This window comes from Pantoea sp. AG702, from assembly GCF_003182295.1.
Classification (GTDB): domain Bacteria; phylum Pseudomonadota; class Gammaproteobacteria; order Enterobacterales; family Enterobacteriaceae; genus Pantoea; species Pantoea ananatis.
The window spans coordinates 346,030-403,700 of sequence record NZ_QGTU01000002.1 but is presented as its reverse complement, the minus strand read 5'-3'; the positions used below and the strand labels follow the sequence as shown (position 1 = coordinate 403,700).

General features: G+C 52.4%; 53 protein-coding genes and 1 pseudogene (2 of these 54 only partly in view). 17 read left to right on the top strand and 37 right to left on the bottom strand.

The window, feature by feature from the left end:
- The 7 genes from DFO57_RS08275 to DFO57_RS08245 all read left to right on the top strand — a co-directional run.
- Window positions 1-183: the 3' portion of a hypothetical protein gene (locus DFO57_RS08275; protein WP_064373173.1), read on the top strand. 414 nt of this gene lie to the left of the window's left edge; only the last 183 of its 597 coding nucleotides appear in the window; the start codon falls outside the window, past its left edge; it ends in the stop codon at window positions 181-183.
- 160 nt (window positions 184-343) lie between these two features.
- A complete protein-coding gene (locus tag DFO57_RS08270; protein WP_228225368.1) occupies window positions 344-940 on the top strand; it encodes a hypothetical protein in 597 nt (198 codons plus the stop codon).
- A 133-nt stretch (window positions 941-1,073) separates the two neighbouring features.
- Window positions 1,074-1,664, top strand: coding sequence for a hypothetical protein (locus DFO57_RS08265; protein WP_024472321.1), 591 nt, complete (start codon window positions 1,074-1,076; stop codon window positions 1,662-1,664).
- A 441-nt stretch (window positions 1,665-2,105) separates the two neighbouring features.
- Window positions 2,106-2,942: a 5-dehydro-4-deoxy-D-glucuronate isomerase gene (gene kduI, locus DFO57_RS08260; protein ID WP_019105053.1), complete on the top strand. Its 837-nt coding sequence runs from the start codon at window positions 2,106-2,108 to the stop codon at window positions 2,940-2,942.
- A 55-nt stretch (window positions 2,943-2,997) separates the two neighbouring features.
- Window positions 2,998-3,759, top strand: coding sequence for a 2-dehydro-3-deoxy-D-gluconate 5-dehydrogenase KduD (kduD, locus tag DFO57_RS08255; RefSeq protein WP_019105052.1), 762 nt, complete (start codon window positions 2,998-3,000; stop codon window positions 3,757-3,759).
- A gap of 382 nt (window positions 3,760-4,141) precedes the next feature.
- Complete coding sequence (locus DFO57_RS08250; RefSeq protein ID WP_019105051.1) at window positions 4,142-5,221, top strand: glycoside hydrolase family 105 protein; 1,080 nt, start codon at window positions 4,142-4,144, stop codon at window positions 5,219-5,221.
- A gap of 29 nt (window positions 5,222-5,250) precedes the next feature.
- Window positions 5,251-7,740, top strand: coding sequence for a hypothetical protein (locus DFO57_RS08245; protein WP_110015263.1), 2,490 nt, complete (start codon window positions 5,251-5,253; stop codon window positions 7,738-7,740).
- A 155-nt stretch (window positions 7,741-7,895) separates the two neighbouring features.
- Here DFO57_RS08245 and DFO57_RS08240 read toward each other — a convergent pair whose 3' ends face one another.
- Both DFO57_RS08240 and eat read right to left on the bottom strand, forming a co-directional pair.
- The gene (locus DFO57_RS08240; protein ID WP_014606667.1) at window positions 7,896-9,236 is read right to left on the bottom strand and encodes an aspartate aminotransferase family protein; all 1,341 of its coding nucleotides are present in this window, start codon (window positions 9,234-9,236) and stop codon (window positions 7,896-7,898) included.
- Window positions 9,237-9,299: 63 nt separating this feature from the next.
- A complete protein-coding gene (gene eat / locus DFO57_RS08235) occupies window positions 9,300-10,664 on the bottom strand; it encodes an ethanolamine permease (RefSeq protein WP_014595250.1) in 1,365 nt (454 codons plus the stop codon).
- Between the two features lie 243 nt (window positions 10,665-10,907).
- Between eat and DFO57_RS08230 the strand changes: the two genes are divergently transcribed.
- Window positions 10,908-11,912 carry a phosphotransferase enzyme family protein gene (locus DFO57_RS08230; RefSeq protein WP_014606668.1) on the top strand — a complete coding sequence of 335 codons (1,005 nt, stop codon included), beginning with the start codon at window positions 10,908-10,910 and terminating at the stop codon, window positions 11,910-11,912.
- Between the two features lie 129 nt (window positions 11,913-12,041).
- On the top strand, window positions 12,042-13,106 hold the full coding sequence (locus DFO57_RS08225) for an AraC family transcriptional regulator (RefSeq protein ID WP_110015262.1): 1,065 nt from the start codon (window positions 12,042-12,044) through the stop codon (window positions 13,104-13,106).
- Between the two features lie 155 nt (window positions 13,107-13,261).
- Here the strand turns inward: DFO57_RS08225 and DFO57_RS08220 are convergent, their stop codons facing one another.
- The gene (locus tag DFO57_RS08220; protein ID WP_231858591.1) at window positions 13,262-13,936 is read right to left on the bottom strand and encodes an EAL domain-containing protein; all 675 of its coding nucleotides are present in this window, start codon (window positions 13,934-13,936) and stop codon (window positions 13,262-13,264) included.
- A gap of 295 nt (window positions 13,937-14,231) precedes the next feature.
- Complete coding sequence (locus tag DFO57_RS22740) at window positions 14,232-14,408, bottom strand: hypothetical protein (RefSeq protein ID WP_015701030.1); 177 nt, start codon at window positions 14,406-14,408, stop codon at window positions 14,232-14,234.
- On the opposite strand from DFO57_RS22740, the gene DFO57_RS08215 reads away from it, so the two are divergent.
- A complete protein-coding gene (locus DFO57_RS08215; RefSeq protein ID WP_014606671.1) occupies window positions 14,368-14,847 on the top strand; it encodes a GNAT family N-acetyltransferase in 480 nt (159 codons plus the stop codon). The two genes, DFO57_RS22740 and DFO57_RS08215, sit on opposite strands and share 41 nt — an antisense overlap.
- A 116-nt stretch (window positions 14,848-14,963) precedes the next feature.
- On the opposite strand, the gene DFO57_RS08210 is transcribed toward DFO57_RS08215, so the two are convergent.
- Window positions 14,964-16,154, bottom strand: coding sequence for an alpha/beta hydrolase-fold protein (locus DFO57_RS08210; protein WP_110015261.1), 1,191 nt, complete (start codon window positions 16,152-16,154; stop codon window positions 14,964-14,966).
- 249 nt (window positions 16,155-16,403) lie between these two features.
- Here DFO57_RS08210 and DFO57_RS08205 point away from each other — a divergent pair, with 249 nt between their 5' ends.
- Window positions 16,404-16,616 carry a hypothetical protein gene (locus tag DFO57_RS08205; RefSeq protein ID WP_078828919.1) on the top strand — a complete coding sequence of 71 codons (213 nt, stop codon included), beginning with the start codon at window positions 16,404-16,406 and terminating at the stop codon, window positions 16,614-16,616.
- A 39-nt stretch (window positions 16,617-16,655) separates the two neighbouring features.
- On the opposite strand, the gene acpT is transcribed toward DFO57_RS08205, so the two are convergent.
- The 7 genes from acpT to DFO57_RS08170 form a co-directional block, all read right to left on the bottom strand.
- Window positions 16,656-17,234 (bottom strand): 4'-phosphopantetheinyl transferase AcpT, encoded by a 579-nt coding sequence (gene acpT, locus DFO57_RS08200; RefSeq protein ID WP_110015260.1) that lies wholly within the window; start codon window positions 17,232-17,234, stop codon window positions 16,656-16,658.
- Window positions 17,235-17,638: 404 nt separating this feature from the next.
- On the bottom strand, window positions 17,639-18,919 hold the full coding sequence (locus DFO57_RS08195) for an MFS transporter (RefSeq protein WP_110015259.1): 1,281 nt from the start codon (window positions 18,917-18,919) through the stop codon (window positions 17,639-17,641).
- A complete protein-coding gene (locus tag DFO57_RS08190) occupies window positions 18,916-19,407 on the bottom strand; it encodes a YhcH/YjgK/YiaL family protein (RefSeq protein ID WP_110015300.1) in 492 nt (163 codons plus the stop codon). The genes DFO57_RS08195 and DFO57_RS08190 overlap by 4 nt, the downstream gene beginning before the upstream one ends.
- Window positions 19,408-19,459: 52 nt before the next feature.
- Window positions 19,460-20,380 carry a dihydrodipicolinate synthase family protein gene (locus tag DFO57_RS08185; protein ID WP_014606677.1) on the bottom strand — a complete coding sequence of 307 codons (921 nt, stop codon included), beginning with the start codon at window positions 20,378-20,380 and terminating at the stop codon, window positions 19,460-19,462.
- Window positions 20,381-20,426: 46 nt separating this feature from the next.
- Window positions 20,427-21,623, bottom strand: a complete 1,197-nt coding sequence (rbsK, locus tag DFO57_RS08180; RefSeq protein ID WP_031283442.1) for a ribokinase — start codon at window positions 21,621-21,623, stop codon at window positions 20,427-20,429.
- A gap of 299 nt (window positions 21,624-21,922) precedes the next feature.
- Window positions 21,923-22,138: a hypothetical protein gene (locus DFO57_RS08175; protein ID WP_014606679.1), complete on the bottom strand. Its 216-nt coding sequence runs from the start codon at window positions 22,136-22,138 to the stop codon at window positions 21,923-21,925.
- Window positions 22,135-22,668 carry a DUF2778 domain-containing protein gene (locus DFO57_RS08170; protein ID WP_022622305.1) on the bottom strand — a complete coding sequence of 178 codons (534 nt, stop codon included), beginning with the start codon at window positions 22,666-22,668 and terminating at the stop codon, window positions 22,135-22,137. Before DFO57_RS08170 ends, DFO57_RS08175 begins: the two co-directional genes overlap by 4 nt.
- 707 nt (window positions 22,669-23,375) lie before the next feature.
- Between DFO57_RS08170 and DFO57_RS08165 the strand changes: the two genes are divergently transcribed.
- From DFO57_RS08165 to DFO57_RS08140, 5 genes are all read left to right on the top strand, one after another.
- Window positions 23,376-24,662 (top strand): MFS transporter, encoded by a 1,287-nt coding sequence (locus DFO57_RS08165; RefSeq protein WP_110015258.1) that lies wholly within the window; start codon window positions 23,376-23,378, stop codon window positions 24,660-24,662.
- Window positions 24,663-24,897: 235 nt separating this feature from the next.
- The gene (locus tag DFO57_RS08160; RefSeq protein ID WP_028716008.1) at window positions 24,898-25,524 is read left to right on the top strand and encodes a LysE family translocator; all 627 of its coding nucleotides are present in this window, start codon (window positions 24,898-24,900) and stop codon (window positions 25,522-25,524) included.
- Between the two features lie 547 nt (window positions 25,525-26,071).
- A complete protein-coding gene (locus tag DFO57_RS08155) occupies window positions 26,072-27,616 on the top strand; it encodes a methyl-accepting chemotaxis protein (RefSeq protein WP_014595223.1) in 1,545 nt (514 codons plus the stop codon).
- A 508-nt stretch (window positions 27,617-28,124) separates the two neighbouring features.
- On the top strand, window positions 28,125-28,994 hold the full coding sequence (locus DFO57_RS08145; RefSeq protein ID WP_015701045.1) for a phosphorothioated DNA-binding restriction endonuclease: 870 nt from the start codon (window positions 28,125-28,127) through the stop codon (window positions 28,992-28,994).
- A 582-nt stretch (window positions 28,995-29,576) separates the two neighbouring features.
- On the top strand, window positions 29,577-30,455 hold the full coding sequence (locus tag DFO57_RS08140) for a LysR family transcriptional regulator (RefSeq protein ID WP_014595221.1): 879 nt from the start codon (window positions 29,577-29,579) through the stop codon (window positions 30,453-30,455).
- A 41-nt stretch (window positions 30,456-30,496) separates the two neighbouring features.
- Here DFO57_RS08140 and DFO57_RS08135 read toward each other — a convergent pair whose 3' ends face one another.
- The 4 genes from DFO57_RS08135 to DFO57_RS08120 all read right to left on the bottom strand — a co-directional run bounded on the left by DFO57_RS08135 (window position 30,497) and on the right by DFO57_RS08120 (window position 35,218).
- The gene (locus DFO57_RS08135) at window positions 30,497-31,462 is read right to left on the bottom strand and encodes a DMT family transporter (RefSeq protein ID WP_029568415.1); all 966 of its coding nucleotides are present in this window, start codon (window positions 31,460-31,462) and stop codon (window positions 30,497-30,499) included.
- Between the two features lie 124 nt (window positions 31,463-31,586).
- Window positions 31,587-33,083 carry a class I adenylate-forming enzyme family protein gene (locus DFO57_RS08130; protein WP_110015257.1) on the bottom strand — a complete coding sequence of 499 codons (1,497 nt, stop codon included), beginning with the start codon at window positions 33,081-33,083 and terminating at the stop codon, window positions 31,587-31,589.
- Window positions 33,084-33,115: 32 nt separating this feature from the next.
- Entirely contained in the window at window positions 33,116-34,501 is a 1,386-nt protein-coding gene (locus DFO57_RS08125; RefSeq protein ID WP_110015256.1) for a lysine decarboxylase, read from the bottom strand.
- A gap of 264 nt (window positions 34,502-34,765) precedes the next feature.
- Window positions 34,766-35,218, bottom strand: a complete 453-nt coding sequence (locus tag DFO57_RS08120; protein ID WP_029568412.1) for a hypothetical protein — start codon at window positions 35,216-35,218, stop codon at window positions 34,766-34,768.
- Between the two features lie 352 nt (window positions 35,219-35,570).
- Between DFO57_RS08120 and DFO57_RS08115 the strand changes: the two are divergent.
- Window positions 35,571-35,702 (top strand): annotated as a pseudogene (locus DFO57_RS08115) (transposase); the annotation flags it as partial.
- Window positions 35,703-36,255: 553 nt separating this feature from the next.
- Here the strand turns inward: DFO57_RS08115 and pntB are convergent.
- The 21 genes from pntB to DFO57_RS08010 all read right to left on the bottom strand — a co-directional run.
- The gene (gene pntB, locus DFO57_RS08110; protein ID WP_110015255.1) at window positions 36,256-37,644 is read right to left on the bottom strand and encodes a Re/Si-specific NAD(P)(+) transhydrogenase subunit beta; all 1,389 of its coding nucleotides are present in this window, start codon (window positions 37,642-37,644) and stop codon (window positions 36,256-36,258) included.
- A gap of 9 nt (window positions 37,645-37,653) precedes the next feature.
- Window positions 37,654-39,180, bottom strand: a complete 1,527-nt coding sequence (pntA, locus tag DFO57_RS08105; RefSeq protein WP_064374268.1) for a Re/Si-specific NAD(P)(+) transhydrogenase subunit alpha — start codon at window positions 39,178-39,180, stop codon at window positions 37,654-37,656.
- An 85-nt stretch (window positions 39,181-39,265) separates the two neighbouring features.
- The gene (locus DFO57_RS08100) at window positions 39,266-40,126 is read right to left on the bottom strand and encodes a 3-keto-5-aminohexanoate cleavage protein (RefSeq protein ID WP_174261189.1); all 861 of its coding nucleotides are present in this window, start codon (window positions 40,124-40,126) and stop codon (window positions 39,266-39,268) included.
- Between the two features lie 17 nt (window positions 40,127-40,143).
- A complete protein-coding gene (locus DFO57_RS08095) occupies window positions 40,144-41,328 on the bottom strand; it encodes an acetyl-CoA C-acetyltransferase (RefSeq protein WP_024472343.1) in 1,185 nt (394 codons plus the stop codon).
- Window positions 41,329-41,521: 193 nt separating this feature from the next.
- On the bottom strand, window positions 41,522-42,460 hold the full coding sequence (locus DFO57_RS08090) for a cyclase family protein (RefSeq protein ID WP_024472344.1): 939 nt from the start codon (window positions 42,458-42,460) through the stop codon (window positions 41,522-41,524).
- A gap of 4 nt (window positions 42,461-42,464) precedes the next feature.
- Entirely contained in the window at window positions 42,465-43,391 is a 927-nt protein-coding gene (locus DFO57_RS08085) for a 3-hydroxyacyl-CoA dehydrogenase family protein (RefSeq protein ID WP_110015254.1), read from the bottom strand.
- Between the two features lie 10 nt (window positions 43,392-43,401).
- Window positions 43,402-44,190: an SDR family NAD(P)-dependent oxidoreductase gene (locus DFO57_RS08080; RefSeq protein ID WP_024472346.1), complete on the bottom strand. Its 789-nt coding sequence runs from the start codon at window positions 44,188-44,190 to the stop codon at window positions 43,402-43,404.
- Between the two features lie 16 nt (window positions 44,191-44,206).
- On the bottom strand, window positions 44,207-44,548 hold the full coding sequence (locus tag DFO57_RS08075; protein ID WP_064373138.1) for a cupin domain-containing protein: 342 nt from the start codon (window positions 44,546-44,548) through the stop codon (window positions 44,207-44,209).
- Window positions 44,549-44,561: 13 nt separating this feature from the next.
- Entirely contained in the window at window positions 44,562-45,218 is a 657-nt protein-coding gene (locus DFO57_RS08070; RefSeq protein WP_080721688.1) for a 3-oxoacid CoA-transferase subunit B, read from the bottom strand.
- Window positions 45,211-45,879 (bottom strand): 3-oxoacid CoA-transferase subunit A, encoded by a 669-nt coding sequence (locus tag DFO57_RS08065; RefSeq protein WP_064373136.1) that lies wholly within the window; start codon window positions 45,877-45,879, stop codon window positions 45,211-45,213. The genes DFO57_RS08070 and DFO57_RS08065 overlap by 8 nt, the downstream gene beginning before the upstream one ends.
- Window positions 45,880-45,966: 87 nt before the next feature.
- Window positions 45,967-47,277 (bottom strand): nitrate/nitrite transporter, encoded by a 1,311-nt coding sequence (locus DFO57_RS08060; protein WP_024472350.1) that lies wholly within the window; start codon window positions 47,275-47,277, stop codon window positions 45,967-45,969.
- Between the two features lie 208 nt (window positions 47,278-47,485).
- A complete protein-coding gene (locus tag DFO57_RS08055) occupies window positions 47,486-48,484 on the bottom strand; it encodes a LysR family transcriptional regulator (protein ID WP_064373134.1) in 999 nt (332 codons plus the stop codon).
- Between the two features lie 100 nt (window positions 48,485-48,584).
- Window positions 48,585-49,268 carry a Crp/Fnr family transcriptional regulator gene (locus DFO57_RS08050; protein WP_110015253.1) on the bottom strand — a complete coding sequence of 228 codons (684 nt, stop codon included), beginning with the start codon at window positions 49,266-49,268 and terminating at the stop codon, window positions 48,585-48,587.
- A gap of 183 nt (window positions 49,269-49,451) precedes the next feature.
- Entirely contained in the window at window positions 49,452-50,408 is a 957-nt protein-coding gene (locus tag DFO57_RS08045) for a transporter (protein WP_024472353.1), read from the bottom strand.
- Window positions 50,409-50,456: 48 nt separating this feature from the next.
- Window positions 50,457-50,714, bottom strand: a complete 258-nt coding sequence (locus tag DFO57_RS08040) for a hypothetical protein (protein ID WP_110015252.1) — start codon at window positions 50,712-50,714, stop codon at window positions 50,457-50,459.
- An 11-nt stretch (window positions 50,715-50,725) separates the two neighbouring features.
- Window positions 50,726-51,529, bottom strand: a complete 804-nt coding sequence (yfaU, locus tag DFO57_RS08035) for a 2-keto-3-deoxy-L-rhamnonate aldolase (protein WP_064373130.1) — start codon at window positions 51,527-51,529, stop codon at window positions 50,726-50,728.
- Window positions 51,530-51,554: 25 nt separating this feature from the next.
- Window positions 51,555-52,844, bottom strand: coding sequence for an MFS transporter (locus DFO57_RS08030; protein WP_024472356.1), 1,290 nt, complete (start codon window positions 52,842-52,844; stop codon window positions 51,555-51,557).
- A 55-nt stretch (window positions 52,845-52,899) separates the two neighbouring features.
- Entirely contained in the window at window positions 52,900-54,105 is a 1,206-nt protein-coding gene (gene rhmD / locus DFO57_RS08025; RefSeq protein WP_024472357.1) for an L-rhamnonate dehydratase, read from the bottom strand.
- Between the two features lie 18 nt (window positions 54,106-54,123).
- The gene (locus tag DFO57_RS08020) at window positions 54,124-54,906 is read right to left on the bottom strand and encodes an IclR family transcriptional regulator (protein ID WP_024472358.1); all 783 of its coding nucleotides are present in this window, start codon (window positions 54,904-54,906) and stop codon (window positions 54,124-54,126) included.
- A 491-nt stretch (window positions 54,907-55,397) separates the two neighbouring features.
- Entirely contained in the window at window positions 55,398-56,660 is a 1,263-nt protein-coding gene (locus DFO57_RS08015) for a PTS galactitol transporter subunit IIC (protein ID WP_110015251.1), read from the bottom strand.
- An 87-nt stretch (window positions 56,661-56,747) separates the two neighbouring features.
- On the bottom strand, window positions 56,748-57,671 hold the 3' portion of the coding sequence (locus DFO57_RS08010; RefSeq protein WP_110015250.1) for a 2-hydroxyacid dehydrogenase. 72 nt of this gene lie beyond the right edge of the window; the window shows 924 of its 996 coding nt (coding positions 73-996); its start codon lies beyond the right edge, outside the window — the gene reads right to left on this strand; it ends in the stop codon at window positions 56,748-56,750.

Genomic DNA, 57,671 nt, shown 5'->3' with positions numbered 1-57,671 from the left:
TGGCTGACAGGCTCAGGCGTGCATGCGTTACTGTTTGGACTTTCATTTCCGGGACTGTTTGCTGCCTGTCTTTCCTGGAAGTGTCTGGATACTGACATGTTTTATCGCATGATTGCTTACTGCTTGCATAATCGTGCATGGCGCAAGCAAATTGAAGGACAAAGAAAAAATCACGCCTCGTAAAATAAGGAATTTTCAGAACTGGAAATTCAATATTTATGGCCTCGTTTCGGGGCTGTTTAATTAAAAATCAGTTACAATACTACCGCATATTGACCTGATATTAGTGGATGAAATCAGCACTAAATTTTTTAATAAAAACGCGCATGGCAGGCTCATTATCATGTTTAAACATCTAAAAAATGCATTAGCGCTCAGCGAAAAATTTAGTGCGAAAATCGTAAAGGGGAATGATGAACAACTTGAATCCGTTAAGGATGAGATGATGAATGAGATGGATGCTTCTATTGGATGGCATACTATGGGCATTCCTCTAATAATAAGCGCAATACTCACAATAGTTAGTTTCTCTCTGCCTCAAATTTCTATTTGGCATGGAATTTCAAAATGGATGGACTGGTCAAAAAACGCTTTTTTCATCGGCGCTATGATCACGGACTTAGTGGGTTGCATTATTATCATTCCATTAATGGCGGTCGTTGGTAAAGGGCAATATCTTGCGCTAAAAAGCTATGTTTACATAGCCTTTAGCACTGCTACATTAGCAATATCCTTCCTAATATATACGATATTAGGAACATTACTTGGTGCAGACATAAAAACCACACACTTAATAGTTTCAATCATTGGCGTCATTCTGATAATACTAAGTTTTATGTGTATTAATAGTTTAGTTTTTTATCGTATGATTGCTTACTGCTTGCATAATCGCGCTTGGCGTAAACAAATTGAAATGCAAAGAGAAAAACCACATCTCTAAAAGAGAGGAATTTATAGCCTCGCTTCGAGGCTTTTCCGTTGAAGCATACTTAAAAATTAAAAACATGGTGACCCTATTTTATTAAATAAACACATCCTGTATTGATAAAAAACCAAGGAAGTTTTTGATAATCATGTTTTATAATCTGAAAAGTTCATTAGAGCTTAGCAAAAAGGTCACTGCACAAATTAGTAAAGCTAATGATGAACAACTTGAATCCATTAAAGATGAGATGACAGATAAGATGGAAGTGCCAATTGGATGGCATATTATGGGTATCCCTTTAAGCTCAAGTCTAATATGCTCACTGTTTTCTTGTGCGATGTCTCTGATGCCATTAGGCATTAAAATGATCGATAACTTCAATTGGCCTAAATATCCTACATTGACAGGCGTATTTATCACTTCGATTATTTATTGCCTGTTCGTCTACATCTCTGCATTTTCCATAGTCAGGGGCTTCTATCACGCTATAAAGATATACCTTGCTATTTATGTTTTTACAACAACACTGGCAAGCCTCAATTTTATATTTGATATAGTCGCAATTTATCAGGCCCGAATGCACAGTGCATGGCTAATTAGCTCTTCTGTTATCAGCATGCTCCTCATTATTTTTTGCATTAGATCCCTTAATAGCAGGATGTTTTACAAATCTGTTGCATATTATTTGTTTGCACGCGCCTGGCGTAAAAAGCTGTATCGTCAAAAGTATAAACCCTGAGCGTTAAATATATTTTCTGACTATAAAATCTTTACATAATACTATTTATAACGAACGTGTTATTAAGATTATAAATTCTTTCAAAATTTGGTAAATCAATGTCACTTTAAAAGTATCAAGAAACTCCTCAAGAAGTATTAACAAAAACAAATCAACATTAACAACCATCTAATAATATAAATATTAAAACAACTGATAAAAATCATAAATTAATAAAGCTCACATGCATTTCACTTTATAATTAACAAATTAAATTACATGAACACCTCACATCCCATAAAAAAAACCAGAGCCATCTCACCAATTCAATTTAAAAATAAAACATTGTTTCAATTTTAATTGAAAAGAGATTTTTTGCCGAATAGGATGCACAAAAATGAATTCATGCTGCTTTAATTCATTACTGAATAAATTTACTTGCACCACTAACGGGAGGTTAACGTGGAAGTCAGACAAAGCATTCATAGCGCCCACGCCAACGCGCTGGATACACAAGGATTACGCGATGAATTCTTGATTGAGAAGATCTTTGTGCCCGATGAGTTCACCATGGTGTACAGCCATATCGACCGTATCATTGTTGGCGGCGTGATGCCGGTCGGCCAGGCTGTCGCGATAGGTAACGATGTGGGTAAGCAACTTGGCGTCAGCTATTTTCTGGAGCGTCGCGAACTCGGCATGATTAATATCGGCGGGCCCGGTCAGGTCACCATTGATGGCGAAGACTATGAGATCGGTCATCGTGAAGCGCTGTATATCGGCAAAGGTGCCCGAGAAGTCCTGTTCAGCAGCCTGGCCCCACATCGCCCCGCGAAGTTTTATTACAACTGCGCACCGGCGCATAAAACATTGCCCATCCGCAAAGTGACGGCTGGCGATGCCGCTGCCGTCACGCTCGGCGATAACCTCACGAGCAATCGCCGCACGATCAACAAGTATCTGGTTCCTGACGTCCTGGAAACCTGCCAGCTCAGTATGGGGTTAACGCAGCTTGAACCCGGCAACCTCTGGAATACCATGCCGTGTCATACCCACGAACGCCGTATGGAAGTCTATCTCTATTTCGATATGGATGATGATGCCTGCGTTTTTCATATGATGGGTGAGCCGCAGGAAACGCGTCATCTTCTGGTTCACAACGAGCAGGCCGTCATTTCACCGGCCTGGTCGATCCATTCAGGTGTCGGTACGAAAGCCTATACCTTTATCTGGGGAACAGTCGGTGAAAACCAGGTGTTTGATGATATGGACCACGTATCGGTCAAGGATCTGCGCTAATCCTCACCAATGCGCCGCCTGTCAGAAGCAGGTAGCGCGTGAATAAGGAGTCCACATGATACTGAATGCGTTTTCTCTTCAAGACAAAATCGCGGTGGTTTCGGGCTGCAATACCGGCCTGGGTCAGGCTATGGCATTGGGACTGGCTGAAGCCGGTTGCAATATTGTTGGTATTAATCAGGTTGAACCCGACGAAACGATTAAACAGGTGACCGCGCTGGGACGTCGCTTCCTTAGCCTGAAAGCTGATTTGCGTAACATTGATGCTATTCCTGCCCTGCTGGACAGCGCCATCGCCTACTTTGACCGCATTGATATTCTGGTGAATAACGCGGGCATGATTCGCCGTGAGGATGCCATCAACTTCAGCGAACAGGACTGGGATGATGTGATGGATCTGAATATCAAGAGCCTGTTCTTTATGTCGCAGGCCGCCGCCCGACATTTTATTGCCCAAGGGAATGGGGGCAAGATCATCAACATCGCCTCAATGCTCTCTTTTCAGGGCGGGATCCGCGTGCCTTCTTACACCGCGTCTAAAAGTGGCGTAATGGGCATAACCCGCTTGCTGGCCAACGAGTGGGCGAAGCACCGTATTAATGTCAACGCAATTGCCCCGGGCTATATGGCAACCGATAACACACAGCAACTGCGCGCTGATGCAAAGCGAAGTGCCGAAATCCTCGATCGCATTCCCGCCGGTCGCTGGGGAAAACCAGAGGACCTGATGGGGCCGGTGGTATTTCTTGCCTCACGGGCTTCTGACTATATGAATGGCTATACGATTGCCGTCGATGGCGGCTGGCTCTCGCGTTAAGGCTGAGCATTAAGCCTTTACGTCTGCCCGGGCGAGCCTGTCGTTATGCGTGAATAATGATGGCAGGCAGCCCGATTAATCAGGCAGGCAATCGCATCATTAAAGCCGGTTTTACTCTCTTATGAGAAAGAATAATGATTGAGGCCACAATAGTGACCCTGAACGCCAACCGTATGAATAAGTCAATATATCTGGTTAATGTAAAACTGGCTTCTTGAGGCCAGCCGATAATGATGACGTCATGGGATTTCATTTCCCAGAGAAACCTATGGATAACCGTTACTCCCGCCTGTCGAGGCGAATAAGGACGTCAAGGTTACAGTGAATAATCACAGAAATATAAAAAACGAGTAAGGATTTATACAGCATTGAGGGAAATATAATGGAATTATTATCAACAGCCCGCCAACTTGATCTGTTACTGAATGGATTTACACAGCTAAAAGACGAAGGCAAATTTAACGAACCCAATATAGATGGCACAGCGGGGGATTACATCTCATTTGCTCACTGGGAATGGCCGCAGGGCGTTGGCCTGTTCGGTCTGGTGAGATTATGGGAGTTGACCCGTCGCGACGATATTTACCAAATCATTGAAAACTGGTTTCAGCAAAATATTAAAAAAGGCCTGCCCCCGTTAAATATTAATACCACCGCCCCCATGCTGCCGTTATCCCTGCTGTGGGCACATAACCGGGCACCACATTATCAAGCGGTGCTGGATAGCTGGGCCGACAGGGTGATGACAGAACTGCCGCGCACCCCGGAACAAGGCTTCCAGCACGTGGTGTCCGACGGCATTAACCCCATGGAGATATGGGATGACACGCTGTTTATGGTGGTGCTGTTTCTCGGCCATTACGGTGTAGCTTCCGGACGACAGGCGCTGGTCGATGAGGCCGTACGCCAGTTTTTACTGCATGCCCGTTATCTTAACGATCCGCAGACCGGTTTATGGTTTCACGGCTGGAGCTTTGCCGAGAAGAGCCATTTTGCTCAGGCCCGCTGGGCGCGGGGAAATGCCTGGATAACTGTCGGCATTATTGAGTTTCTGGAACTGACCCAGCTTCGCGGCGGCGTCCGTGACTATTTACTCGAATGCCTGAAAACGCAAATTAATTCATTAATCACGCTGCAATCTGAGAGCGGTGCATGGCACACGCTGCTCGACCATCCAGACAGCTATGAAGAAATATCGGCTACCGCCGGATTTGGCTATGGCTTATTAAAAGGCGTTCGTCTTGGCTATGGCGATGAACGTTGGTTGCAGGCAGGTTTACAAGCCCTGGGCGCGGTACGGCGAAATATTGACAGCAGCGGCACAGTCCACAACGTCTCTTATGGCACACGCATGGGAAGAACCCTGCAGTTCTATAAAGACATTCCGCTACAGCCAACCGGTTATGGCCAGGCGCTGGCTATTTTATGCCTGACCGAAGGGTTAAGACATTTAAAAAAATAACAGGACGTCGACACCAGGAGAATATCATCATGGACCAGAACCATTATTGTTACTTCCCCCTTAACCAGAATGAAGCCGTTCGCTACTGGCAGTTATCCGCGATTTCTTCACAGCGCTATGATGTGCCCAATGCGCCGATGTCCGGTGAAATGGATCCGTTTTTCTTTCTGAGCCAACATAAAAACTTTATTCCCCATACCTATCCCTGTCGTACGCAGTTTCAGCAACACTATGCCGGAAAAAAGCCCACTCCTTTCGGCGATACTACCCTGAAAAACTGGTGGTTCCCTTTTGGTTCCGATCGGGTCGATTTATCAGGTTTCTGGTTCCGGGCCACGCGCATCGGCGCTCAGGCAGAAACCTGCCTTGTTGCGGAACAACGTGGCCTGTACCGTTTTCGGCTGACCACCTGCGGTGCCGCCTGTATTACGCTGAACGGCGGTGATGTGGCATGGCAGGCAGACTATCAGCGTAATCTGGAAAGCACCGTTGAGTTCGCGCTCATGCTGGATGCCGGGGTGAACGCTATCGCGGTCTGGTTCGATGACCTGGCCGAACGCGATGTGCGCTTCTTTTTTCAACTGGACTATGTTGAAGGTGCGCCGCTGCAGGTGGCACTGGCAACACCGATTGAGGCAGATCGGGTGCGGCAAATGGAAGCCCTGCTCGAAGGCATGGCGTTTGAACAGCCGACCTACACAGGCGGCACCGTTCGCCTGTGCTTCCCAATCCCAGCCCCGGAAACGCTGAACCTGAATATCCGCGTGCAGGGCGACTTTATTTCGCTAGACCAGCCCGTACTGATCAACGCGGTTTTACATCAAGGCGAAACGGTGGCAGAGATTGCCGAAAGCGACGCGTTGCCGGCTGATTTTCGTCATTTCGTTATCAGCATGGAAAAAGACAACTTTCATATCAGGCGCACCCTGGGCGTGGAGATCTGCCATGCAGAGCAACAGGCGCAGGTGCCGAAAACGGCAGACGCGCGTGCAGACGAAGCGCTAATGCATGTTGCCCTGCACGGCGAATACAGCAGCGTAAAAGCGCTGGCCCGGCTAGCCTGCGGGATGGATGACACCGAAACCCAGAACATGCTGGAGGGCGTTTTAACACCGGTTGAAGATTGCCATGACTGCGCCGACTTTACGCTTGTACCGCTGCTGTGGTGTCGGATCCAGTGGGCGGATCGCATTGCCGCTCCCGTTCGCGAGAAAATGGATCGGGCGATTTTAGCCTTTCGTTACTGGATGGATGAGCCGGGAAATGACGTGCAGTGGTATTTTTCTGAAAACCATGCGCTGTTGTTTCATACCGCCGCCTACCTGGCGGGAAGCACCTTTCCGGATAAAACCTTTGTACGATCCGGCCGCCTGGGCGGCGATCAGGCAGAGGCAGGCCGTCAGCGCGTGCTGGCATGGCTGGATCACTTTGAACAATGCGAGATGGCCGAATGGAATTCCGCGCCTTACTTCCCTATCGATCTCAAGGGATTAACCGCCCTCGCCGCCCTGGCACCGGATGCCGAAATCGTTGCCCGCAGCCAGCGCGCTATCCTCCGCCTGCTGGAGCAGATTGCACGATCCAGCCATCAGGGCATGCTCACCGCATCGCAAGGTCGTTCATACGAGCATACGCTGCGCGCAGGTCGCTCGCTGGAGCTGTCCGCTATCTCGCGCCTGTTGTGGGGCAAAGGCAACGTTGGCTGTCGCTTTCATGCCTTACCGCAGCTGGCGCTACTGTTAAAGCAGGGCAAACTGACGCTCTCACCTGAACTGGCAAAGGTGGCGGTATGGCAAGGTGACAGCGCGCTGGAATGGTATTTCGCTCAGGGGCTTAACCGCATTGCGCGCCTTTACCACTATAAAACCCGCGACGTGGCAATGGGTTCCCTTGCCGGATACCGCTGGGGCGAATGGGGCTATCAGGAAACCCCGATTCATCTGAGGATCGGCGAGACGCCGGAGGCGCAGATCTGGATCAACCATCCGGGTGAACGCCTGCACAGTGGCTTCGGGCGGCCTTCCTACTGGGGAGGATGTGGCACGCTACCGCGCGTGCAGCAGTATCGCGGCCTGGCGATCGTTCTGTTTCGTGTTCATGAAGGGCAGCCTGATTTTTCTCACGCCTGGCTGCCGCAGCGCTATTTTGATGACGTGCGTTGCTACGATAAACGCATTCTGCTGCGCAGTGGTAAAGGTATGGTACAGATCTCCGGCAACCGCGCGTTCCAGCGGGTCGCTCATGGCCCGACACAGCACTGTGAAGTCCGCTTGCCGGGGCAGGAAACCTGCTGGCTGATTCGCCTGAATGACGATCCGCGGCTGGATAACCTGGCGGATTTTGAGGCGCGATTTGCACAGCTCACCGTTGAGCGGCGCGAAGACGGCACCTTTTACGTCAACGATCCGCAATATGGCGAGGTGTTTTTCCAGCCAAACGGCTGTGTTTTCGGGCAGGGGCGGTTACTGGATCCTGACAGCTGGACAATTTCCGGCGACAGCCACGAACTCCCCTTGTAATTCTGCCGTGCCAATCCCTGGCATCAGGTTTTACGGATATCGCCAGCCCGGCTGACGTCGGGCTTTATCCGTGCAGTGATGACGGGCGTTATGCGACGCGTGCAGCATTCAGCAAAATCATCCCGTTACCGCCCTGTCCTGTGCCCGGCAGCGGCCTATCCCTGCAGTTTTTTCAGGCAGCGATCCATCGCGCTGACTACCCAGTCGATATCATGCGTCTGGAAGCACAGCGGCGGCCGAATCTTCAGCACGTTGCCGTAAGGTCCGGCGACAGACGTCAGCACACACTCTTCGCGCAGCGCCTCGACCAAATCGAGCGCCAGCCGTTTGTCAGGCTGCTTCGTCTCTCTGTCCGTGACCAGCTCAAAGCCAATAAACAGGCCAGCGCCGCGCACGTCGCCTACGCAGGCATAGGTATCCTGAAGGGACTGCAGGGCCGCTAACAAAGCTTGCCCGGTTTTCAGGCTGTGCGCCTGAAGCGATTCCTGCTCGATCACATCCATCACCGCGTGCGCCGCCGCCATCGACACCGGATTGCCACCAAAGGTATTAAAATACGGGAGCGAGTCACTGAAGGCCGCCATAACCGGGGCTTTCGCCATCAGACCGGATACGGGAATACCGTTGCCCATCGGTTTACCCGTGGTCACCACGTCGGGCACCACACCGTGGCGCGCAAATCCCCAGAATGATTCCCCTGTACGGGCAAAGCCGGGCTGAACTTCATCGGCAATAAAAATTCCGCCGTTTTGATGGACGACGTCGATCGCCTGCTTTAAAAAGCCCGGCTGGCCGGGCAATACGCCGTCCGAAGAGAAAATGGAATCCGCCAGAAAGCCCGCAAACTTAATGCCGTGCGCGGCCATATCATCGATCTGTTTCTGAATTTCGTGGGCAAACCAGGCACCCTGATCGGCGGGCTGAATGCGGTAAAAATCTGGCGATGCCACCAGCCGGGTATGCGATGACAGCGGCTGGCCGCTGCCCAGTGCCGGTGATACGCCGGACGTCAGCGCGCTGGTGCCGTGGTAGGCCTCTTTCGAAACGATAATGCCCGTGCCGCCGCTCCACGCATGCGCCATACGAATCGCCAGATCGTTTGCCTCGGACCCTGTGCACATGTACATGGCCCGATCGATGGCCGCCGGCATCGTTGCCAAAATGCGCTCGCTGTAGTCCAGAATAGACTCATGCAGATAACGGGTGTGCGTATTCAGCCGCATCATCTGCTGGTGCACGGCTTCCACGACCGCCGGATGACAGTGGCCGATGCTGGCGACGTTGTTATACATATCCAGGTACTGTTTGCCCGCCTGATCCCAGAGATACTGCCCCTGCCCGCGCACCAGATGCACGGGGTTACGGTAAAACAGCCGATATGACTCGCCCAGCACCTTGCTGCGTTTGTCGGTTAACTGGCGAATCGCCGGGGCCAGCGCTTCCGCGTTTTCTGCACGAAAGCTGTTGGTATCCATAATGGTTGAACGTACCGTCATCATCACTCCTCGGATTCAATACTGTCGCTGCCGTACATCAGTGCGCGGCAGCGTCTGTCTGCGTTAGTCGATCTCCGCCGCGACAGAGGTTTGCGCGATCGTGCCGCGCCGGGACTGGGTCGTCAGGAAATAGAGGTAACCCACGACCATAAAGGCCATAAACAGCGCGCCAATCTCCGGGTTAAACCACAGCATCGCCGCCAGGCAGATCAGCGATCCGCACAGGGCAATGGCAGGGATCACCGGATAACCCGGCGCACGGTAACTGCGCTCCAGCGTGGGAGCGGTACGACGCAGCTTAAACAGGCTCAGCATGCTCATGATGTACATCACAATGGCGCCAAACACCGACATCGTGATCATGGCGGCGGTCAGGCTCATGCCCTGAAAGCTGATCCCGTCAGAGAAAATGGCCAGAATGCCCACTACGCCACCGGCCAGAATGGCGCGGTGCGGTGTGTTAAAGCGTGAAAGCTTCGCCAGGGCGGGCGGCAGATACCCTTCGCGGGCCAGCGCAAAGAACTGGCGGGAATAGCCCATGATGATGCCATGAAAACTGGCGATCAGGCCGAATAAGCCAATCCACACCAGCATGTGCATCCAGCGCGAGTCATTCCCGACCAGCATTTTCATCGCCTGAGGCAGCGGATCGTTAATGCCCGATAACGTACGCCAGTCGCCTGCTCCACCGGCAAACACCATCACGCCAATCGCCAGCACCACCAGCGTTAAAATACCGCTGATATAGGCGCGGGGAATGGTGCGGCGGGGATCTTTTGCCTCTTCTGCCGCCATCGCGACGCCTTCAATCGCCAGAAAAAACCAGATGGCAAAGGGGATCGCAGCGAACATACCGGACACGGAAGCCAGCGAGAAGGTTCCCTGGCCCGCCCAGCCGTTCGCGACGAAATTCGCCAGGCTAAAGCCGGGCGCCACAACGCCCATAAACACCAGTAATTCAATCACGGCAAGCAGCGTAACCAGCAGTTCAAAGGTCGCGGCGATGCTCACGCCGATGATATTCAGCCCCATAAACACCAGATAGGCGCACACGGCGATAAGCTTGGGATTAATTTCAGGAAACTGTACGTTGAGATAGGCGCCAATGGCCATCGCGATAGCGGGAGGCGCAAACACAAACTCAATCAGCGTGGCGATTCCGGCAATCAGCCCGCCGGTGTCGCCGAACGCCCGGCGGCTATAGGCGAACGGGCCGCCCGCCTGAGGAATAGCCGTTGTCAGTTCGGTAAAGCTGAAGATAAAACAGGTATACATGACGGCAACAAAAAACGTCGTGACCAGAAAGCCCAGCGTGCCCGCTGCGCCCCAGCCGTAGCTCCAGCCGAAATACTCACCCGATATCACCAGCCCCACGGCAATGCCCCAAAGTCGCAGGGTGCCCAGGGTGGGTTTCAGTTTCTCTTTCATCACTGCGTTCCCCGTCTGTGTTAATTGAAAAATGCTGCACAAAAGCTGTCGGGTAGATGATGGACACAGTGGGAAGGGAAAAACTTGACCGCAGAAAACAGAACGCCGTGATTTAAGGTCAACTTGCCCCTGGCCTGGCTGCCAGGTGCCTGCCAAAGTCAATTTTCCCCTGCTTTCAGGTCAAGCGTGCAGGCAGGGTTCAGCGCCATGCTGGCCCTACACGCAGAAACCCGGGAGCCGGACATGAGCCATAAACAGTACGATACGCTGAGTAACGACACCATCCTTCAGCTTGCCCACCGGGCATTAGTGAACTATCCCGCCTGTGCACAGGCTGAGGTCAGGCTGCTGTGTCGCTCAGAAAACGCGACGTTATCTGTCAGCACGCCGCAGGGCCGCTACGCGCTGCGCATTCATCGGGGCGATTACCACGCGAAGCAGGATATTGAAAGTGAGCTGCTCTGGCTGGACGCGCTTCAGGCGGCGGACATCAGCGTCCCCGCTGCCGTAGAAGATCGTCAGGGTGAACGCATTCAGGTCCTGCCGCTGCCCGATGGCGGCGAACGCTATGCGGTGCTGTTTCACTGGATAGAGGGCGATATGCTGACCGACAGCGTCGATCCGGCTGCGTTTCGTCAGCTCGGTGCCATTACTGCCCGTCTGCACCATCACAGCCGGAAATGGCAGAAGCCGCAGGGGTTTCGCCGCATCATCTGGGATCATCATACGATGGTGTCTCCGGCAGGCCACTGGGGCGACTGGCGGGACGTTGCGGGGTTACCCACCGCTGAACACGCGGTGGTAGAAGAAACGCTGGAACACGTGCGCCGCCAGATGCTGGACTTCGGACAGTCACCTGAACGCTATGGGCTGATTCATGCCGACCTGCGCCTGACCAACCTGCTGGTGCATAAAGGCGAAACCCGGGTGATCGACTTTGATGACTGCGGCATGGGCTGGTACCTGCACGATCTTGCCGCAGCCATCAGTTTTGTTGAGCATCATCCGAGTGCGCCGCAGTGGGTGGAAAACTGGTTACGCGGTTACGAACAGGTCGCACACATCAGCGATCGGGAACTGGCTATGATCCCCGCCATGCTGATCCAGCGGCGTATCCAGTTGACGGCCTGGGTGGCTTCCCACCGCGAGACCGAGATGGCGCGCAGCCTGGGCGATCGCTGGGCCAGCCACACCGTCCGGCTGTGTCAGCGCTATCTTGAAGGTGCCGCGCTGCCGATTGGCGTTTAACGCACCGCCGCAGTGCCTGATCGCGGTGCAACACGGAAAGCGAATCGGGTAAGCGATTGTTATCGCGTGGTTTCCAGCTGGTACGTTTTTTGCAGAACCTTGAGACGTTCACTTTTTGCGGAAAACAAGATGACCAGCAGAGTTCCAGAGGCCGCGTTAACGGCCATCTCCAGCGCAGGCGGCCATCGCGGTGTGTTGTCTGCCGCCGCAACGGGCTTAGGCGAATTTATCAATGCACAGGGCGGCGATGTCGATCGCATTTTCGGGATCAGCGGGATCGATCCCGACATGCTCGCCTGCCCAACGCTGAGCCTGGACCTGGTCAGCTATTGCCGGGTGCTGGAGGAAGCAGCAAGCCAGGCTGGCGTGGACAACTTTGGTCTGCAATACGGTCATCAGTTCCGACCCCAGTCACTGGGGCTGATCGGCTATATTGGCTTGTGTTCAGCCACGCTGGAACAGGCGCTGCGGAACGTCGTCAATGCCTTTCCCTTTCATCAACACAACACCTGCATCCGGCTGACCGAACGCGGCGACTGCTGGCAACTGGATTATCAGGTTCGCCATGGCGTGATCCTGATGCGCCGCCAGGATGCCGAGTTAACGCTGGGCATGTTCCTCAACCTGATCCGCCATGCCGCAGGTCGGCACTGGGCGCCGCGGGAAGTGCATTTTGAGCATCCGCGCCCTGAGCACTGGCACGAACACTGTAAAGTGTTTGATGCCCCGGTTTACTTCGATCAACCCTTTAACTCGATGATCATCGCGAAAGCGGATCTGAACCGGAAAATGCCGGATCATGATCCGATGCTGCTGCTGGTGATGCAGGATGCCATCCGTCGGCTCAGCCCGCCCGTGGTCCGTCAGGACACCGTTAACCAAACCCGAACGGACATTCATCTGCAACTGCTGAACGGCGAACCTTCACTGGAAATCATCGCGGAAAAACAGGGGTTATCCGCCTGGTCATTGCAACGGCGCTTACGTGATGAACAAACCAGCTTCTCGGCGCTGGTGGACAGCGTACGCAAAGAAATGGCCACGCATTATCTAAAACAGCATCATCTTTCTGTTTCCGAGATGGCGCTGCTGCTGGGCTACTCTGAAGTCAGCGCTTTTTCACGCGCCTTTCGCCGCTGGTTCGGCTGCAGCCCGCGCGATTGCCGTAAATCACAGGAGGGGCTGTTCTTGTAGTTAAGCTATCCAGCCAGAACAGCATTCGTTACGCTGCGTGCTTCAACAACCGCCTGTAGGCTTTAACCCTCTCAGCCAGTAATAAGACAGTGAGCAAATTTACGATCAGAATAAATCAAAACGAGCAGGCAGCGACGTTAAGAATAAAAGCGTCGTCAGGTAATGGCATCAAAAGAAAAGGCTTTAAAAAGATAGCCCTGAAATGCGGCAGCATGGGGTTTAGCAAACTGGAAGTAGGTGTCCTTTTCTACGCCTTCGACAATGATAAACTGGCAGTAGTCTTTAATTTGCGTCAGCGTCTCTTTCCAGAGTGGACGATTATGATGTTCCCAGAAAAAGTGCTTATCGATTTTAACCGCCTCATATAATCCCTCCTGCAAACAGGGAAAATGCGAGGAGGCACTGCCAAAATCATCCAGCCATAAAGTGTAATTATTATATAACTTTCGCAACAGAGGATTATTAAGCCCCTCAGCCAGGTTGGGAAAGTCTTCTGAAACCTCGATGCGAAGAAAAGAATGCGCTGTGGCGAGCTCGTAAATATCCCGTTCTTCCAGCAGCGCAAAAGCCATCTCTACATCTACATTGACAGAACACAGCAACTGGTTACGTTCAAAGAAATGTCTTTTTCTATCAATTAAGAACAGTTGCTCTTTTAAGAGCTTTATTTTCTGTCCTTTATTCATTCTGTTTATATGAAAAAAAGGCGTCCCTGGTGCGGCAAATCGGGTTAGGACTTCAACGGCAATACGTTCGGATTTCAGGTTTACGATGGGTTCAGCAATGAACCGCCAGGCACGGTTATTATTATCAAGATTCTGGATTTCCATTCCCATGCTCTGATTAACGATGTTGAAGTGGATTGATTATTGATCGCCTTTAGCTATCAATCAAATGAATTTTAACGGATTAAACTATGATTAAACCTATCAAATCCCAAAAATCGATCGTTAAACCCTTGTTATTTAATGATGAATGGCAAACTATAAAACTCCATTTTTCCATGGACCGCATTTTTCGCCGGTCATCCCTGTTAGGCAATGTGTCCCGATTAATTCCTTTCAGAGTACAGGGGAAATGGGAACAGGGCTGGGCTCAATCGTCCCGGCGGCCTTAAGGCCAGCGTTAAACAGAAGAAATTGACAGACCGATGACAACCGGATGCCAGCCAAATGAAAAAAAGCGGGTTAAAAACCGCTTCCGGGAAATACAGAGGTCAACCCAAATATTGGCGACTTGAAATACCGCGGTCCAGACGATAATGTGTTCCAACTTCACCGTCATGTTATACAGAACGACCATGTCTCTTTCCTTTTTTAAACTTGAACCCCGGCACCTTAAAGAAATATATGAAATACGCTTTTCCGTAACGGAAAACCGGCTTCACGCGCATCAAATTCACTATTTACAGCGTGAGCAAGCGCTGGAGGATATATGTCAGGGCGGCGGCTGGATTTGCCAGGTCGGGGATGATTATGCAGGTTATGGATTGGGGATCTATGCGCCCGAACCGCTAATTGGCGGACTGTTTGTTAAACCTGAATATCAAAAACAGGGCATCGGGACGCACCTGCTGAACGCGATCGTCCAGTGGTTTAGCGATCGGGGCGCAGAGACGATTATGCTGACCACCGATCCCGGCTCGAACGCGGAGGGGTTTTATCAGGCAAATGGCTGGGTCGCAGAAGGCAGTGATGCGTTTGGGCAGCGGGTGATGCGTAAGCGCTTACCGCGTGGCTGATATGACGCAATCCGCCGCCAACGAAATAGCAGCGTTCCCGCCGCGTTGGGGAGAATGCGCACAGGATACACAGGATGCCCTGCTCATCCTGTGCGCGGTCAGCGTTGAAGCCAGAATTAGTGCGACTGTGGTTTAAACAGCTGCTGCACAAACTCCACATACGCAGGTCGCCAGACGTCCATCTCATGTCCCAGCCCCGGATACTGGGTGTAATGGAACTTCACGCCCTGCTTTTCCAGTTCGGTTTTCAGCCCGGCAATGTCTTTGCCTGTCACGATATCTTTATCGCCCACCACCAGCGTAAAGTTTTTCAGCTGTTTATTCACGGTCTGCGGCTGGCTCAGCTGACGCGTCACGAACTCATTAGGCACTGTACTGGTGGTCACGCCGCTAAAACTGGCCAGCCAGGCAAAGTCGTTCAGGTGCGTCATGCCGGACACCAGCGCCTGATAGCCGCCCTGGGATAGCCCGGCTATCGCCCTGTCAGCCGGTTTGCGACTCACGGTAAAGCGTTTTTCCACCAGCGGGATAATGTCCTGCATTAACTCTTTATCCGCAGCAGCGGCATTGAGGGGATAAAAGTCCTTGCGGCGATCGGCTGGCGGGAAGTTTTCGGGAATAGCCTGCACGATGTCGGTTTCGGTATCGGGCACCACCACCAGCATCGGCTTGATTTTCCCCTCTGCCAGCAGGTTATCCATGATCTGCGGCAGGCGGAGCTGAGAGATGGCCGACAGCCCGGTATCGCCAAAGCCATGGTAGAAGTAGAGCACCGGTAGCGGCTTGCTATCGGCCTTGTAACCCGGCGGTGCCCAGACAAACACCTGACGTTCAGACTTCAGGGCGGTGGAGTGATAGGTCAGGGTCAGTACATCGCCGTGCGGCACGTTGCGCTCATCCAGAATACTGCCCGGCACCAGAATCATACTGGTGTTCACCTGGCGCTGCGGTTTCGGGAAACGGCTGCCGGTATCCGGCGTGCGGAAACCGTCTACGTCAAAATAGTACTCATACAGGTTGGGCTTCATCGGCTCGCTGGTCCATGACCAGATCCCCGTGTTGTCCTTTTTCATGTCATGCGAATGCTGGCTCAGCGGCGTGGCGCCGGTTACGACGGCAACCTGCTTCGCGGCAGGGGCAAAAAGACGAAAGGTAATGGAGTGATCCGGATTCAGCGCCGTAATGTAGCGGCTTACCGGGATGCTCGTGTCTGGCGTTAACGGCAAAGGGGCGGCAATCAGTGCTGGTGCATATCCCGTGAGCAGGCTGCCTGCCAGGAATGAAAAACAGGCTAAAGTTTTTTTCATCGTGGGTTCCGGTTGTATGTATGGCGAGGTAGTTATTGCATCTTTACGTTCAGGAAGAGAGCAAAGGGATACGCGAAAAACGCAGGGTGTGATGCGGTTCAAAAAATTCAGTCCCTCTCTGGCATGAAAAGTCCGTCGCTTTTTCTGCAACAGTCGCGCAACGACTCGCATTTTTTTATCCGCCCGCCTCGCATTCGCGTTATCGTCGCAGCATGAACACTTTTCCCCCTTGATAAGGACTGAGTATTGATGCGTAAACTTCCCTTTCTGCTGGTCACTCTGGGCCTTTTGATGTCGGTTACCTCTCAGGCGCAGGCTGAAGGCTGCCTGAAAGGCGCGCTGGTGGGCGGCGTAGCGGGTCATCTTAAACATCATGCGGTTGCCGGTGCCGTGGCGGGTTGCGCAGCAGGCCATTACCTGGCGAAGAAGCATAAAGAAGACGACAGCAAACAGAGTCACTAAACAATCAGGGCTGCCCGGTGAGAACGTGTGGCCAGCCCTTTATGCCAGCCGCCGCAGAGTGGTCGCGCTCAACTCAAACGGCGTCGGCGAGCAGACCGCCAGACTCAGGCCGCCCACCTGCAGCGCGCTGACCGACAACGTAGTCGGTGCCTTGCTGTCGATGCAGGCCATCTGCCAGGCACTTGCGCCACGCTGCTTGATGATCGCCTCTTTTAACGTCCAGATGCGCCAGAAGGCCGCTAACTGCTGATCCGGAGCTTCCGCCGCTATTTGCGCCTGTTCCTGCGCGCTGAACAGGTTTTCCGCCAGTCTGCGCCAGCCCGCTCTTGGACGCAGCACCTCAATATCGCAGCCGACGTCCCCTTCATCGCTGAGCAGCAAGGCAATATCGTCGCCGCTGTGGCTAAGGTTAAACCAGAGCCGCACATCGGTGGAAAAAGCCGGTTTGCCGTGCTGGCCAACGACAATCTCCGGCAGGGGCGAAATCACAGAGGCAAGCATGACGCGACCGGCAAGCCAGCCTGCGCGGCGGGCGCCCAATGGGGCACGATCTTTCAGCACAGACGCTGTCGGGCCAGCGCTGAGCGAGGAGATTTTCCCCAGAAAGATCTGATACATATCAGTGCCAGCGTTTGATGATGATGGAGGTGTTAATGCTCCCGGGAGCAATTGTACCAACCGGGGATTGCTTGCAGGCCAGTCGCTCAACATGCGTCATCCGGCATTTCAGCTCGCGGCAAATGAAACGTTTAACCTGAATAGCGGAAAGCCCCTTCCGGGCGATGAACACTTACTCGCCCGGAGGGATCTTTTTCTTGAAGGACAATCGACCGGCCTGCCATCCTGAAACCGCGTCACAGGCAACCGGCCGTGCCTTTTGCGGTGGTGAGCCGCTTCAGGTGCTTTGATTTCAAGGCGGTACACTATGACAACCTCGACGCCTCGCCAACGGCACCACTCAGCGTGCTTTTTCCATTAAGCCGCCTTGCCACCCTGGACCGTGGTTGGACTTTCTATCCTGCCTACAGCGGCTTACGCACAAACAGGCCGTAGCTCAGCGCGCCCAGCATCAGGAGCGCTGCACCAAGCAAAAATACATTGGTGAATTTACCGGTGGTATCCAGAATAATGCCGGTAACGATCGGTGCCATTGCCGCCCCCAGGAAACCGCCAAAGTTCTGAATGGCGCCCAGCGAGGCCACCTGCGACTTCGGTGCGATGTCACTGGCCAGCGTCCAGAGCGCCCCCTGCGGCATCTGCGAGAAGAAATAACCCAGCGCCAGCAGGCCAATGGCCAGCGGGGTGCTGTTTACAAACGGAATCGGCGCCACGAAGCAGGCCGCCAGGGCCGCACCCGATACGATTGGCACCTTACGCGCGGTGATGGCCCTGACGCCCCGGCGCACCAGGTTGTCTGAAAGCATCCCACCCACCAGCACGCCCAGAATACCGGCCAGAAACGGAATGGAGGCAATCCAGCCGGTGGCTTTGAGGCTAAAGCCCAGCGATTTTTCCAGATAGCCCGGCAGCCAGGTCAGATAGACCCAGATCGTGAACATAATGGAGAAGTTGCCGATCACCATAAACCAGGTGGTGCTGTGTCGGAACAGCGCACGCCAGCGCACCTTGCCCTTCTCTTGCGGCACTGCGACGCTGGGTTGTCCGGCATGCAGCAGCGCATCTTCCCGGGCATTGGGATCGCGATAAAACTTCCACCACGCCAGCAGCAGGGGAAGCCCCATTACGCCGATCGCCACAAACATGCCGCGCCAGCCTAAGGTCAGCAACAGCACGGTCAGAATGGGCGGTGCAATGGCGTTGGCAATTTGCGAACCGGTATTAATAATCGCAGTGGGTAAACCGCGTTCACTGTCGCCAAACCAGCGATGGGTGATTTTAATTCCCGAGGTAAAGAACGGGGATTCGGACACGCCCAGCAGCATACGCAGACCGTAGAAATAGCTGTAGCTGTTGGCAAACGCCGTCAGCACGGTAAAGCCCGACCACAGCCCCAGCGCCCAGGAGAACATCTTTTTGGGGCCTAACTTGTCCACCAGCCAGCCTGCGGGCAGGTTAGCCAGCGCATAGGGCCAGAGAAACGCCGACAACAGCAACCCCATTTCGGTTTGCGAAAAGCCAAATTCCGCCGCAATGGTGGTGTTGGCAATACTCAGGTTGGCGCGGTCCAGGTAATTCACTATCGCCGCCAGCAACAGCAGCGTGACAATGCCCCAGCGCAGCTTCCCTTTCAGCGTGCCCTGCCCGCTCAACGTTGTTTCTGACATCGCCGCAGAGGGTTTCATGGTGCCTCCCGCCCGGCAAACAGATCGAGATGGATTTTAATCACCGCTTTACGGATAGTCTGCGCCACCGGCGACGCACAGCCAGGGCGATGAATATCGTGAGGGAAAAACAGCGCAAACTGCCCCGGCGTCAGCGCGATGCTGTACTCATCCGTGATGTCCTGATAAAACACCACGTCATTTTCCTCCCGCCGGTCTTCCGCTATCACATGCTGCGGATGGGCACGCGTCACGCCGATGGTTTCGCGTCCGGCCAGCAGGTACTGAATATCGACATAGCGAAAATGGGATTCGGCCCGGCGGGCGCTGGCGGGCTCGGTCGCCATTTCCTGAAGCAGGCAGAACATCTGGTTGTCGGGCAGTAAATCGTATTTCCCCGTTTCCATCTGGCTGAAATCGCTGGCCGCTATCCAGCGAATCGCCTGGTCAACGATGGGATGAAACGCGTGACGCTCACGCGCCCAGTCAAGTTGATCGCATACAATCATGGTGTTTTCCCTTGTGGTAAAACGGTGCAGGAACAGACGGTGTCCGGTTTTTTTATGAAAGACGGTGTTGCCACAGCGCACTGCCATCACGAATCTGGTCAAGCAACACGCCAAGCCCCCAGAACTTCTCCAGCACGTTGTCCCGGTTAACGCGGCAGTGCTCGCTGGCGAAGGTGCCGAGGCGCTGGTGATAAATTTTGGCGTTTTTGGGATAGCCGAGAGTTTCGGTAACGGCGCTCAGCGACAGGAACAGCGACAGCTCATGGGCTTTTTCAGGCTGCTGGGCGCCCTGGTGATAAAGCCAGACGTAGAGGTTCGGATGAAAGTTCGTGAACACGCCGCTGAAGCCGCGCGAGCCCGCCTGAATGGCCGGCCACGCAATGGCCGCATTGGCGTTAATCACCGCCAGCGGCGTGCCTTCCGCCAGCCTGACGCGGCGTTGCACCGTGGGCAGATCGCAGCTCACGTCTTTCAGCACCACAAAGCGGCCGCTGTTGGCACAGAAGCTGAACTCGTCGTCGCTCAGCAGACGACGATACGGCGCCGGGCACTCGTAGAGCCCTAGCGGCAGCCCGGCAGGCAGCGCGTCCAGAATGTGATTCAGGTGAGCATAAAAGGTTTCGCTTCCCTGATTGTGCGGATCGAGGTGATTGGTCACCAGCACCAGCGCATCAATGCCCGTTCCGGCCATCGCCTGCAATTCCTGAGTCTGCTCGCTTAACCCATCGCTGATGTGGCCGGAGGCAATCACCGGCACCCGGCCCTGTACTTTCTCCACCACAAAACGCGCCAGCGCAACGCGCTCGTCCAGGCTGAGAGACTGCATTTCGCTGGACTGGCACACGGCGAACAGCGCATCCACGCCCTGCGCCAGATACCAGTCGATCAGGCGTGACAGGCCGGGGTAATCGATCTGATTCTCTGCGGTGAATGGGGTCAGCATGACGGGGACAATACCTTCAATCTTTTTCATGGTTTCTCCTGCCAGCGCCAGCGCGCGGCTGTTGCGTTACGTCGGATTATCGTTGGTTAAGTCGGGTGATGACCTGATGCCGCTTGGGCATATTGCTTGCGCCTTCCCGCTCTACGGCCAGGGACGCAAAGGCTGATGCCCATGTGGCGGCCTGCAGTAACGGCTGCCCCTGCGCCAGCGCGGCGGCCAGCGCGCCGTTAAAGGCATCGCCCGCGCCGGTGGTGTCCACGCTGAGCGCAGGAAAGGCGGGAATGACGTGACAATGCGGCGCATCGAACAGCAGCGCGCCGCGCGCGCCCATGGTGATGATCACTCGCTGCGCCCCCTGCGCCACAATCGCCTGCGCCGCCTTACGCGCACTCGCCATGTCACAGATTTCAATGCCCGAGAGCCGCGAGGCCTCGGTTTCGTTGGGCGTCAGCACATCGATCATCGGCAGAACGTTCACAACCTCAGACGAGAACGGCGCCGGGTTCATGATGATGCGGACGCCCAGTGCGTGTGCCAGCCGGATAGCGCTGCGCGTGGCCTCGACGTTGTTTTCCAGCTGCAGTAACAACACATCCGCATCGGTGAGTTCATGGGTCAGCTCGGCAATTTCGGCATCCGTCAGGGTTTTATTGGCACCGGGGTAGATGGCAATCATGTTCTCGCCGTTTTCCTGCGAGACATAAATGATGGCGCTGCCTGTGGGTTCGGTATCCGTCTGGTATAAACGGAAAGAGTGAATGTCCGATGACGAAAGGTGATCAAACGCAAACTGGCTGAACCGATCGGTTCCGACCTTGGCAACAAAATGGACGCGCGCTCCGGCCCGGCTGGCGGCCATGGCCTGATTGGCCCCCTTGCCGCCGGGCCCGAGTGTGCTGCCTTGCGCCATCAGCGATTCACCACTTTGCGGAAAACGCGCCACCCTGGCGACGATATCAACATTGAATGCGCCAAGGATGCAGACTTTTCCCTGCCTGCTGGTGGTCTTTACGGTGGTTTTACGCGCCTGCAACCGCTTGAGTAAAACATCAAAATGGCCACTTTCGCTGATGAGCTTTTCCTGCAGATTACGGCGTTGCACTATGGCACCGCCGTAGCAGCGCTGAACCAGCCCCTGCTCTGCCAGCGCACGCAGATCGGTGCGAATCGTCTCCCGAGTCACACGCAACTGGCTCGCCAGCCCGTTAACGGTGACGCGTTCATGTTCGTCCAGCCATTGCAAAATTTGATTGCGTCGTTCTTCCAGAAACATCATCCCCCCTCCTGCCTGGCCGTTAAGCGTAAGGGAGCACACGCAGCGTGAAAGTGATGCAGATCTCAGCACCTGGGGAAAAACGGAAGTAAACGGAAGTGAAGCGTTGTGTCGCTAAGGCGTTATCAAAGCGGGCATTGTGATGGCTGAAAAGCAGAAAATGTGAATCGTGAAGGGCGAGAAACAAAGGGTCTGTGGACGGTAAACGCGTGTTGAATGCGGATGATCATCTTCAGGAAAGGCCTGGCTTATCGCGCTGAGCATCTGTCGTGCGTCCCCGCCAGGCACCTGAGCGCGGGCTAACGTTTTCGCTTTCGGTATCCCCACGAGGCCAGGACAGCCAGCACGAGAGACAGGACGAACTTCACCACGATGAACGTAAACGAATAGCTGTTCATCGCCTCTTCGCCATCGCCTTCGATAGTGATATGGCTCATGAATAACGTGTTGATCCAGCTATCCGGGATCAGCACAAAAGCCGCCAGCAACACAATAATAAATATCGCAATTTTCATCTCACACCACACCGACTAAAATCTGGAATGCCGCGCACATCAAGGCGGCCATAAGCCATCAGATCTTTCCCGCCGGGCACTTTTATCTTAGGTATCCGCAGCAAAGCATTTCTGAGGGTTTGAAAATCCGATGAACTGTACAGCGTTACGCAGCCCCACGAAACCCCGGTGCCGTCGCTGTTCAATGGGTGAAGCCGAAAGCTGCCCCGACGTGTGCCATTGACGTAAGCATGATCACTCATGGTTTCTGCGTTATATAAACCAAACCATTCGGAATGATGATTTCTGTACAAATGATACGCATCAATCACTTCTGCACGCAGTTGATTTAGCACGCTTCCTTTCGGGCGGTCGACTATCCAGTATGTGCCCGGCGGGATCGCGGCCTTTTCTCTATCTGAACAGTCTGGGTTATTGAGATAACGGTCAATTCCTGACAAAACATCAAATGAGCCGATGCCATAACAGTCAAGCTTGACCCTTTTTCCGTCTGGCGAGAGACGAGCATAGTCCATCGTACAGATTTGCATCTCACATCCTTTGCGGGTGGCACAGGGTGAAAATAATACTGAATCCCTGTTCAACATCAAACGACGACCTTTTAGGATTCCTCTTATAAAGTTGCAACCTATTCCTTCACTCTCGTATTTCCATGAACGCTGAACATCGCCATCATTTCTTTTTTTCAGCAGGAATAAACGCTCCGCACCGGCAGCGTAAACGAACAAAAGAGAAAAGCGTCTGAATTAAAAAATACTCATAAAAGCGCGTTCTTATTTACGTTAAAAACGACAGGCTGCCTTATTGACCATCAGGCATCCAACCCGCTGTGGTGATTAACATCACGTCTGAATCAGTCGAAATAAAAAAGCACCTCGCCTCTCAACCTGCAAGGGACATGCCCTTATGCACGCCAGCAAGTGGCTTCAGGCATAAAGATTTGGCTGCAACGTCTTAGTGTTAACCTGATTCCAGGCCATCTTGCCGCTATTTAATCTTTTTACCTGTGTGGGTTACGTTGATCACATTATTTACCAAAAGTGATTTTCACGGCATTAAACAATGCGCCTCATCACACCACGCAATTCCGTGTTTATTGCAAAATCGCTTACCTAATAATAACAAGGTGCAATCACGAGATTTACTAACACTCAATTAATTAACCTGCCTCTAATTTAAAAATCATGTCACTTGTTTAGCAAAGTCATAAGGAAAAGGTAACAATGAGGGAGTAATCATGAAAACAATCAAACATTACCGATGGCACATGATATTACTGGTGTGCTTTATTACGATTATTAATTACCTCGATCGCACTGCGTTGGGCGTTGCCGCCCCGACAATTATGAAGGAGCTGGATATTACCAAGGAGCAATATTCCTGGGTCGTCAGCGCCTTTCAGCTGGCTTATACCATCGGCCAGCCCGTGATGGGTTATTTCATTGATACCATTGGCCTGAAGCTGGGCTTTTTTATCTGCGCCATCGTCTGGGGGCTGGCCACCTTAGCGCACTCACTGACGGGTTCCTGGCAGGGCCTGGCGTTTATGCGCGCCATCATGGGCTTTAGTGAAGCCTCGGCGATTCCGGCCGGGGTGAAAACCGCTGCCACCTGGTTTCCGGCTAAGGAGCGCGGCATTGCCACTGGCGTCTTTAATATGGGCACCTCTTTTGGTGCCATGCTGGCACCGCCGCTGATCGCCTGGTGCATACTGTTTCACAGCTGGCAGTTTGCGTTTCTGGTGGCCGGTGGCCTGGCTATTGTGGCGGCCTTTATCTGGCTCATCTTTTATAAAGATCCCAAAGAGGCCAAACGGCTGTCGGCGGAAGAGCGCACCTATATTGAGGGCGGTCAGGAAAAACACCTTCATACCGAGCAGAAAGAGAAGACCTCTAAATTAGCCATCCTCAAACAGCGTAATTTCTGGGGCATTGGCCTCTCACGTTTTCTGGCCGATCCGGCCTGGGGCACCATCAATTTCTGGGTGCCGATCTTCTTTGTGGAAACCCTGCACTTCAGCCTGAAAGAGATTGCGATGTTTGTCTGGCTGCCATTCCTGATGGCCGATCTGGGCTGCCTGGCCAGCGGCTTTGTGGCGAAGTTCCTGAACGATCGCGGCATCGGCCTGATCAATTCGCGCCGTATTACCTTTACGCTCGGGGCGGTGCTGATGACCACCATCGGCCTGGTCAGCATTGTTCAAAACCCCTATGTCGCCGTGTTGCTGATCAGCATTGGTGGCTTCTCGCACCAGTTACTTTCTACCGTGGCCGCCACGCTGGGCGCAGACCTGTTCAGGAAGGATGAGGTCGCGACTGCCGTCGGCATGGCTGGCGCCTGTGCCTGGTCCGGTCAGTTGATCTTTAACCTGTTTATTGGCGCGTTTGTCAGCATCATCGGCTTTGGTCCGTTCTTTGTTGCGCTGGCGGTGTTTGACCTTATCGGTGCGGCGGCTCTGTGGATTCTGATCAAAGAACCAAAGGAACCTGGAGAACCGGATGCCGGGTTAGCGGTATCGCAGTAGTGTTGTCGCGGAATGTGTCCCGGGGCACGTGAAGGGACGTGCCTCCTTTTTCAGCTTCAGGCGACCAGTACGACGCGGGAACATTCTCATCGTCGAAAGTGCGGGATTCAGTGCTGAACAGCGTTAATCACGTGGGGTCGAGCATTGCTGTGCACGTCCATCCAATACAAGCCGTTATGTATGTTTTTTAAAATTATGTTAATACATGCTTATGCTTTCTGTCGGGGTTGGATAGATGTGGGATATGTCTTCATTCTTTGCAGCATTACTGGTTTACAGCATAGGGACGGCATCGCCTGGCCCGGGCAATCTTTCCATTGCCAATGCGGCGATGAACTATGGTCGTAAAGCTGGTCTGGTGCTGGCCACCGGTGTGATTTCAGGTTCGATTTGTTGGGGCCTGTTGACCGCCTTTGGCGTGTCCGCGATTTTGGTTTCTTCCAACGGTTTTATCGTCTGGTTAAAACTGCTCGGCGCGGCTTATCTGCTCTGGCTGGCCTCGAAAGCGCTGCGCAGTGCCTTTCGCCCTGGAGAACTTTCGGCACGACCAGCCCAGGCTCACGCGCGTTTACGCGGCTACTATCTGCAAGGGCTGGGATTGCACCTGACCAATCCCAAAGCCGCGTTAACCTGGTTCACCGTGACCAGCGTGGGCCTGACGAACTCTGCGCCACAGTGGCAGATCTATGTTCTGGTTGCTACCTGCGCACTGACCGGCGTGATGATATTTAGCCTGTATGCGCTGATTTTTGCTTCGCAAATAGCGGAGACGTATCTCAATCGGGCACGGCGCAGTTTCGATCTGATCTGTGCGGGGTTTTATGCGTTGGTAGCGGTGGGGTTTTTGCTGTCGCTGGGTTAAAAAAGCCCCTTTCACAGGCGGTTATTCGATCTGCCTGGCGCGTCAGCTTCGCAGATAACAACCTGAGGATACGACTTGAAAATGGCATGACGCTGGCTGCACTCATCCTGAACTTCAGAAAAGATGACGATCTCTGATTTAGCACCGCTCGCGGTTCAGCCGTTGGAAAACGCGTTCTGCCAGCAGGTTATCGCAACCATTAACGCGATGCCCGCTAACCGCATAGTTTCATTGCTACCCATGGCTTATGTCCTGACAGCCCTTATCGCAACTGGCTCACCTCATGACCGGCACTGAGCCCGTCCCCAAAGAACGCTCAACAAGATGCCAGCGCGACGCGGTTTCCACTCACAATCTGCCATTTCTACTGCAGGCCAGGCCATAAAAAAACCTATAGATAAGAAATATTAACAGACTCGCGAGAGGGATTTTTCCTGTAAAAGTTTATGTCGTGATTGCTTACATTTTAATTATCACGGCCGGGATAAAGATTGCCGGGTCTGCGCCGAAAGATCGTCGTCTCCCCTCCCTTCTTCAGGAAAGATTTATGAAAATCTCAACACGGCTCGGCTCGGGTTTTGGTACGTTAATCGTCTTCTTTTCCCTGTGCATAGTGGTTGCCATTCATTCTTTGTATCAGTCCAAAAACGCCCTTGAATCCATCGTTCAGGGAGATATGAAAAAAACGAAACTAATAACAGACCTGACGCTTATCCAGCGCGACATGGCCATTACAGTCAGGAATCTGTCGTTATTTACCGATGAAAAAGGCATCGAGGAGCAATCCGCGCGGCTTGGAAAATTAAAGACCCGCTTTGTCGACAGCAGCACTCAACTGGGGCAGATGATTGATCAGTCTGGCAGCAATGAGGAAAAAAAAGCGTTCGACGCGATTAAAAACAGTGAAAAAGAAGCACTGGAATCATTCAGTAATACGGTTCCACTCGCACTGGGAAAAAACAACGCCGCGACCGTGAAGTTTCTTTTGGATACCGTCAGGCCCGCCCAAAATCCCCTGATTGACGGACTGACGGCGATGGGTCAGGTGCTCACTCAGCGGTCTGATGACGCCGTCAGTGCAAACAGTAAAACGACGGAACAGGCTTACGTCATTTTACTGGTACTGCTCGCTGTCGCGGTCATTTTTGGCCTGTCCACGGGCATCTATTTGATTCGTAAGCTGATGAGTGAACTCGGTGGTGAACCCGCTACCGCACAGCGCCTTGCCTATGCAATTTCTCAGGGAGATTTAACCTCAGCCGTTCAGCTACGCAAAAATGACACACGTAGCCTGATGGCCTCTTTGTCCAGTATGCAGTCGCGGCTCCGCGGGGTGGTATCCGACATTAAATCTGGCTCGGCTTCCGTTGCACTTTCAGCAAACGAAATCTCACAGGGTAACAACGAACTGGCTTCCCGCACTGAAGAGCAGGCAGCAGCACTCCAGCAGACAGCGGCAAGTATGGAACAGCTGACGGCCACCGTGCAGAGTAACAGCGCCATGGCCAGACAGACGGCCAACGCCGCGAGGGATACGGCTTTACACGTAAAAAATGGTGAAAACGATGTCCGCCGTATGTCTGGCACCATGGGCGAAATTTCACAAAGCGCGTCTAAGGTCAGAGACATTACCTCTGTCATCGAAAGTATTGCATTTCAGACGAATATTCTGGCGCTTAACGCGGCAGTAGAAGCGGCACGCGCGGGTGAAAGCGGGCGTGGATTTGCCGTGGTGGCAGCGGAAGTCAGGACGTTGGCACAGCGAAGCGCCACAGCGGCAAAAGACATTAAATCACTTATTGAGCAGGCGGTGGGTCAGGTGGAATCTGGCGTCACGGTGGCGAATGAAACAGGCCAAAATATTCTTAAAGTGATCGATCTGGTTGACGAACTGGCCACATCAATGGATACCATCGCCCTGTCATCCGCTGAGCAGATGCAGGGGATCTCTCAGGTGAGCGTGGCGGTAAGCCAGATGGATGGTGTAACGCAGAACAACTCTGCATTGGTTGAAGAGTCGTCAGCCGCCTCACAGTCGCTTTCTGAACAGGCTCAGACGTTGCGTCTCGCCGTAGAGACATTCAAAGTCTGAATGTAAAAACACTGCCGATGACAAGCGTATTCGCGCCCGGCAGTGATCACTTTCATTCTGCACCCCGCTGACGGCATGGTCAGCGGTAACGGCTCCCTCCCCCGAATGGGCTGACCCGCGGCGCAGTGGCAGTACGATGTTTTGGTGCAACCTGTGCACTGACCGGCGCGATGATATTTAGCCTGTATGCGCTGATTTTGGCCTCGCAAACCGCAGAGAAAGACCTCAATCGGGCACGGTGCTGTGATCTGATCTGTGCGGGGTTTTATGCGTTGGTGGCGGTGGGTTTTTTGGTGTCGCTGTATTAAGTGAAGCCCTGATAAGGGCTGTATTTGCTTCACTGAATGTTCCCACAGATTCAATTTAAGGCAATGGCAATCTTACCTGGCGGCTTCATTTTCACTATCTAAGAATGCCTTTTTTCTTAATTGCATTTCTGATAGCTAATCGATTGATCATTCGCGAATTTGCGAGCATTATCGCAATTATTTTCTTATCACTTTGCGTCATGACATCAGCTAAAAGCCTGCAAAAATTGCTCTCTGAAATCACTGTCTGGCGTAAAGGCGAACAGCGCGCGCCGCATAAACCACTGCTTGTGCTTTATGCACTGTCGCAGTATCGCAATGGGCATGCCCGGTTATTTGACTATGCATCTGAAATTCAGCCTGTCCTTCACGCACTGCTGGAACGCTATGGTCCACAACGTCGTGAATATCGACCTGATATGCCCTTCTGGCGTTTAAAAGGTGACGGGTTTTGGGAATTACTTAATGCAGAACATTGCTCATCAACTGGCAGTAGGCAACCTCCGGCCGGTGAACTCGAAAGGTATGAGGTCGCAGGCGGCTTCGATGTTGCACATTACGAACTCGTCAAAAGAGACAGCAGGTTAATTGATAGCCTGGCACAGCAAATTCTTGAAGCGCATTTTCCCGAAAGCATTCAGGAAGAGCTGGCAGACGAACTGGGTTTTGGCATCAGCGAGATGCGAAAGCAACGCGATCCCCATTTTCGACAGTTGGTGCTACGTGCTTATCACTATCAGTGTGCGATATGTGGATTCAATATGCGTCACGACAACGCTTTGGTGGCGGTGGAAGCCGCGCACATCAAATGGAAACAGTACGGTGGTCCCTGTGACATCACGAATGGTTTGGCACTGTGCGCTATTCATCATAAAGCCTTTGATAAAGGATCGATTGGGCTGGATGAAAATATGTGCGTAGTTGTTTCTAACGGTGTAAACGGCGGTGGCATTGTTGATCGCCTGTTCTGGGACTTTTCAGGCAAGCAGATTACATTGCCGCAGGTCAGTCAGCATTATCCGTCAGACAATTTTGTGGGCTGGCATTCACGAGAGGTTTTTCGAGGATAAGCACTATAATTAATCACTCAAGAACAACTGAAAATATTATTTTTTGTCAAGCCTCTGATTATAAAGGTTAAAATGCTAAAAGTTGTGAACCTATGCTCCCGTTGAGGTCAGGGAAGCGTTACGGTATCCGCAACACTGTCAACACCTTATGACTCGCCGGACTAATACATCAAAGAAAGCGAACTGACTGCCTGTGACATTATGTTTTTACCGAGACGATAGAACGTAGTAACTTCATCAAAACGCATCCTGTTAAAAAGAAACCTGCTAATTTTTCCTGCCAGCCTACACGCAAAGATTTCCCATAGAAAATTTACACTATTTTTTAATATCTCTTTTCCTACACCAAACCAGACAACTCTTTCTTATTAATACAAAAAAAGAGTATTTTTCACCGCCAAGATCAATCCTGGTATCTTATTAATTTTATTTCCAAATAAAAGCGGTAACAGACCCGAACGTCATCATTATGAGCGTGCTGAAGAGTCGATCTTATTTTAACGTAAAGTAACAATTTCTAATGTAAATTATCCCAGTCGCACAAACTGATGAATCATCTAACCATAACAGGCGGAAAGCGGAATGGATTTAAACCAACTCAGGACCTTTGTGACCGTCGCAGAAACAGCAAGCCTTACAAGAGCGGCCAGTCTACTTTTTCTCAGCCAGCCAGCGGTGAGTGCTCACATAAAATCACTTGAAACGGAATTTAATGTTCGACTGTTTAAACGCACCCCTCGTGGTATGGAGCTAACCGCACCCGGTTTAATCATGCGTGATGAAGCCCGCCTCGCGCTTGATGCTGCCAGTAAATTTGTCAGTAAGGCCCGGTCGCTGAATGCTATTGGTACTTGTGCGCTCGGCACTATTTCAGTTCCCGTTATCCTGAACCTGCCGCAGGTTTTGACCCAATTGCGTCAGCGGCATCATAACGTCAGTCTGACAATTCGTCAGAATATATCCGGCCTTATCATTGATAGCCTGCTCGCCGGTGAACTGGACGCGGGTTTCATCATCGGCAAAGTACATGAAGAGCGATTAGGCACGATTGTGGTTTCTCCTATTACGCTATGTATTGTTGGCCCCCGCGCCTGGAAAACGCAACTGGAGACTGCTGGCTGGGATGAGCTTAGGGCGTTTCCCTGGATTGCCACGCCTGAAAAATGTTCTTTTAGTTCAATAGCTCGGGATTTTCTCCATAAGCATGGCATTGAGGTACGGCCAGCCATTATCGCCGATCAGGAAAAAACGCTAGCGGAACTTGTCGGCATGGAAGTCGGGATCACGCTTATGCGTGAGGATATTGCTCTGGCGCTTCAGGATAGTGGTGAGTTGTATATCTGGCCCGGCGAGAAAACAGTGAGCCAACTGTGTTTTGTCTGGGACCGTGAAAAAGAAACGTCCCCAGTCGTTGCCGCGCTGATCGAGACGGTGAGAGATATTTGGCAGGTGGCATCGTGATGTAGTAAAACTCCCCTCCTCCAGAGAGGGGAGCCTGAACCTCAACGACGGGCGGTAGACGTTTTCAGAATCGTGTTGTTTACGGCCTGACGTGCCATTTTGCGCTGGTTAAGGTTGTTAAGCACCAACGCCGTGGCCGTGATGGCGGCACCGATAATCTGCATGTGCGTCGGTAGCACGCCGTTCAGTGCTGATACAAGAAAGGCGGTGACGGGGACGACATCCATAAAGAGCACGCCATTGGTAGGTGTGATAATCCGGTTACCGATATTCCAGCACAGAACCGCCATAAGACCTGCGACGAGTGCCATGTAAATCAGGTGCGGAATCACGAAGATGATTGCAGAGGCGTCGGGTACAGCAATCTTACCCGTGGCCATCAGCAGCACATCCGTGCCCATGACGCTGGTCATACCCAGCAGCGTCGTTATCGTGGTATAACGCAGCGGACTCCAGCCTGGAAAGTAGCTCCCGCCGAGGGTATACAAGACCCAGCAAAGCGCACCCGCAATCAGCAGCAGATTAGCAGTCAGGCTCATCGGCGAGTTCAGGACTGCTGAGACATTACCGTTAGTGATGACCAGCAACACGCCGCTAAAGGACAGCAGGATAAATCCAAAGGTGCTGGCCCGGGGACGAACCTTTTTCAGTGCCCAGATAGTGAGGAGCCCCAGCATTGGCATCGTCGCCATCATAATAGATGCAGTCAGCGCACCCGTTGGCCCTGCGAGATGCTGGCCCAGGAACACCAGAAAACCGAATCCGGCAAATCCCAGTGTTCCGAAAAGCCAGGCCAGTCCCCATTTTTCGTCCTTCAGCGTAAAAGCTGAATGTCCTTCACGAAATAGCAGCAGTAACGCGAAAGCAATACCTGCAATGCCATAACGGAGCGTAGTGAAATTAAACGGATCGATTCTGGTTAGAGCTTGTGTCATTACAGGAAACATAGCGCCCCATGAAACCGTGGCCAGAAGGCAGCAGAGCAGCCCTTTGATATAGTTATTCATTTATTCACCTTCATCATGTATTAAGAAAAGTTTGGCAGGAGTTGTTTTTTATATTTTCATATTCGCCAGTTATTAACTATTCGCGAGTTTTTATTTAGGTATCAGAAATTCTGATACTGCTCATTTATGCCGCATCGAGAATACGTATGATTTCACTAAAACGCACTTTTCCGCTTGGGCTGTAAGGAATTTCATCAACATAGTGAGCTGAAAAATTAATGGCCCCTGTTTTTCCTGCCTCCTCATTGATTTTTTCAAACAGGCGAATAAACTTTTCTTTGCCATTCTGATCAGTGCTAAAAATACATTTGAGGTGATTTACCCCCTCACGTTGGATCGCGATTAAGGCGACATCTTTAATACATGGCAGAGCACGAATTTTTTCCTCAATGCGGTAAACATCATGTTTATTATAAGTTTCACCGTTTCGATTCATCAGGAATAGCCTGCCGCTATCATCCAGATAGCCGTAGTCAGCCATCAAAAAGTAGTGTTCCCCCTCAAGCACGATGAACGGTTTACTTCCGTCGTGGTACTCATCCATAAGCATATAGCTTGAGATAGCCACTCTTCCTGTTTCTCCCGCACTAAGTGGTTTATTGTTTCTATCGAGAATCCTGACCTGGTTACCGTCATAAGGGCGCCCCACGCTCGCAGGACACTCCAGCATGTCGTCAGGATCTGACAGCACATTCACTCCCGTTTCAGTACATCCGTAATACTCACAAAAAATATCACCAAAGGCAGCACGTGCGGCAAGTTTGGTTTTCACCGGAAAATAGCAGCCTCCAACAAGCACCCAGCGCAAATGATGTGGCAAAGCGGTATCTTTACAGATAGTTATCATCCTGGTAACCAGATTAGGTGTCATTACCGTTGCCCGGACGTCCTCTCCTGAGAGTGTTTGTATAAGGGCTCTCTCATCGTCCTGGTCGACCAAATACAGAGGAGCACCAAGCCCCATAAACATGCGTGCCCATCCGTTACCAGCTGCGTGATAAAGAGGCAAAATGAGCATGAATCCATCCGAGTCACTGAAGCCAAATCGATCGGTAAACCACGCGAAGCGGCGGGCGTCAAAAGAGCGGTAGCGTAGAGCTATCTTAGGTAGCGCGCTCGTCCCGGAAGTCAGTGCAACTGCCCGGAACGATGACACATTCGGTACGGAAAGCAGGCTACTGAGTTCAGGATGATGCAATTCGCCGATACTTTCGATTACGGGATCAATTGGGGAATTAACACCCAGCATGCTGGTTCCAGCAATATTTAGGTTACTGAGTTCTTCAGGTTCGTAGAGGCTGAACGAAACCAGTAACAAACCGGGGCTAATTTGTTTAATCAGTTTGCGGAGTGTCACTGTCGGAAGCGAATAATCCAGCCCGTTGGCTGGAATACCCAACGTGGCGAAAGCGGCCAGCCAGCTAATGAGTTCCGCGTTATTTTTCGACAGGTAACAAACCGAGCGGAGCTGTTCTGCACTAAAACTGCGCCTAAGAAAAATCACGCGGGATTCGGTCTGTTGTATAATATCATTCCATGTGTAATTATTTTTATTGTCGGCGATACACATGTTGTTACCGCGCAAGGCGGCAATTTCATTCATTCGGCTCAGTGTAATCATTATAAATACCCGGTAGAAGTAAGGTTTAAAATTCAGGCTGCGATGATAATAAATCCATTTTTGCGATATTTTTCTATTTTACTTTTTATCAATTCGTCGATAATTTCCCCAGGAAAAACAAGTGGAACACCCGGAGGATAAGGGATAATAAACTTGTCTGAAATTTCATTTTCTGAATCAGGTTGAACCATTTTTTCCTGACAGATCTTATCTAGCGCAGAGAGGAGTGCTGAAACTGCTTGCTCATTGATACCGATGTGGAAATTGAAGAGAAGAAAGTTATTAATCACTCTTTTTACGTAAATGTTTTCTTCGCACAGCCGCTGTTTTATCTCTGCGCCGGTTCCAATTGATGACACATCAAGTATTACTTTTGTAGGATCATAATGAACATGCCAGTGTGAATTGAAAATTTGTCGACTGACAGCTTCAGATCCCAGATTTTTTAGGGAGGATATGCCGTTAACAAATCTATCGACCAGACTGCGCGAGTGCATAGCGAGGGCATTGCCGTGTTCGCTCATAATAGCCTGTGCGTTATCAAGTGAGGCGATAATCGGGTAGCTCGGTGAAGTGGTATGAATGCGGTATTTAGCGGTTTCAACTCTTTCCGCGAGGTTGTCGGTCCCACGACAATGGATGAGAGATGCCTGGCGAAGACAAAATAGAGATTTGTGCGCGGAGTGGGTACAGATGACCTCAAGATCTGGATACTTCTGGCGTAATGAGTCGATATTCATTGCTGTAAAAGGACGAATATCTTCACTGAAATAATTCAGACTTCCCCAGGCTTCATCAATAAAGAATTTACGCGTAGTAATGCCTGCCGCCAGAAGTCGCGCCAAAACACCAGGAATATCGTAGATTACCCCTTCATACGATTGTGCAGTGAGGATAACCATATCACAGGCTCTACCACTCTCCTGAAGGGTCAGAAGAGTCCGTTCCAGATGTTCGTATGACCACGCGCTCATTTCTTCATATTCAGTACGCAGGTCCGGACAGATATAATGAATTTCGGCACCGATTGATCTGGTGTGGAAATGCACCGACTGGTGGCAATTTTTGTCAACGAGAATTCTTTCTCCTTTTTCATATAGCGCGGAAATCGCTATTTGATTAGCTGTACTGGTTCCACCTGTGATATAAAATGAATGATCAGCATTATATAGCCCTGCAGTCAGTTTTTGCGACTCTGAGATAATTCCAGACGGAAAAAAGAAACTATCAAAGAGTTCTCCCGTCACTGAACTTTCAATATGCTCAGTTAATTCACTATTCGACCCGCCTATAATGTCACTGTTTCCATAGCTTGATATAGGGAGTGCATGAAAAGAAAAGAATTTTCTCTCTCGAAGGTATTTAAGCCTGGTTAATACAGGGGTAGATCCTGTCATATTTATTACTCTGGCGTTCATATTCATTCCCTGTCGTTATGTTATGTTCGCCATAAAATATGCCTCCATATTTTTTAAATGAATATTTGTATTTTTTGATTCAGTTATCAGCATTGGTGATAGTCCTTTATGAAGGAACGGGGCCCCAATGCATTTCATAATACAGCTGTTACTCCTCTGCCAGCATAGAGTTGTTTGAACGATTCCTAACCGACCTCGGGAAACCATGATTTGCGCCCATCGTGGCTCAGTTCAGGACTCATTTCAGCACCGGCCTCCAAAGGTTTATATGCGCCAGATTGTCATTTTTTCTACTTCAGCCTCGGGATTGGCCGCCCGAACGGCTGAAAGAAAACCGGCAAAATCCTGATTAAATAGCGAGTAGTTATTCAGAATACTGACTGTTTTTTCTGTCCGTGAGACACCTGTGAGATAACGAACCTGCCAGACGCGGCGATTGCTAATCTGCGTTCCGGTCGATCTGACCTGAATGATTTGGCCCAGCGCGATTTTATTAAGCATGTCTTCCTTACGCTTTTGGTAGAGAAAATCTGCGTCGTAATAGTAATCCTCCGTGTTCATTCCAAGACGGTTAAGCAGCGGTGTATCAATAGAAATTTTCTTCAACTCGCCCTTAGCAGCAAAGAAATCGTCTCGTTTGAACATCGGCAGAAAAAAATACTTTATCAGCAAAATGATAAGCGCCAGCGGTAAGACAAGTGATAGAAAAGTATGCATCTGGTTTTCTGTGCCTTAGCAGTTTGAATAGTGGCTCACGCTGCACGTTAGGGTGATGATTAGGGTTTCTGAGCCACTTAAAGCCTGATTATTTCGCTAAATGGAAAATCGACGAAATTGCCCGGCCCTTCGCGAAATCCATGAAAAGGTATAACGGCCTCACACGTTCACGCCCTTACTTCATGGCAGTGCTATTTCACGCGCCAGCGCCGTTTTTTTGACTTGAACGTAGCTTTTTGTTCGCGGGCACGTGCTTTGAGGATAGCGCTCAAATGACCTCCCCCCTGAAAAAAGTACCAGAATAAACTGAAGTCTCCGGTCTTTCTTCCATCTCAAAAAGGGGCACATCGCCATGAAAAAGACCCGTTATACCGAAGAACAGATTGCCTTTGCCCTGAAGCAGGCCGAACCGGCTAAGTCCGTGCCGGATGTCTGCCGCAGGCTGGGTATTTTCGATTCTACCTTTTACGCCTGGCGTAAGAAATTACGGTTGAGTCCTTCGACGGCAGTTTGCGGCAGGAATGACTGAACGAGTACGGGTTCATGTCTCTGAAGGATGCGCGGAGCAAAATCAAGGCCTGGCGCGTACACGATCATCCGCGTCCCCCATTCTGCGCTGAGCTGGATGACGCCTTCCGAATTTGCTGAAAAATCTGCCGGTTGTCAGAATATGCAGCCAGAACGAAGCCGGTTATTCCTGATCATGAATAGATCACATACCGAGAGCAGGTCACTAAAACAATTCACGCGATATTTTTATTAGACTTAATTTAATCTCGGCGCTCTCAGCTCATAATCTGAAAAGCAGAAGCCCACCCTATCCGTTATTATATTGAACGGCTGCCACATTGACGTTTATTACTGCGGGGTGAGCTTCTTATTTTTACGATTTTTTACGAGGCGTCAGATCACTGTCAGCGCCGGACGTACAGTGTTGAGACTCAATGTCATCCCCTGATTCTGATTCGAACAAAATTCAGGAGGCGATGGACTTTTCCATCACCCTCTGCAATGCATCCAGTACGGCTAATAATTAATTAGAGCTGAGCAAGTATCGCCTCTACGCTCGCTTTTGCATCACCAAACAGCATGGCGGTGTTTTCTTTGAAGAACAGCGGGTTCTGTACCCCTGCGTAACCCGTATTCATCGAACGTTTGAACACCACCACCTGCTGTGCTTTCCATACCTCCAGTACCGGCATACCCGCGATGGGGCTGCCGGGATCTTCCTGCGCGGCCGGGTTGACGGTGTCGTTGGCGCCGATGACAAGCACCACGTCGGTATCACTGAAGTCGTCATTAATCTCTTCCATCTCCAGCACGATATCGTAGGAGACTTTTGCTTCCGCCAGCAGCACGTTCATATGTCCCGGTAAACGCCCGGCTACTGGATGGATACCGAATCGTACCTGTACGCCTAGCGCAATCAGCCGGCTGGTCAATTCCTGTACCGGATACTGCGCCTGGGCTACCGCCAGGCCGTAGCCGGGAGTAATAATGACTGAACGGGCGTATTTCAGCGCTTCCGCTACCTCCGCAGCGCTGCATTCGCGATGTTCGCCCTGCGGGGCGCTAGCGTCAGATGCCGTACCCTCGCTGCCAAAGCCGCCGGCGATGACGCTGATAAACGCGCGATTCATGGCCTTACACATAATATAAGAAAGGATGGCCCCGGAAGAGCCAACCAGCGCGCCGGTCACGATTAGCAGGTCGTTACTGAGCATAAAACCTGCCGCCGCCGCTGCCCAGCCGGAATAGGAGTTGAGCATTGAGACCACCACCGGCATATCTGCACCGCCGATTGAAGCAACAAGATGCCAGCCAAACGCCAGCGCAATTAGCGTCATCACACTTAATGCCAGACTCTGCCACAACAGGCTATCGCTGCGCACGAATACCATCATTAAGGCCAAAGAGGCCAGCAGAGCCGCAAGGTTCATAACGTGGCGGCCAGGCAACATCAGCGGTTTTGATGCGAAAATTCCGCGTAGCTTACCGAACGCCACCACTGAACCGGTAAAGGTGATGGCTCCGATGAAGATCCCCAGAAAGACCTCTACAAGGTGAATAGCCGTCATGGCCGTATCGTCGAGCGGCGCGTGGCCAAGGTAGCTATTGATCCCAACCAGTACCGCCGCCAGGCCGACAAAGCTGTGCAGAATCGCCACCAGCTCCGGCATTTCGGTCATTTCAACCCGCTGCGCGAGAAAGATACCGATGCCGCCGCCAGCCATCATCGCGACCAGTATCCATGCAAGATTGGCCGCCTGGGGGCCGAGGATGGTCGCCGCCAGCGCAATCGTCATCCCGGCGATGCCGAAAACGATCCCTGATCGCGACGTTTCGTGCTTCGATAAGCCAGCCAGGCTAAAAATAAACAACAGCGCGGCAATAATGTAAGCCGCAGTAACAAGACCTTCAGACATAACGACTCCTTAGTTTCTGCGGAACATTTTCAGCATGCGGCGGGTGACGTAAAAACCGCCGAAAATATTAATACTGGCGATAAAAACGGCGACGATCGCCAGGGCAAAGATCCAGCCTCCCTGGCTGATTTGCAGGACCGCACCGACAATGATGATCCCTGAAACCGCATTGGTGACCGACATCAACGGCGTGTGCAGGGCGTGATTGACGTTCCACACCACGTAATAGCCCACCACGCAGGAGAGAGCGAAGACGGTAAAATGGGCAAGAAAGTCCGTCGGTGCGCAATGCGCAAGCCAGCCAAAGAGCACAATAACCAGCGCCAGAAAAAGGTATGGACGCCACGGTGAAGCGGGCACGCTTTTCACCTGCTCGGTTGGTACGGGCTTAGGCTGCTGCGGCTGGGCCGAAACCTGAATCGGCGGCGCGGGCCAGGTGATTTCACCCTCGCGAACCACGGTAACGCCACGGATAACGACATCATCAAAATCGATGACGATATTGCCGTCTTTTTCTTTACACAAAAGCTTCAGCAGATTGACCAGATTGGTACCGTAAAGCTGGGATGACTGGGCCGCCAGCCGGGCTGGCAGGTCGGTATAGCCGATGATCTTTACGCCATCATCGCTGGTGATGCATTTGCCCTGAACCGTCAGCTCACAGTTGCCGCCGGTCTGGGCAGCCAGGTCGACGATAACGCTGCCAGGTTTCATGCTGGCGACCATCTCGCGGGTAATGAGCCGCGGCGCAGGCTTCCCGGGAATGAGCGCGGTAGTGATAATAATATCGACCTCTCTGGCCTGAGCGGCGAACAGCGCCATTTCCGCCTCAATAAACTCGGCAGACATCTGGCGGGCATAGCCATCTCCGCTGCCGCTCTGTTCATCAAAATTGAGTTCCAGAAACTCCGCGCCCATGCTTTGGATCTGCTCTTTGACTTCCGGGCGGGTGTCGAAGGCGCGCACGATGGCGCCGAGGCTGCTGGCAGCGCCAATTGCCGCCAGCCCGGCAACGCCTGCGCCAATCACCAGCACTTTCGCCGGGGGAACTTTACCGGCCGCGGTGATCTGTCCGGTAAAGAAACGACCAAAATGGTGGGCGGCTTCCACCACCGCCCTGTATCCGGCGATATTAGCCATTGAGCTTAAGGCGTCCAGCGACTGGGCGCGAGAAATGCGCGGCACAGCATCCATTGCCATGACCGTCACGCCGCGGGCGGCGAGTTTCGTCATTAGCTCGGGGTTCTGTGCAGGCCAGATGAAGCTGATTAACGTGCTGCCCGGCTGCAAAAGAGGAATTTCATCCTCAAGAGGCGCATTCACTTTCAGGATAACATCGCTCTGCCAGACCTCATTCTGCGAACACAGCGTTGCACCTGCGGTCTGCCATGCATCATCAGTAATATTTGCCGCTGCACCCGCGCCGTGGGCGATGGAGACCGTAAAGCCCAGCTTCAGCAGCTGTTCAACGGTAGCGGGCGTGGCGGCGACCCGCGTCTCCCCCGCCAGCTGTTCCTGGGGAATCGAAATGTTCATATAAGGGTTCTCGTTCAGATAGAGATCGAAAGCGATCGCCTGCACGTCAAGAGAGGCGATCGGCCTTTGGTAAGCAGGATCGCAATCAGGCGCTAACCGGCTGCTGGCGTATCAGGCCAAGCATGGCGCGGGTTTCATCCGGCGTGGCGATGGTTTTATCCACTTCTGCAGCCAGCCGCTTAACGCGCTCAACGAACCAGGTATTGGACTGCGCCAGTTCACCTTTGCGATAGAGAATGTTGTCTTCCATGCCAACCCGAACGTTGCCCCCCAGCGCCAGCGCGGCGAGAACAACCGGCAGATGACCGCGACCAATGCCCAGAGCCGACCAGGTGAAATTATCGCCCAGATGCTGTTTGCAGGTATCGAGCAAGAACATCAGGTTACGCACTTCCGCCGTCATTCCACCCGGCGCACCGAGGACAAACTGAAAGTGTGGATTCCCCTCGATCAGTCCTTTCTTCATGTAGTACAGGACGTTGTAAATCATCCCGGCGTCGAAGATTTCAAACTCCGGCTTCACCTGGCACTCGTTCATGCTGACGGCGAGTTTCTCCAGAAAGCGCGGGCTATTTTCGAATATGGTTGAGTGGGCCCAGTTCATGGTTCCGGCATCGAAAGAGGCCATTTCGGGCCGCAATAACTGGAATGGCTTCATGCGAATGTCGTCACTTAGTCCAAGTCCGCCGGAGGTCGTCAGATTAATGACGATATCGCAGCGCGCCCTTACCAGGCGCACGGTCTCGGCGAATTGATCGAAATCCATCGACGCCTGACTTTCCTCATCACGCACATGAATGTGGGCAATGGAGGCTCCAGCCTCGCAGCAGCGGACAATTTCATCAGCCTGGTCCTTCGGGGTAAGCGGAATATACGGGGTATCGCTTTTCTGCGGCCAGGCCCCGGTACAGGCGACGGTCAGGATAACGCGGTTTTCTACGGACATAATTAACTCCTTGATCCTTATTCTTTTTCAACCACCATGGCTAATCCCATGCCGCCGCCAATGCACAGCGTAGCGAGACCGTAACGAGCGTGGCGACGCTGCATTTCATGAACCAGCGAGACCAGAATGCGTGCGCCGGAAGCGCCGATCGGGTGACCGAGGGCAATTGCGCCGCCGTTGACGTTGGTTTTTTGTGGGTCCAACCCCAGCCCTTTCATGACGCTCAGGCACTGGGAGGCGAAAGCCTCGTTGGCCTCGATGACGTCGAGGTCACTCACCTGTAAACCCGCGCGGGATAGGGCCCTGCGCGTTGCGGGTACTGGACCGTAGCCCATAATGTTGGGATCGACGCCGCCGCTGCCCCAGGCGCGGATCGTTGCCAGCGGCTGAAGCTGGAGGGCGGCGGCTTTTTCACGGCTCATCAGGACTAGCGCGGCGGCGCCGTCATTAATGCCAGAAGCGTTCCCTGCTGTGACCACACCGTCAGGCCGGAAAGCGGGACGTAGCCGGGCGAGGGTTTCACGCGTGGTGCCGTGGCGGGGGAATTCATCGGCTTTGACGTAACGCTCTTCTTTACGCGTGACGATTTTTATCGGCACAATTTCATTGTCGAAACGACCGTTTTTCTGCGCCCATTCAGTGCGCTGCTGGCTTTCCGCCGCATAGGCGTCCAGCGCTTCCCGGGTGAGCTGGTATTTTTGTGCCAGGTTTTCAGCGGTGATCCCCATATGCTCGCCGGAGAAAGCGTCGGTCAGACCGTCGCTAATCAGGCTGTCAATCAGCGCGCTGTCGCCCATGCGCTTTCCCCAGCGGGCAGCGGCGGATAAGTACATGGCGTTGCTCATGCTTTCCGTCCCGCCGGCCACCACGATGTCCGCATCGCCTAGCGCGATGGCCTGCGCACCGAGAATGGTCGCCTTGAGCCCGGAACCGCATACTTTGCTGACGTTAAAGGCGCTTTTTTCTACCGGGATCCCGGCGGCGATAGCGACCTGACGAGCGACGTTCTGACCCAGCCCGGCCCCCAGTACGTTGCCCATGATGACTTCGTCAACATCGTCCGGTTTGATAGCGGCGCGGGCGATAGCGGCGGTGATTGCATATTCACCAAGTTGGATAGCTGAGAGATCCTTGAGCGCGCCGCCAAAGCAGCCGATGGGCGTACGGGCGGCGCTGACAATGACAACATCTTTTGTACTCATGTGGTTGCTCCTCCGATGCAGAGCGGCATTGATATTTAATAATGTAGAAATATCGCTATAAGATTATTTTGGCGTAAAAGTGTTATGCGCCCGGAATGAATTAAACTATTATTTCGGGCACAGATTACCTTTCGCTGAATAGCAAATGAGTCAGCTACGTTACTTATTAAAAATTAATTCAGGAGGAATTCTATTAAATGCAACCTCCGTAGCTATAGGTTCTTTCCGGCACATTATTCATATCATCTTCATCAATTTCCGCCACGCAGCGCACCATCGAGCCATCGCCTAAATACCAGCGCAGCGGGAAACAGAAGAAACGAAAACGCTTGCCGGAAACTTTATCCAGATTGCCGCCGAGGTTTTCAACGCCGACAATACCGTGGCCGAGCATCTGCTTATGGCAGGGTTCCCAGGTGCCCCAACAGCCAATAGCCTCCAGATCGCCGAACTTTTCATCATAGGCGGCCTGGCCGTGAAGTTTGATATACAGCTCTTTATCAAATTCGGCATAGGCTTCTTCACCGAACTGTTGAATATATTCTTCGGTCAGTGGGCGTCCGGATGCGCCGAGTAAATTCATACGTGTGGCACCGTTATTCCCCATCGCAGTATGTAGCGGGTGATCTAATGCCTGCATATCCATGGCGACGCATTTAACTTTATTTTTGACAAACCATTTTCCGGCTTCCACGCCAGTCCCGCAGGAGTAGTGATAATACTCTTTTGAGTCATCAAATTTACGGTGCATCCCGGTATTCAGGCATACCACCATTCCCGCTAACGCTTCCGGTTTGATATTCGCACGGAGACAGGCATCTTCCAGATGATGTGGCTGAATTAATTCCCAGCGTCCGACGTTAATTTCCAGGCATATCGCCTCGCCGGTATAAGCATCGACCGGCATTTCATGCGTATAGCGCGCTCTTTTACCGTCGAACTCTGTTTCCATCACATGACGCGGGGCATCGCAGTGGGTGCCGGTGTGCATGGTGCAGGAAATACGCTGGGTTAACACGCCGCCTTTTGCCATGGTATGCGCGCTGTCGATCAGCGGCTTATCGAAGTAGGGCCAGCGCGGAGTGTCGGCGCTAAATGGATGCGTTAAATCGACAAAAACTTTCTTACCCATAGTGTTACTCCTCAGATTGCTGAGTGACGCGCTGCAGATAGTTCAGGAGGCGCTCACGGCTTTCGTTAATTGATGCGTCGTTCCAGGTCTGAAATCCGCTACCGGATTTGAAGCCCAGCTTGCCTTCGCTCACCAGCTGGCGCAGCAGCGGCGAAGGAGTTGTCGCGTTATTAAGATGCGGGAAAATATATTCATGAATCGCCAGGGTCAGGTCCGTCCCCACCATATCGGCGTTTTCCAGCGGGCCGAGGGTCGGCAGCCGGATACCAAAGCCGTAGCGGATGCCTTCGTCCACGGTGCGCGCGTCGGCGATGCCCTGCTCCACAAGGTAAATCGCTTCGCGCCACAGGGCGTGCTGGAGGCGGTTTACCAGGAAACCTGGCACATCTTTGTTGACCCGTACCGGGCGTTTCCCAGCCCAGGCGAGGATGTCGAATGTGCGTTCGAATAGCACATCGTCGGTCCAGCGCGTGCGAATGACCTCCACCAGCGGGATCAGAAAGGCCGGATTCCAGAAATGGGTGCCCAGTACGCGCTGTTTGTGGGTCACATCGCGGGCGATCTCGCTGATGCTGATGACCGACGTATTGGAGGCGAGAATAGTTTCTGGTGGACAAAGCGCGTCCAGCTCGCAAAACAGCCGCTGCTTAAGGGCCAGCTGTTCAGGTACGCATTCAAAGACGATTTGCGCCCCCTTAACGCTCTCCGCCAGCCGGTCGCAAAAAACGACGCGGCTGACAACTTCTTCGATGGTGGCCTCGTCCGCCTGCATACGCTGCAGATTGATGCGAATGGTGTCCGGTGCGGTCCAGGCACCCGCGTCGATATCATAAATCGTGACTTCCACACCGCGGGCGGCAAAGATCTGCGCAATACCGCTGCCCATCAGGCCGCCGCCGAGAACCGTGATGCGTGTGACCGGATTGTTCATCACCCTCTCCTTAGCCCGCCGTACAGCCGCCGTCGATGTAAATGACCTGGCCGGTGATAAAATTTGCGGCAGGTGAGCAGAGGTATACGACAGTGCCGACCATATCTTCCACAACGGCAGCCCGGCCCATCGGGATGCGATCGAGGAAGATCTTTTTCAGCTTTTCGTCTTCCAGTACTTCCTGGGTCAGCGGCGTCCAGAAAATGGTCGGTGCGACGGCGTTAACGTTGATGCTGTATTTCGCCCATTCGGTAGCCAGCTGTTTGGTTAACAGATTGATTGCCCCTTTTGATGTGCCGTAAGCCGCGTAGCCGCCGGGGTGTCCGGCAAAGGCGCGCACCGATGAGGTATTGACGATTTTCCCGAATCCCTGCTGGATAAACAGTTGGCCAAATACTTTGCAGGGAATAAAGGTACCAGTGATGTTGACGTCCATTACTTTGCGGAAATCATTAACGTCAAAGGCCTCCGCTGGATGCCGGATAGCAATGCCGGCAATATTGATCAGAAAGTCGACTTTTCCCCAGACTGCGACCACTTGATCGGCCAGGGCTTTAACCGCCACTTCGTCGGTCATGTCGCCAGCGATAGCGAGGGCCTCGCCGCCCGCTTCCTGCACCTGCTGAACGGTTTTTTCCAGGGTGGCGATGGTACGGCCGGTTACCGCGACTTTAACGCCGTAGTTCGCCAGGCCGCGGGCGACACCTTCACCGAGCGCGCCTGCACCGCCGGTGATAACCGCAACTTTGCCTTCAAGGTTGAACAGCGCTTTGACTTTGTTATCCCATGTTGTGTCCATAATGATCCCTTACAGGTTACGTATTGCTGGCGATGACCAGCATACTGGTCGGATAATTGGTGTGGTTAACCACTTCACGCCCCTCAAACGGCGCGAGGAAAACGGCTTCCCCTTTGCTGACAACACGCGTTTCCTCTTTGGTTCGGATGGTGATGGCTCCCTCCAGCACGACGTAGAGCTTCTCTGTGGGCGAGTCGTCATAGGCCCACTCGGCACCGCCGCCGGGTAAGAAGTGTGAAAGTCCACACCAGAATTGTTTTGCCTCACAGAGCGCAGCGTCGCACAACTTCAGCGCCACCATGGCGTGATGCAGTGGTGGGTTGTAAGGGCTGGCTTCACTAATCGGTATCACTTTCATTGATGGTGTCCTTTTAGGAAAACTGGATTAATGTTTCAGAGATGCGTAGCGGTGCGGCGGTTTGCGCAACCACTTCCTCCACGCTGGTATCCGCAGCGATTTCGCGCAAAACCAGGCCGTTATTGACTTCAATGACCGCTTTTTCCGTCACGATCAGATTGACCTGGCCGACGGCGGTCAGCGGAAGCTGGCAGCGAGGCAAAATTTTTGACTGGCCTCTTTTATCGCAATGTTCCATGGCGATGATGACGCGGCGGGCACCGTTCACCAGGTCCATAGCGCCCCCCATTCCGGGAACCATTTTGCCGGGGATGATCCAGTTGGCGAGATTGCCCTCCTGATCTACCTCCAGCGCCCCCAGAACGGTCACATCGACGTGACCACCGCGTATAATGGCGAACGACAGGGCACTGTCGAAGAACGCAGCACCGGGTACGGCGGTGACCGGTTGACCGCCAGCGTTAGTTAAATCGGCGTCGATACTGTCGCTATCCGGCATGGGGCCGAGCCCCACCAGGCCATTTTCAGACTGGAAGATGACGCCAAGATCGTCGGCGACGTAGTTGGCGACCTGCGTCGGCAGGCCAATCCCCAGATTCACCAGGTCCCCTTTGTGAAGCTCTTTTGCAACCCGGCGCGCAATGCGTTCTCTCATGGCGTTTTTATCCATGGTGATCTTCCCCCTTAACCAGGTAGTCGATAAAAATGCCGGGCGTGTTGTAACGGTCGGCGGCGGTACAGTTCATCGGCACAATGGATTCGCACTCGGCGATCACCAGACGTGCGGCGGTGGCCATCACCGGGTTAAAGTTTTTGGTGGTTTTATTGAACATTGCGTTACCGGCCGTATCGGCAACGGAGCAGTGGATCAGGGCTATGTCAGCCTGCAGCGGCCGTTCCAGCAGCCAGGGCAGGCCGTCAATGATGACCTGCTGCTTGCCATCCTCCACCACCGTGCCCAGCCCGGTGCGGGTCAGTACGCCGCCCAATCCGGCTCCGCCTGCGCGAATACGCTCAACCAGCGTGCCCTGGGGGACCAGCTCCGCTTCCAGCTCGCCGCTGGACATCTGGCGTCCGGTTTCCGGGTTCAGGCCAATATGGGAAGCGATGATCTTGCGAACCTGCTTATTGACGATCAGCTTGCCGATCCCCCGATCGATAAACCCGGTGTCATTCGCGATAATCGTTAAATTACCCACGCCTTTTTCCACCAGCGCATCAATAATTTTTTCTGGCGTCCCAACCGCCATAAATCCGCCAATCATGATAGTCATGCCCTCTTCCACCATGTCGGCTGCGCGTTGCGGCGAAATATTTTCTTTTTTTAGCATGGTATGACTTCCTGAATAAGTGACGTTACTGTTTGCAAACCGATAGTTAACGAAAACAGTTTTCCCTGGTGAGGAACTGTAAAATTGTTATCCGGCGACGACGGAATCTGTTTTGCCTTTGCATTTGTCGTTAATCATGAAAATTAATACGGCGGCAATAATATCCAGCACGATAAATGAAATATAAGCTGCGTCGTAATCGCCGGTATATTTCAGGCTAATAGCCGCCACCGCAAAACAACTGACCCGGAATAAACACGCAATGGTTGAAACCAGACGGTTAGCGGCGGAGAAGTCATAGCGGCCATAAACGGTGCCGACCATCGATGTACAGAGCTCTTTGATACCGGCGATACTCGCCCCCACCATTAATAGCGTGAAATAGGTAAAGTAATCGCTACCGCGAACCAGCAGGCAGGCGTGAGTGACAGCAAAGAAAAAGGCGTAAGCGATGCTGGCTTTTCGGGTACCGACTTTGACATCCACCCATCCCCAGAAGTAGCTGAACACGGCGCAAATCAACGCGGCGGAGGTAAACATCCAGACGGCGGTTTCTTTCGCATAACCCACTGAAATCAGCCGGGGGATCAGCTGACTGACAACGCCGATATCCACCAACCACAGCAGGCCGAAACCGACGGAAATCAACCACATTTCCCGGTCGCGGAACAGCACGCGGTAGGTAAAGGGGCTTTGGTAATCGGTCTGCGCCGCCAGATTAGCCGCCTGCTGCTCGCGAGAAATCGGCTCGTTATCGGGGTACAAACCCAGCTCTTCCGGCGTATTGCGGATCCAGAATATCGAGATGATACCGAGGGTAATTAACGTTCCTCCGACGACGGCATAAGCACCGGGGACGCCGAAACGGTCAAAGAGGAAGAACATGATAGGAATAAGCGTCGCGGTACAGAATGACATCCCCATGGTTGCCCAACCCAGCGCCAGGCCTTTTTTCTTTGGAAACCAGCTATTCAGCAGGGTGGCGGGAACGTTGAAACAGCAGCCGGTGGCCAACAGATTCATCAGCGCCAGACCAATAGCATATTGGGTGTAAGAGGTGACGCGGCCAAACCAGATCATCGTTAATCCCAACGCCAGCAGGCCAAAAATGGCGACGATTTTTGCCCCTCTGCGCTTGATCATTTCGGCGATGACCAGCGCACCGATAACGCCAATCCAGCCCGCGGGCGTTGAGAAAGAGAGAAGCGTGGCGAAATCCCAGCCGTGAAGATCGACAAAGCTCTGGACGATAACGTTCAGGCCGTCTGCGGTCCAGGCGGCGAAGTTGTAATACATCAGCATACTGAAGCCGACCATGCTCCAGCCCCAGCCGCCGAAGTTACTTCGGGTGCTGGAATGGTTTGCCGTTTTGTCGGCAATGTTATTTGTATTTTTCATAATTCTCACCCAGTTAATAAATTTAACCCTCCCCTTAACAACTGGCTCTGAATAATAAGGGGCGATGCGGCGCAAAACATTTTCGAGGGGCAATGTTATTATCGAGAAAACCAACTTACTAAGATCAGATTAACAACAGGTTTTTTGGGTTTGAAGACTATAAATAAAAAGTGCATTTGCAAATATGAAAAGAGGCACCGGCGATTTTTCAGGATTTTTTCTCGCGCATTTTCTGAAAGGTATCGGTGTGTTGTTCAATCAAAAAATGTTTAAAAGAAGATACGCATTCGGTTATTTGGCTGCGGGCCGGATAATAGAGGTTTAATAACCACTTCGATGTTTGCATCTCTTTAAAAAGGCAGGTGAGTTTTTCACTGCGAATATCACGCTGGACAACATACTCCGGCAGGTAGGCAATGCCGGCCCCTGAAAGCACCGATTTTCGTAACAGCGTGCTGTCACAGACCTCAAGCGATTTGGGAATTTTGAAAAAGTGACGTTCGTTATTGATCTCGTAAGCCCAGTCGTTGCTGCCGGTCAGCGAGCTGGCGAACAGACAGCGATGATGCACCAGCTCCGACGGATGCTGCGGCGTGCCGTTCATCAGTAAGTATTGCGGTGAGGCGACGGTCACGAACGGCTCGGCGATCAGATTACGCTTCACCAGCGGAAGCTCCTGATCCTGGGGATGGCTAAAGGCGTTGACGGCGCCGATGATGATATCGTGATCTTTCCAGTTCTGAATACCGAAGGCTGAGACATGAACGGCGATATTCACCTGACGGTTACCGGCCAGATAGTTAGCGACGATGGGCATCAGATATTGTTCGGCATAGACCGGCGTACAGCAGATACGAATCGTTCCCCGACGCTGGGTGGAAAAATGCGTTAGCTCATTTTTGAGCTGACTGACTTTCTCACCGATTAAACAGAAATTGCGATACAGATAATCACCGGCATCGGTCAGCGGCATGGCTTTGTTGTTGCGCCGATAAAGCGGGCAGCCAATTTCTTTTTCCAGATCGGACAGCCAGCGCGATCCAGAGGAAATGGAGATTCCCATTCGCTCTGCCGCCGATGAAATGGAACCGGTAGTAACCAGATTCACGAAGAACATCATTCTGGTCATGATATGCGGATCTGAAAGGGTGACATCCTGCGGCAGGACAGGGGCGGACGCCTCGCTACGATAGTCTTCACTGTACATAGTCGGTTTCTCGCTTCAGATTGGCCTGGATTTATCCTGGCAGCTAACCTGATGAGCAAATGGCAAGCATTCACATTTGCCGCGCGCCACGGTTCACAATTTACACAATCTCTCGGTTGGCAACCTTCCTAAGCCCATCAAGATCCAGCACTTCGATATTGCCGTAGTGAAGCGCCACCATCTGGCACTGCGCGAAATGTCTGAGTGTTTTGGCAACAAAAGGACGTGACAGGCGCAGGCATTCGGCCATGAACTGCATCGTGAAAGGAATGTGGCGTTCGCGACAGGGGCCGCTTTGTCCCTCTTCACAATCCACCAGAAAAGCCGCCACACAGGCTTCCCTGGAGGCCACTTTATGTGTGTACAGCACCCGATCCAGATCGTGAAGTCGCTCGGTAAGTGAATCAACCACCTGCATTTTGAATTCATCAAACTGAGCCAGCAGCTGCGTGGCGCAGGCGCGCGGAAGAAGCAGTAATTGAACATCGGTCATGGCGATGAAGTTACGATCTAACGGCGTGTGCTTCCAGACGAAGTCAAACAGGATCATGCGGCCGACCGGAACGTGGGTGAGCAGCGTCTGGTTGCCGTTAGCGTGGTGAACATTCGCGAACAGATGGCCTTTTAACGTCCAGGCTATCGCCTCAACGTCGGCGCCCTGATGAAACACGATGCTGCCGGCTTTTTCGCTACGAATACGCGACTGGCGCAGTAAAGCCTGCTGAAGCGCCGGAGGAAAGGCGTTCCAGCCGGGGATCATCATTATGGCTTCTTCGGCGAGCATAAACGCTCCTGTCTGAGGGGGAGAGGAACTATTGTCAGCAAACGGAACGGGGTTTTTAAGCCGGGAATAGACAAGATGTGATAGCTATCAAAGAGAGCCGTCAGGAGCAGGAAGCACTTTTTCTTTCTGCTCCTGACGCGCTGAGGTATCACGCCGGGTGATGACGTGAGGGAGTAACCCCGGCTACAGCGGCATCGACATCCCGATATGGAAAAAGGTCATTCCGGCATCGTTTTCGCTATGCAAATTAAACAACAGTCGGCTGGTAACAGTTACGCCGCTAAAGTCATAACTTATCATTGGACCGGCTTTGATGTGCTCGACGCGCTTACCGGTGGAGTAGATCCCCTCCACGGCCTGTACCGTTCTGCCGTTTACCTTGTCGTCAGTCACCTGCTTCGTCCAGTTGCCGATAAGCCCCGCCGTGAGGTTGTTGCTGATGCGATGGGTGGCGGTAACGTCCATGTACCAGGTACTGCCGGAGCGGTAGTCGGTTTCGCTGTTTCTCGTGTTGAAGTCAAAAATATTATTGAGCGTAATGCCCCAGTCATCGGTCAGATAGCTGATGGCGATATTGGGTTCAAACGACCAGTAATCCCAAGCGACATTATCGCCGGAGGTCTCTTTTTGACCGGTTACCGCATTGCGGGTATAGGCCGTTTTGCCATCCGGTAAATAGATGGCTAACCCGGCGCCGATGTGGAAATTGTTATGGAGATCCCAGGAGAGCGCGAGGGGCGTAATGCTGGTTCCCATCAGGCCATTGGTGTGGTCAGTGGTGTGCTGGCCTGTATTTTTCACCTGAATAAATTTATAGGGCTGTACCACCATCGCCGCATAGCGCGCGCCGAAAAGTTCCCAGCCAGGAACCCATGTGGCAGACATTACCAGCCCGACGTTGGAGAGCTTATTTTTCCCTCCGGCGATTTTCGCCGTATCACCGCTGCCGTTTCGCACGACGCCGGTTTCATAGGTGGATGTCATTGACAGATACAGCCCGTCGGGCGGAAGCGCGCCTGTATGGGTACCGGTGGTGGCGCCGGGCTGTAACGGCGTTAATCCTTCGGCAGCAAAGAGTGGGCAAGGAACAACCAGAGAAGCGGTAAGGGCCAGGGTAAGAGGTAGCGTTCTGATTTTCATTTTAATCGTCCATTTTATGACCAGTGCCGGAACGATTAAAAGCAAAAATCACGCGGCCTGGAATAGCATAAATAAGAACGTCTTTTCGGAATTTGCAAAAGCAGTTGGAAATGTTAATCCGTGCTGCTTTTCAGCCTTGATGCCGGCAACGCTGTTGCAAAACCTGTAGGCGCCACGACTGTTTTCACCGCAGGATGTGAGAGGATTTTGGGGGCGAGGTTTGGTGACGCTGAGCTCATCGGGCCATGCCATACGGCTTAATCGCACACAAAGCCGCAGCACGCAGGTCAGATAAGCCAGCGCCATTCGTCATCGCCTTAATAACTGCTTTTAACAACTTTTTCGGTCACGTTTGCTTTAAACATCGCCAACCGGCGATCCAGCGCTTCGGTGTAAAGCATGGTGTCGACACCAACAGCAACGAAATTTGCCCCCCAGTGCAGGCATTTCTTCGCCATCTCCGGGTCAACGGCCAGGAACCCCGCCGCTTTCCCGGCCGCCCGAATGCGCTGGATGCTCTCCTGAATGATCTGCTGTACCGCCGGATGTCCGGCATTGTCAGGATAGCCCAGCGACGCTGACAGATCCGCGGGTCCGATAAAGACGCCGTCAATCCCCTCCACGTTCAGAATGGCATCGAGGTTTTCCAGTGCCGTTTTGCTTTCCACCTGCACCAGCAGGCAAAGGGAGGCATTGGCCTGAGCCATGTAGTTTTCGATACGTCCCCAGCGCGCAGCGCGCGCAACGCTTGCCCCAACGCCACGCTCGCCCAGTGGCGGATAACGCGTGGCGGCGACCACCTGGCGCGCCTGTTCAGCAGTATCAACCATTGGGATGAGTAGCGTCTGCGCCCCGATATCCAGTACCTGCTTAATCAGCGCCTTGGTGCCCTCTACAGGACGGATCACTGGCTGGCTGGCATAGGGGGCGATGGCCTGCAGTTGATGATAGAGATCCTGCACCGTATTGGGTGCATGTTCACCATCAATAAGCAGCCAGTCGTAACCCGAGGTCGCGGCAATTTCCGCCATGTAAGACGTGGTTGAACTCAGCCACAATCCGATTTGCACTTCTTCTTTCTTCAATCCTTCCTTAAAAGGATTGGCTAGCAATGCGTTCATAATGATCCTTACTGCGTGGATAAACTTATTGATGCGCGGCATCCGGCTGTGACCGGGTGCGGTTCACGCTCAGGGTAAAAATAATGAATGAGCCGATGATGGCAATGCCGGCCAGCGTCAGCAGACCGGCTGCATCGCTGGCAAACAGGGTTTCGGCTTTCACGCGCAGAATGGGCGCAATAAATCCGCCCACCGCGCCGAACAGGTTTACGAAACCGATGCCCGCCGCCAGCGCCGTGCCGGAAAGTAACTGCGTTGGCATGGTCCAGAACACAGGCTGTACGGCAATAAAACCAACTGCCGCGACGCAAAGCGCCAGAATCGCCAGCACCGGAGAGGCAAGGCCAGAAAGACCGATGCCAATTCCTGCCGCCAGCAACGTCAGGGCTGCTACGTTACGGCGATCGCCAGTGCGGTCGGAATAACGTGGGATTAGCCAGGTGCCAAAGAGCGCAGCGACCCATGGAATGGCGGTGACAACCGACGCAGTGAACCCCACTTTGGTGCCCAGCAGCGCGGCAACCTGAGTCGGCAGAAAGAAAATAAGGCCATAAACCGCGACCTGAATCGTCATATAAATGATCGCCAGTTGCCAGACGCGCCCGTTGCGCAGGGCATCGGTGAGTTTCGACGTCGACTTTTTCTCTTCTTCGTTCGCCAGCTGGCTTATGAGCGCGGCCTTCTCTTCTGCATTCAGGAACCGCGCCTGCTGTGGCGAGTCATCCAGCCAGAAGAAGGTAAATACACCTGCCCCAACCGCCAGTAAGCCTTCGATAACGAACATCCAGAACCATCCCGGATGCCCCATAAAGCCGTGCATCTCCAGCAGCGCCCCGGACAGCGGCGAGCCCAGTGTCAGCGCCAGGGGAGCGCCCATGTAAAATAACCCCATGATGCTGGCGCGGGTGCGCTGCGGGAACCACTGAGAGGTGAGGTAGATCATACCGGGAAAGAAACCGGCTTCTGCCGCCCCCAGCAGCGTGCGAACAATCAGGAATTTCGCCTCTGTATCTGCCCACGCCATCGCGGCGGAGAGAAATCCCCATAACAGCGTCGTGGTGCCGATCCAGGTTCTCGCCCCCAGTTTGCGCATCAGCAGGTTGGCAGGCACGCCAAGAAAGGCGTAAACCACAAAGAATATCCCGGCACCCAGCGCATAGGCTTCATTGCTCAGTCCGGTATCGATCTGATAGGTCTCTTTGGCGAAGCCGATATTAGAACGGTCAAGAAACGCCAGCACGTACAGTGTCAGCATGAACGGGATTAAGCGGGCACGGTTTTTCTTCACCACGCCGTCAAGTAAAGTGGTACTCATAGCAGACTCCTCAATAAAATGAGGGCGTTGCACGCAAAGCGCAACGCACGGGTGATTAGTGGCTATAAGGGCGTTGGAGGTTACAGTCGCGGTTAAGCTCGACGCCAAATCCCGGTTTATCCAGTACGGATTTATGAATGCGCCCTTTCACCGGCACGGGCTCATCCAACAGGATCGGGTCAAACTGTGGGCGCATTGATGAACAGTCAGGACTGGTCATCAGGAACTCACTAAACGGCGTGTTGGTGAAGGTAATAACGGCATGATGCGAATAAACAGAGGATCCATGCGGCACCACCAGCTGCCCGCGCGATTTCGCGATGGCCGCAATTTCTGTCAGCGTGGTTAGCCCACCGCACCAGCCCACATCCGGTTGCATAATATCGATGCCGGTTTCCGACAGGGTGCGGAAAGACTGCAGCGTACCGTGATGCTCACCGCTGGTGACCATCATTCCCGCCGGGGCATGCCGTTTAAGTTCGCGATAGCCTTCGTACTGTTGTGGCGGCAGGCACTCTTCGATCCATTTGAGATTGTAAGGCGCACAGGCATGGGCCAGTTTAGTCGCGTAGTTCACGTCCTGACTCATCCAGCAGTCGAGCATCAGCCAGAAATCCGGGCCGCATTTCTCCCGCATGTCTGCGACCATGGCAGCATCTTTGCGGATCCCGGCATCTCCGTCGTGCGGGCCCCAGTGAGTCGGCATCTTGCCGCCGATAAAGCCCATCTCTTTCGCCAGATCGGGACGCGCACCGGTAGCATAAAACTGGATCTCATCTCGTACCGCGCCACCCAGTAATTTGTAAACCGGCAAACCGACCACCTTACCGAACAGATCCCACAGCGCCAGATCCACACAGGAAATGGTGTTCATAACCAGCCCACCCGAACCGGAGTAGTACAGGGTTGCACCCAGCATTTGATCGTGAATGAGCTTAATATCGCTGACGCATTTTCCTTCGATAAAGCGGTTGAGATGCTTTTCAACAATAAAGCAGCCCATTTCTCCCGCCGTGGAGACGGCAAAACCGATCTGGCCGTTATCTGCCTCGACTTCTACTATCAGCGTTCCCAGCACGTTAATGCCGAAAGACTGGCGGGACTGCTCATACTCGCGATATTTGCTCATCGGTGTGGCAATGTGATCGTCGATCCAGTGATTTTTACCCTGATCGTGGTAGTCACCGCCGCCAGCGCCCTTTTGCGCTGTGGCTCCACCGATAAACCAGGCACGAACATGTTTAATTTTAGGTAGGGTCATAACACTCTCCATTTATGATTAAGATGCGATTGAATCGAATGGACTTTTCCAACCCAGAAGACGTGATATCTCCTTCGCACAGGCAATGGCTTTCCCGGCCAGGTAGTCACGGTTCTCATCGTTGATTTGCAGGCGGGTACCCACCACCGAGATAGCGGCGGCGGGTTCCTTGCTGGCATTGAAAACAGGTGCAGCGATGCAGCGTACATCCGGGTAATCTTCCCCGTTGTCGAAGCTCCATCCACGCTGGCGGATGCGTTCCAGCTCATCGCTTAACTGCAGAGGATCGGTAATGGTCGTCGGCGTCGCTTTTTCCCATACCAGTTGCGCAATAATGGCTTTTCTTACCGGTGCAGGTTGCCAGGCCAGCAGGCATTTGCCTATGCCAGAACGATAAAGCGAGAGTCTTTTGCCTTCGTGTGAGCGGACACTGATCGTGGATGAGGACTCCACTTTGAGGATGTAGTAAGCGCTTTCGTGATCGATAATGCCCAGATGACACAGTAACCCGGTCTCATCCATCAACTGCGTCAGACGCGGGCGCGCCAGTTCGCGTAAATCCATTTTGCTGAGCGCGTGTTCAGAAAGCTCGACCAGTTTCGTCCACAGGCAAAAATTATCCTGATGATCGACGCTGATAAAACGCTGCCGCTTTAACTCATTCAACAGCAGATACGCGGTGCTTTTTGGGATCCCCAGCGTTTCGATGATCGTCGCCGCGCTGCATGGCCCTTTTCGCGCAATCAAATTAAGAATATCAATCGCCCTGGTGAGCGCCGGGACTTTGCTTGATTCCAACATAATGGACTCCAGTCTGAGCTAGTGGAATCAGTGTGAATGCCAGGCTGGGCGAAATGTTTGAAGTGCGTCATAGCTCGCCTCTCTTCCAACTGAGTGGAAAATTAATGCGAAAAAACGTGAATTTGCGCACAGACTTTTTCCAAGGTGGTGCAACAGGTTGGACAAGAGTGAGGGATATCGTGTGCCTTCTCACTGTCCTGCTCTGCAGAAGAGGTTTTCCGGCAACAGACGTGGCTATAAAACGCTTATAAAATAAGTGTGCCTTTCCATTATTGTGACGCTACGTTGATACTTTTTGTTGTCATAATTAGACGCTTTAAAGCAAGACGAGATATTTACGCTTGTCCGCCTGTCCGGGATGGGGTTTAAAAAAGATGGGGCCTGACTGGCAGTGAAACAGAGAAAAAGGCGATCAAGCGAGTTTATGTAAAAAATGTCATGCCGAAAAAGAGGGCAAATGCGTGCCCTCTTTTTAAGTAAGTGGCTTAGCACTAGGGTACAGCGCTAAAAAACTCGCCGAATTTGACAGCCAGCCAGCCGACAGGGGTGGTTGCACCGCCGACTAAATTGGTAATTTCAGACATCCCTTCCGGTACCGGAATATTGGAATTGACTGCCGCTTGGGTGTACTCCTGTGAAATGTCGGTTCCGACATACAGGATGCAAGTTACGACAAGCGTCCCGGTAATGAACATGCGGAACATATTACGCTTACAGAACGGCGTGACCATCGCCAGAAGGAACATCAGTGAAGCGAGATCAACAAAAGGCAGTACGCGATTACCGGGTAAAATGACAGACAGCACGACAGCCATAGGAATTAACAGCAGGCCGGTGGCCATTACGGAAGACTCACCAATCAATAACGCCGTATCCATACCAATGTAAAAATCGCGGTTCGGGAATTTTGCCTTTAGCTTTGCCTCTGCGGCATCACGAACAATCAACAATCCCTGTACCAGAATTTCAATCATCTTAGGCAGCAGCAGCATGGCGGCTGAAACCTTAATAGCCAGTGAAACGGCTGCGGAAACGTCGTACCCGGCAAGAAACGCCAGCAGCAGTCCCAGCACAAAGCCCAACGTGACAGGCTCACCGAAGACGCCAAATTTTTTATTAATACTTTCAGGATCAAAATTAATCTTATTGATCAGCGGGATCTTATCAATGACGTAATTACATGCAATGCCAAACGGAACGTAGGCTATACAGGTAAGATGCGGGAATGAAATCCCCTCAAGGTTATAATTTTTTTGTAAATAGGGCGCTGTTAAATCAGCGGCCAGTAATGTCAGGACAAAAATACCGAAAGTAATCCCTACTGACAGCCAGTAGTTTTCCGTTCCCGCATACACTACCGACCCCATAATCAGGAATATCCAGTAGTTAAAAATATCAATATTTACCGTTTTGGTTAGCTTTAACAGAAGCATGGCAAGATTGATGACTATAAACCCCACCACGACGGGCAACATTAGCGGTGAACCCCAGCCAATCGTTGACGCGGTCGGCCATCCGGTATCGACGACAGTTAACTGCAGGCCGATACGTTCTACCATTGCCTGTGATGCCGGCCCCAGGTTTGTCAGCAGCAGGCCAATCACCAGCCCAACCCCTTCAAAACCAATACCGACCAGCATCCCCGCTTTAAATGCCGTACCGATTTTAACCCCAAAACAGAGTGCGATAATAAAGAATATTACTGGCATCATTACTGATGCCCCCAGACTTATAATGCTGTTGATAATATCCATAGCAATTCCTTAAAAGGCGGGCAAATTGGGCACGAGCGATCCCGTGCCCTCTGGGCCCTGTTAATACCTTTAATGGCTTTTTTGTCTTTAACTGAGTTTCTTTAAAAGGATCTCAGCGAACAGTTTTGGTGAATGGCTAAATGCGTCAATGGTACTTCCGGCAATATGCGGCGTAAGGGTGACGTTATTTAGCGTATAAAATTCACTGTCATCAGGCAGTGGTTCGTCATCGAACGTATCAAGCGCTGCGCCCATGATTTTTCCGGTTTTAAGCGCATTAATCATTTCTTTTTCATTGATTAACCCGGACCGCGCCGTATTAACAATGATGGCGCTGCTTTTCATTAGCGCGAAATGGTGTGCATTGATCAGATTTTCGGTTTCCGGCGTCAGGCGAGCGTGCAACGATATAATGTCGGCACGTTGTACCAGTTCATCCAGAGAGTCGACTTTTTCATAGCGTTCATGGCCTGACACGTACTTATCGTAAAAAATAATCTCTGTACCAAAGCCACTCAGAAATCCGGCGACTAACCGGGCAATATGACCCAGGCCGACCAGCCCCACAACTTTCCCTCCGAGCTCTGGGATCGCCTGATGGTTCGGGCTCTCTTTACGCCAGTATTTGTCACGCAGGGCATCGTGTGAACGGGCGATATTGCGCATTTCTGCAAGGATCATAGCGACGGTGAATTCTGCTACGCTGCGAGCATTACGCCCCGGGGTGTTAATCACCTCAACGCCCCGCGCTTTCGCCACTTCTTGATTCACATTTTCAACTCCACCACGGAGCACGCCAACATATTTCAGCTTTGGCAGTTTATTAAATACCGCCGTATTGACGGGGGCAAACTGAGTGATCAGGATTTCAATATCATCAGCGCCCTGAAGCAGCCTTTCAGGTAAGGCAACAGCCTCTGCGCCTTCCTGTTCAACACACAGATTATCCTCCTGAAGTTTCTCGACAGAGTCATGTGACCACTCACGCACTTCAACCTTAATCCCCTTATC

Bases quoted from the DNA above. Each gene is read 5' to 3' on its own strand.
- DFO57_RS08270 (WP_228225368.1), top strand. From the start codon at position 344: ATGTTTAAACATCTAAAAAATGCATTAGCGCTCAGCGAAAAATTTAGT.
- DFO57_RS08265 (WP_024472321.1), top strand. From the start codon at position 1,074: ATGTTTTATAATCTGAAAAGTTCATTAGAGCTTAGCAAAAAGGTCACT.
- kduD (WP_019105052.1), top strand. From the start codon at position 2,998: ATGATACTGAATGCGTTTTCTCTTCAAGACAAAATCGCGGTGGTTTCG.
- DFO57_RS08250 (WP_019105051.1), top strand. From the start codon at position 4,142: ATGGAATTATTATCAACAGCCCGCCAACTTGATCTGTTACTGAATGGA.
- DFO57_RS08245 (WP_110015263.1), top strand. From the start codon at position 5,251: ATGGACCAGAACCATTATTGTTACTTCCCCCTTAACCAGAATGAAGCC.
- DFO57_RS08240 (WP_014606667.1), bottom strand. From the start codon at position 9,236: ATGACGGTACGTTCAACCATTATGGATACCAACAGCTTTCGTGCAGAA.
- eat (WP_014595250.1), bottom strand. From the start codon at position 10,664: ATGAAAGAGAAACTGAAACCCACCCTGGGCACCCTGCGACTTTGGGGC.
- DFO57_RS08230 (WP_014606668.1), top strand. From the start codon at position 10,908: ATGAGCCATAAACAGTACGATACGCTGAGTAACGACACCATCCTTCAG.
- DFO57_RS08225 (WP_110015262.1), top strand. From the start codon at position 12,042: ATGACCAGCAGAGTTCCAGAGGCCGCGTTAACGGCCATCTCCAGCGCA.
- DFO57_RS08220 (WP_231858591.1), bottom strand. From the start codon at position 13,936: ATGGAAATCCAGAATCTTGATAATAATAACCGTGCCTGGCGGTTCATT.
- DFO57_RS08215 (WP_014606671.1), top strand. From the start codon at position 14,368: ATGTGTTCCAACTTCACCGTCATGTTATACAGAACGACCATGTCTCTT.
- DFO57_RS22740 (WP_015701030.1), bottom strand. From the start codon at position 14,408: ATGGTCGTTCTGTATAACATGACGGTGAAGTTGGAACACATTATCGTC.
- DFO57_RS08210 (WP_110015261.1), bottom strand. From the start codon at position 16,154: ATGAAAAAAACTTTAGCCTGTTTTTCATTCCTGGCAGGCAGCCTGCTC.
- DFO57_RS08205 (WP_078828919.1), top strand. From the start codon at position 16,404: ATGCGTAAACTTCCCTTTCTGCTGGTCACTCTGGGCCTTTTGATGTCG.
- acpT (WP_110015260.1), bottom strand. From the start codon at position 17,234: ATGTATCAGATCTTTCTGGGGAAAATCTCCTCGCTCAGCGCTGGCCCG.
- DFO57_RS08195 (WP_110015259.1), bottom strand. From the start codon at position 18,919: ATGAAACCCTCTGCGGCGATGTCAGAAACAACGTTGAGCGGGCAGGGC.
- DFO57_RS08190 (WP_110015300.1), bottom strand. From the start codon at position 19,407: ATGATTGTATGCGATCAACTTGACTGGGCGCGTGAGCGTCACGCGTTT.
- DFO57_RS08185 (WP_014606677.1), bottom strand. From the start codon at position 20,380: ATGAAAAAGATTGAAGGTATTGTCCCCGTCATGCTGACCCCATTCACC.
- rbsK (WP_031283442.1), bottom strand. From the start codon at position 21,623: ATGTTTCTGGAAGAACGACGCAATCAAATTTTGCAATGGCTGGACGAA.
- DFO57_RS08175 (WP_014606679.1), bottom strand. From the start codon at position 22,138: ATGAAAATTGCGATATTTATTATTGTGTTGCTGGCGGCTTTTGTGCTG.
- DFO57_RS08170 (WP_022622305.1), bottom strand. From the start codon at position 22,668: ATGCAAATCTGTACGATGGACTATGCTCGTCTCTCGCCAGACGGAAAA.
- DFO57_RS08165 (WP_110015258.1), top strand. From the start codon at position 23,376: ATGAAAACAATCAAACATTACCGATGGCACATGATATTACTGGTGTGC.
- DFO57_RS08160 (WP_028716008.1), top strand. From the start codon at position 24,898: ATGTGGGATATGTCTTCATTCTTTGCAGCATTACTGGTTTACAGCATA.
- DFO57_RS08155 (WP_014595223.1), top strand. From the start codon at position 26,072: ATGAAAATCTCAACACGGCTCGGCTCGGGTTTTGGTACGTTAATCGTC.
- DFO57_RS08145 (WP_015701045.1), top strand. From the start codon at position 28,125: ATGACATCAGCTAAAAGCCTGCAAAAATTGCTCTCTGAAATCACTGTC.
- DFO57_RS08140 (WP_014595221.1), top strand. From the start codon at position 29,577: ATGGATTTAAACCAACTCAGGACCTTTGTGACCGTCGCAGAAACAGCA.
- DFO57_RS08135 (WP_029568415.1), bottom strand. From the start codon at position 31,462: ATGAATAACTATATCAAAGGGCTGCTCTGCTGCCTTCTGGCCACGGTT.
- DFO57_RS08130 (WP_110015257.1), bottom strand. From the start codon at position 33,083: ATGATTACACTGAGCCGAATGAATGAAATTGCCGCCTTGCGCGGTAAC.
- DFO57_RS08125 (WP_110015256.1), bottom strand. From the start codon at position 34,501: ATGAACGCCAGAGTAATAAATATGACAGGATCTACCCCTGTATTAACC.
- DFO57_RS08120 (WP_029568412.1), bottom strand. From the start codon at position 35,218: ATGCATACTTTTCTATCACTTGTCTTACCGCTGGCGCTTATCATTTTG.
- pntB (WP_110015255.1), bottom strand. From the start codon at position 37,644: ATGTCTGAAGGTCTTGTTACTGCGGCTTACATTATTGCCGCGCTGTTG.
- pntA (WP_064374268.1), bottom strand. From the start codon at position 39,180: ATGAACATTTCGATTCCCCAGGAACAGCTGGCGGGGGAGACGCGGGTC.
- DFO57_RS08100 (WP_174261189.1), bottom strand. From the start codon at position 40,126: ATGTCCGTAGAAAACCGCGTTATCCTGACCGTCGCCTGTACCGGGGCC.
- DFO57_RS08095 (WP_024472343.1), bottom strand. From the start codon at position 41,328: ATGAGTACAAAAGATGTTGTCATTGTCAGCGCCGCCCGTACGCCCATC.
- DFO57_RS08090 (WP_024472344.1), bottom strand. From the start codon at position 42,460: ATGGGTAAGAAAGTTTTTGTCGATTTAACGCATCCATTTAGCGCCGAC.
- DFO57_RS08085 (WP_110015254.1), bottom strand. From the start codon at position 43,391: ATGAACAATCCGGTCACACGCATCACGGTTCTCGGCGGCGGCCTGATG.
- DFO57_RS08080 (WP_024472346.1), bottom strand. From the start codon at position 44,190: ATGGACACAACATGGGATAACAAAGTCAAAGCGCTGTTCAACCTTGAA.
- DFO57_RS08075 (WP_064373138.1), bottom strand. From the start codon at position 44,548: ATGAAAGTGATACCGATTAGTGAAGCCAGCCCTTACAACCCACCACTG.
- DFO57_RS08070 (WP_080721688.1), bottom strand. From the start codon at position 45,218: ATGGATAAAAACGCCATGAGAGAACGCATTGCGCGCCGGGTTGCAAAA.
- DFO57_RS08065 (WP_064373136.1), bottom strand. From the start codon at position 45,879: ATGCTAAAAAAAGAAAATATTTCGCCGCAACGCGCAGCCGACATGGTG.
- DFO57_RS08060 (WP_024472350.1), bottom strand. From the start codon at position 47,277: ATGAAAAATACAAATAACATTGCCGACAAAACGGCAAACCATTCCAGC.
- DFO57_RS08055 (WP_064373134.1), bottom strand. From the start codon at position 48,484: ATGTACAGTGAAGACTATCGTAGCGAGGCGTCCGCCCCTGTCCTGCCG.
- DFO57_RS08050 (WP_110015253.1), bottom strand. From the start codon at position 49,268: ATGCTCGCCGAAGAAGCCATAATGATGATCCCCGGCTGGAACGCCTTT.
- DFO57_RS08045 (WP_024472353.1), bottom strand. From the start codon at position 50,408: ATGAAAATCAGAACGCTACCTCTTACCCTGGCCCTTACCGCTTCTCTG.
- DFO57_RS08040 (WP_110015252.1), bottom strand. From the start codon at position 50,714: ATGGCGCTGGCTTATCTGACCTGCGTGCTGCGGCTTTGTGTGCGATTA.
- yfaU (WP_064373130.1), bottom strand. From the start codon at position 51,529: ATGAACGCATTGCTAGCCAATCCTTTTAAGGAAGGATTGAAGAAAGAA.
- DFO57_RS08030 (WP_024472356.1), bottom strand. From the start codon at position 52,844: ATGAGTACCACTTTACTTGACGGCGTGGTGAAGAAAAACCGTGCCCGC.
- rhmD (WP_024472357.1), bottom strand. From the start codon at position 54,105: ATGACCCTACCTAAAATTAAACATGTTCGTGCCTGGTTTATCGGTGGA.
- DFO57_RS08020 (WP_024472358.1), bottom strand. From the start codon at position 54,906: ATGTTGGAATCAAGCAAAGTCCCGGCGCTCACCAGGGCGATTGATATT.
- DFO57_RS08015 (WP_110015251.1), bottom strand. From the start codon at position 56,660: ATGGATATTATCAACAGCATTATAAGTCTGGGGGCATCAGTAATGATG.